Source organism: Litchfieldella qijiaojingensis, assembly GCF_014651875.1.
Taxonomy (GTDB): Bacteria; Pseudomonadota; Gammaproteobacteria; order Pseudomonadales; family Halomonadaceae; genus Litchfieldella; species Litchfieldella qijiaojingensis.
Map to the genome: position 1 here is coordinate 1 of NZ_BMXS01000006.1, position 54292 is coordinate 54292.

Genomic DNA, 54292 nt, shown 5'->3' on the forward strand with positions numbered 1-54292 from the left:
ATTCATCCTGGTGCTCGCGCACCATCCGAACCGCCCGTTCCCTCACCTCAGGTGAGTATTTCTTCGATGTTGTCATCACTCCATCCTCTCAAGAAATGGAGTCTCCGGGAATCCCGGGGCGGTTCAACTCGTAAGCGCCGCTCAGGGCGAGCTACTTTGGCTGAGTAGGTTCACAACGCAACAAGGCCCGCCTAGGCGGGCCTTGATTTCGAACCGGGGAGGTTCGAGAACTCGTGACCGTTAAGGTCAGGCGAGTTTGATATTCGAAGCCTGGAGGCCTTTCTTGCCCTGGGTCACGTCGAAGGAGACGGTTTGACCTTCCTGCAGGGACTTGAAGCCTTCCGCTTGAATTTCGGAGAAGTGGGCAAAGAGATCATCGCCACCTTCGGTAGGAGTAATGAAGCCGAAACCTTTGGAGTCGTTGAACCACTTCACTGTACCAGTTGCCATGTTGAATCCTCTCGCGCAATCGCGCCTTGCAATGTTCCTGGTGTTACCCAGATGTGTAGCGGGTAGAACAGGGATAAATTACAGGCTGCTGAAAGAATTCGAACGCTACTGAAACTATGCCACTTGCTTACCGGCTGAAGCCAGGGTGTCATGATTTGGCTCCGTGGGTCAAAGGCTTTATTTTTTATTTTTAGGGGCGCCGAACGATTCTCACCTTCCCACTACCCCCGCCTCCGCAGAAGAATTGATCGCCGCCGTCTGACTCGAGCCCCGATACGCCCACGCCGGGTGGCATCTCGAGTATTTGCAGTACCTCTCCCGTTTGGGGATCGATTCGCCTCAAATCGCTCTCGTCCTCTTCCCAGGTGCCGTGCCAGAGCTCCCCGTCGACCCAGGTGACGCCGGTGACGAAGCGGCTGCACTCGATGGTGCGAAGAATCTCCCCTGTTTGCGGATCGACTTGCTGGATCTTCCTGTCCCGATACTGCCCCACCCACAGCGACCCTTCGGCCCAGGCGAGCCCCGAGTTACCGCCGCCAGGCGGCGCCGGGATGGTGGCGACGACACTGCCGGTGTTCGGATCGACCTTCTGGATGCGATCTTCGGCGATCTGGAACAGGTGCTCCCCGTCGAAGGCTGTTCCCGCATGCGCGGCGATTTCGATCGAGCGTAACGTTTCTCCGCTCGGCGGATCGAGGGCGTTCAGCTTGTCGCCGACAGCAATCCAGACTTGCCGACCGTCATAGGTGACGCCATGCACGGCATCGACGCCGGGGAAGGGGCCATATTCGCGGAGGATTTCGGCTGCTTGGTTCATGTTTCTGTCCTTATCACTTGGGGTGTGGCTTCCATGCTAGTTGCCTGGTAGTGGACCGGGGAGCAACAAAGTTGTCGTGAATCCCGGCACGGGCGGCGTCATCCAGCGACGCGCTCGCCCGCGACCGAACGATTGCACCTTGCCTTCCGCCGCAAGCGAGTCGAGTGCTCGCTGCACGGTGCGCTGGCTGGCGCCAAGCGCAAGCGCCAGGGCCGAGCTCGACCATGTCTCACCGTCATCAAGCAGGGCGAGTACCGCTGCATGCTTCTCTTCGATCGGCCGCGCCAGTACCACGACTTCGCCTGCGCTGTGCGGCACCAACTTGAATCCTCGCTTCGTCGCGAGCACGTCGGCCAGCGTCCCAAGTTCCGTGCGAAGTCGCCCGACTTCGACTCGCAACCGCGCGCGATGCGATTCATTGGCGAACTTGGTTCGGAATGCTTGCGCGATGAGCGTGCCCCTCGGCACGTCTCCAGGCCAGGCTTCGCCCAGCAAGCGTGCCAGCGCGAACAACACCGGGCGCCTGGCGAGCGAGACCACCGTGTGTGCGTCACGCACCACATGGCGGCAGGCGTCCACGACGAGAGCCTTCGATGCCAGTAACGCTTCGACCTCTTCGAGCAGCAGGAGTCGCTCTTCGCCACGCGCCATCAGGCGCGCTGCGGGCGTGTTCAGGACGAGGGATGCGCATTCGACCTCCGCTGTCAGCGCGGGGATCCCTGCATGGTGCGCAGCGTGCTCGGCCCGAGCGAGCGCAGCGCGTGCCGTCTTCGTCCGCAGGCGGCGTATCGCGATCCCTGCCACGACGAGCTCATGGGCAGTCCTCAACGCGGGTGGGAAGGGCGCAGGATCGAGTTCGGCGAGCGCATGCTCCGCTTCGTCCAGGCACCCGATCAGGAGCAGGCGCCGGGCCTCGAGGTACCGCGCATAGGCGGCGTTCACTTGGTCGCCATGCGCTTCGAGCGTCGCCCGCGCCGTGTCGAGCGCTTTCGCGGGCCAGCCCAGATCGCGCGAGGCGAGCGCGATCTCGGCCTCAGCGACGACGCACCTCGCGCGGGCCACGGCTTCTTTCGGACCGAAGGCGCGCGCCGCACTTCGCAGGAGTGCTTTCGCTCGATCGAGATCGCCAAGCTGCGCCATCGCGATCCCTCGAAGCGCGAGCGCAGGCGCATCGTCGCGCAGCGCGACTCGGTTCAATGCGCCGAGGGGATCACCCGCCGTGAGCGCATAGGCTGCGGCCGTGATCAGTGAATCCATCGCAATCCCGCCACACTTGTTACTCCCACCGTTCGGTCACTCAGCACTATATATCTCATGATCACCAAGGAGATATCGAGAACGGAACGAACCGAGGGAGGGAAAGACAATGACCACACATACGACCGGCACACGTGAAGAGTGGCTGGCAGCGCGGATCGAGCTGCTTCAGGCCGAAAAGGAACTCACACGGCGCAGCGACGAGCTGGCGCGGCAGCGGCAGGAGCTGCCGTGGGTGCGGATCGACAAGGAGTATCGGTTCGAGACCGATGAGGGCAGTGCCTCGTTGGCGGATATCTTCCAAGGTCGCTCGCAGCTTCTCATCTACCACTTCATGTTCGGGCCCGACTATAAGGCGGGCTGTCCATCCTGCTCGGCGATTGCCGATGGCTTCAACGGCATCGCTGTCCACCTGGCCAACCATGACGTGATGTTGTGGGCGGTGTCGCGGGCACCACTCGCGAAGTTGCAGGCTTATAAGCAACGGCTTGGCTGGACTTTTCCCTGGGCGTCTTCGTATGGCAGCGACTTCAACTTCGACTTCAACGTCTGGTTCACCGAGGAGCAACAACGCGAGGGCGGTATCGAATACAACTACCAGCGCGAGCCGGCGAGTCAGTTACAAGAAAGCGAGCAGTCTGTCGCCGATATGCCTTCGCAATCGATACCCGACGGGGCTACTATCGGCGCCGCCATGAGCGGAACGGACAAGGCCACGTACGAGCGCGAAAGGCCGGGCATGAGCGCGTTCGTGCTCGAGGACGGCGTTATCTACCACACCTATTCCACCTATGCGCGCGGGCTGGACGGCCTGTGGGGCATGTACCAGTGGCTCGACCGCGCTCCCAAGGGGCGCAACGAGACGGGCATGTGGTGGCGTCGGCATGACGAGTACGATAAGGGCTGATCAGGTGGTGGAGGCGTTGGGCAACCGGGGGCGGGAGATCTTGCGAGGCAGGGTTTCCGAGCGAGCTTCCCAGCGAGCCTTCGTCTTCGGGACAGGGTTGTTCCTGACTTGCACGGACAGCCGGGCTCAGATGACACATCCTGCCTGGTGCGCCTGAACTTCTCCCCCGTGCAAGCCTAGCTCCATCACATCACCCGTCTCATATAAAAGCCTGTCTCCTCGACAGGCTTTTTATTTACAATATATTACATAGCTGGCTTTACTTATGGCTTAAGTCGCGAAGACGGTTGCCGATAAGAAAGTATAGAGGAATACGCAGACAAGGATGGTCGCAGGGAAATGATGTTACCTCTGAGCAGTAGCGTGCCCAAATCTCCCTACCGAGATGGCCTCCCTCTCGTGGGGGAGTGGCTCAAGAATATCAAAAACACAGATGATTAAAATGTTGACAGGATTAATGCGAAATACGTGCAAGGGACTGAATATGAAAAATCAATATCTGCTTTTATTTTTCTCATTGGTTGTCTCGTCATTCGCTTATGCTTTGGATGAAAGTGAAGTAATTGGGCGAATTCAAGCTCTTGATTGGAATTATGAGCCGGCTGAATACACTCTTGAAAATGAAAAGTCGTCAGTTGCAACATCTTTTGGTGACTATATCCTGATAGGAAGCGAAGCACATAAATACATGCGAATTACCGAGGGTCACAGTGGCTTTAAACCTGATGCCGTAGTGGTTCGTGTTGATGGATCAAATCAGGATGCGCAAGTCACATATACATTCCATGATATTGGCTATGTGAAAATGGATGACTGGGATGAGCATATTGATCCCAAAGAGATGCTTGATCAGATCAAGAAGAGTACTTTAGAGTCCAATGAAATAAGGGAGGCTGGTTATCCAGATATTTTTGTTGATGATTGGGTAGAAGAGCCCTACTTGGATGAGCACTCGGCCACTGCCTACTGGGCAATTTCCGGACATACTGGTGACGGAAACTCCTTTGTAAATGCGAAGGCGCTAAAACTTGGCCGTCATGGCTACACTGAAATTGTCTGGATGGGAAGGCGAGAGCAATTTTCTAGTGCTGAAAATTCCTTGGCTCCATCTCTTGCCGCATATAGTTACAAAGAAGGCTTTCAATATGCAGATTACATACCGGGGGCAGATAAAATGGCCGCTGTTGGTGTCGGTGCGCTAGCATATAAACTCATAACCGGAAACGCTGCTGCAAAGGTGGGGGCCGGCTTGCTAGCCATGCTTGTTCTCTTTGCGAAAAAGTTGTGGTTTGTCATTTTTCTTCCCTTTATCTTTTTGTGGAAGAAAATCAAAAGTAGGTTTTCTCGAAGTAATTTCGATGAGTAAGCTACAAGTTGAGCGCTTTCGCGGGCCAGCGTTGCGTGAGATGAGCGCGGACGGCGTCATCTACCACACCTATTCCACCTATTCGCGCGGACTGGATGGCCTCTGGGGCATGTACCAGTGGCTCGACCGCGCTCCCAAAGGGCGCAACGAGACGGGCATGTGGTGGCGCCGCCATGATGAGTATGAGGAGTGCTGAGTCGGGTGGTGGAGGCGTTGGGCAACGCGGGGCGGGAGATCTTGCGAGGCAGGGTTTCCGAGCGAGCTTCCCAGCGAGCCTGCTGCGGTGCAAGAGAAGGTGATGGTGATGCGCAATGAGAGCGAGTCGGAATGGCTCCGGTTCGTAGTCTTCCAGGTTGGTCCCCAAGGACCGCCTTTTATCGTCAGGACCGAATAGCATGGCAGGGCACGCATGACGTGGAAGAGGCTGCACGTGCTCGTTGGGAGGGTTACATGATGAGCATCAAGGATGGATAGGAAATCCAAAGTCACCGGATTACTGCTCAGGCATGCCAGCGAGACGGAGACCTTCGAGTACGCGCTCGAATCCCGGGCCCATCCAGGAGTGTCTGGCGCGCAGCGTCTCGATCGTGGTTCGGTCGCTGTACGCCAGGGTCATGGATGTTTCAAGCGCGGCACGCGCCTCTTCCACGCGGCCGGTCAAGGCCAGGGCGGACGCCAAGGCAAAGTTCGCCGTTGGATCATCGGGCGAATCGGCGATGGCGCGGTTCAGTGCGGTGATGGCTTCCGTATCTTGTCCGTTGTGCAAATAGGCGAGCCCCATGTAGGTGAATTTCGGGGAAGGACGGAACCTTGGATTCAGGCGCAGCGATTGTCGAAAATGCGGCAAGGCTTCGGCCGGATTTCCCAACGCCATGTTCGTCAATCCGCCACACAAATAAGCACAATCGTTGTTGGGGTTGAGCGCCATTGCGGTGTTACACGAGGCCAGACCGCGTGCCGGCTGCCCGTTCCGGGCATAGCCTACACCGATCATCCAATGTCCTTCGGCGTCCTTCGGGTCGAGCGATACGGCCCGCTGTGCCGCTTCGAGGGACAGGTCTTTCGAGTTCGGCGCCGATATGCCGGGGATGGGATGCAAACTTGCCGCGTAATGGATGAACGCCAGTCCGCTCCATGCCGAGGCGATACCGGGGTCGAGCTCCACGGCCATGTCCAATAGCGCCTTGGCATCCTGAAAATCCTTTGCGCTCTTGGGGTTGAACAGCAGCACATTGCCCCGCAGCGCATAGTCCCAGGCTGCGAGGCTTGCCGTCGGCACCTGTCTCCGACTCTCGGCTTCTCTGAGCTCGGCCTTCAGCACCGCGGCGATCTGCCCCGTCACGTTGTCCTGCACCGAGAACACATCCGTCAAGGCGCGGTCGTATCGGTTCGACCAGACGTGACTACGGGTCTGACCATTGATGAGCTGTGCATTGATGCGGACCTGGTCGCCGGATCGACGGACGCTCCCTTCGAGGACGTAACGAACCCCCAGGTCGGCGGCCACATTCTTAACGTCCACCGCCTTTCCCTTGAAGGTAAAAGAGGTGCGACGCGCGATGACGAAGGCGCCTCGGATACGTGACAGGTCCGTAATCAGGTCTTCCGTGAAGGCATCGGCGAAATATTCCTGGTCGGGATCTCCGGAGAGATTGTCGAATGGCAGAACGGCGATCGAGGGTTTGGCTGGCAGCGAGGTCTCGGTAATCTTGCTTTCATCCAACCACCACACTGCGCCCAGAACACCCAGAATGAGGATCAGAATAGCCGGCCCCACCCAGACCCAGGCACGGCGAAGGGCTGACGCCCGGGAGGCCATGACCGGGGCGTCGACTTTGTCGTCCGAGTCGAAACAGTCGGTCTCGGCGACAAACTGAAAGCCCCGCTTGGGATAGGTCCGCAGGAACCTCTGCTGCGCGCGATCGTCGCCCAGCGCCCTGCGAACCGCGCGGATGCGCGTGTTGAGCGCGGCGTCGGAGACGACGCGACCCTGCCAGATTTCGTCGATCAGTTCGTCCTTGGAGACGATGCGGTCCCGGTTCTCGACAAGATACTTCAGCAGGCTCAAGACCTGGGGCTCTAGCGGGACAGGCTGGCCGGAATCGAGCAGCCTGGCTGCATCCGGATCGAACACAAACCTGTCGAATCGATAGATCGTGCCTGACAACAGGTTTCACCATTTAAATTCATGAAAAAAACATCAAAATTCATACGCTCTTCAAGTGACACGCTCGCCTCCCAAATATCATTAATTCTAGCTATGGGCCGAGGAGGTCCTGAACGGTTGTTGCGCCTCTTGGCTTCAGACGGCTTGCAATGAACTGGAGGGAGATTGTGCTCATGAACATCAAGATGTCCCTGGTCGGAATACCGGCTTTCGTCGTGCTGGCAATCACTTCGTTTAGCGCGGCAGCGGGAACCGACATGGAGGAAGCGCTTAACAACGGCGCCCAGCAACTCACCGCGGACGAAATTGCCGAGCGCGTGGCCGGCAAGACGGTGACATATATTCTTCCAGACGAGAGAGAAGTCCTGGTCCACTATGGTGCCGAGAACGCCGCGTCCGGCAGGATGGTCGGCGGGGACTGGTCCGACACCGGCTATTACGGCATCACGAACGGCGATCGCATTTGCATCTCATGGAGCAAGTCAGACGAGGGCCGGCTGCGGTGCTTCAGCGTTCTCGTCGTGAACGACGTCGTCAAGAAATTCCATCCGGACGGCAGCTTTGCCATGGAAGCCGTGAAATTCGAGGACGGCAATACCCTCTGAGCGGTCACGCAATCAACGGGTTGGCGATGGCCAGGCCCAGGACTCAACCACGCTACCGCCCTCGGGGATCGCGACATGCGGTGCCGTCGTCCCCGGCAGCCGCCCCCTGCGCCGCCTGACGGTGGCAGGGTGCCTGATGCGGACACGCGCTCTTACTTTTAGCCTAATCAAACTTCCTTCGGCTTGCGCAGGCGTACAAACGGCGAATGGGCTGGACCTTTCCCTGGCCATCGCCCTGGTCGTGATGTGGGGGTATGAGCCCTGCCGGGCTTCGGGCAAACTGGAGCGGTTCACCTAAGATGTGGTATGCCTCGGGACAAGGATTGCCGATGACCGCCCAACAACGCTTCACCCTGACGCGTGCCGACGCCCGCCGTTTGCTGGTGCGATACCATTTCCAGCTGGCGCCGCTGGCGACCATCATCCGTCGTCTGGGGACCATTCAATTCGATCCCCTGGCGCCGGTCGGTACCAACCCGGACCTGGTCCTGCAGGCCCGGGTGCTCGGATACCGTCAGGGTGATTGGCTGCATGCGGCCTATCGTCAGCGGCTGCTGGTCGATGGCTGGGACAAGCAGGCCAGCCTGATCCAACCCGAGGAGTGGTGGGCCCAGGTGCCGTTCCATCGCTGGTTCGCCCGGCGCTGGCGGCATCGTGGCGTGGACGTCGATTCCCCGGAAGCCCACGCCCTGATCGACCAGGTCGAACGCCATGGCCCCGCCACCAGTCTCGAGCTTGGCGACCAACGGGCCGACCCCGCATTGCGCGGCAGTTGGTACGGTCCCAAGCGTTCGCGTCATCTGCTCAAGGCGTTATGGGACGCCGGACGCTTGATGACGCACCATCGCGTGGGCGGTCGCCATGCCTACGACTTGCCCGAACGCGTGCTGCCCCGGGGCGCGAGCGTGCCGGACGCCACGCAAGCCGATGCCCTGCAACGGCTGGTGGTCCGTCGCGTTCAGGCTGCCGGATTGCTGCGTCCCACCGCCGATGCCGCCGTCTGGTTGCTGCCCTGCTCGCGCGCCGAGCGTGATCGTATCGCCGCACGGGCCATCGCCCGGGGAGAGTTGATCGAACTCGATGTGGAAGGCACGGGCTACTGGACCACGCCCGCGGCACTCTCGGCCCTGGAGGAGGGCCTCGACTCGGCCGGTTCCACGGGTCAGGGGATGCGTTTTCTCGCTCCACTGGATCCACTGATGTGGGACCGTGGTGGCGTCGCCCGGGTCTTCGGCTTCGATTACGTCTGGGAGGTGTACAAGCCCCAGGCCCAACGCCGTTGGGGGTACTATGTGTTGCCGGTGCTGTGGGGTGAGCGTTTCATTGCTCGCTTCGACGCCAAGTGCCAGCAGGGCACCTTGACCCTCCTCGCCTGGCACTGGGAACCTGATATCCTTCCGGCCAGGCTTCCCGAGGGCCTGCCCGAGGCCCTTCAGCAGGCCGCCCGTGATTTTCTCGATTATCTCGGGGCCACTCGTCTCGTCCTTCCCCGAGGCCTCGGTCGTGAGGCACGACGCGCGTGGCAGAGGGCGGTCAAATGAACCGGCGAGCGGATGGGCTCGCCGCCGAAACCTTAACAGGCTATCGTTTGTCAGACTAAGGGTATCCGCCCCATGCGAGTGGGAGAGATCATCCTGCCGTGTTAGTCTTCAGGAAACCCGCCTGCATGGCGGGTTTCCTGTCTCTAAGATAAGGAGGGGGAACGCATGGATGCCAGTGAACTGATTCTCTACCAGACCGATGATGGCCGCACCGCCATCCACCTGCGCGCCGAAGGTGGCACCGTCTGGCTGACCCAGGCCGAGATCGCCGAGCTGTTTGCGACGTCACCGCAGGCCATTACTCAGCACATTCGCACCATCTACGCAGACCGGGAGCTCGCTCCCGAAGCAACCTGTAAGGAATTCTTACAAGTTCGCCAGGAGGGAAGCAGGCAGGTCCGCCGGCGTTTGAAAAGCTACAGCCTGCCGATGCCCGAGTTCGATTGGATGCCTGAGTTCGGTCGGATGCCGTGGATTGATCTCGCTGGGGATGAGACTGTACTGGTTCTGCCATGAAAATCGCCGCCTCCACTCGGGTATTTGTCTGGCAGCGACTCTGTCAGTGGCGGCATCAGGCGTCTAATCGTTTATTCGGGGGGCAGCTATCGGCAAGGCTGAGGGCGGGGGCATGACACGCTGGCGATGTTTGTCGCAAGCTAATCATTAACAGGCTATATTTATCTTGTTCGCTGGCGTCCACCCCTTCGCGTCAGGAAGGTTGTGGTCGGCCAAGCCACCATCCGTTCAGGAGTGATCATGAGTCAAGATACCGTCTACACCCCACCCGCTGTCTGGACCTGGGACAAGGAGAATGGCGGCGAGTTTGCCAACATCAATCGGCCCATCGCCGGCCCCACTCACGACAAGGCACTGCCGGTCGGGAAGCACCCTTTCCAGCTCTACTCCCTGGCTACGCCCAATGGGGTGAAGGTCACGGTGATGCTCGAGGAATTGCTGGCGCTGGGGTATCGCGATGCCGAGTATGACGCCTGGCTGATCCGGATCGGCGAGGGGGATCAGTTCGGGAGCGGCTTTGTCGAGATCAACCCCAACTCCAAGATTCCAGCGCTGGTGGACCACGGCGCGTCCGAGCCGATCCGGGTGTTCGAGTCCGGCTCGATCCTGCTCTACCTGGCCGAGCGTTTCGGCGAGTTCCTGCCGGGCAGCCTGGCCGGGCGCACCGAGACCCTGAACTGGCTGTTCTGGCAGATGGGCAGCGCGCCCTTCCTGGGCGGTGGCTTCGGCCACTTTTACGCCTATGCGCCCGAGAAGATCGAATACGCCATCGACCGCTACGCCATGGAGGCCAAGCGTCAGCTCGACGTGCTCGACCGGCGCCTGGCCGAAGCCCGCTACCTGGGTGGGGACGAGTACAGCATCGCCGATATTGCCAACTGGCCCTGGTATGGCCAACTGGCGTTGGGCCGGCTCTACGACGCCGGTGAATTCCTTCAGGTGCACACCTACGAGCACGTGCAGCGCTGGGCCAGGGAGATCGACGCCCGCCCAGCGGTGAAGCGTGGGCGTATGGTCAACCGCACCTTCGGTGAGCCGGAGATGCAACTGCACGAGCGTCATGACGCCAGCGACTTCGAGCACAAGACCCAGGATAAGTGCGAGGCCAGTGTGTGAGTCTTTAGCAAACGCGCTTGTCTCTTTTTACCTGCTGCCATACGCACTGACGCCACCCCCGGCTGCCTGGGGGTGGCGTCGGTGTTTCTGGGGCCTGGGCTACGCTCGTCGATCAATCACTTTAAAGCGTTGCCGGTGCGTTTGCCGGGCTTAGAGGAACAAGCTCAATTCGTAGGTACTATTGAAGCCTTGGAGAGTGAGTCCGATCTGAAACATTCCCTGATGCAGAAAGCCTTCATCGGAGGAATGACCGCCGAGGCGAAGATATGAGCACGAACAACCCGACCCCGATCATCATCTACGAAGACGCCGATACCGCCGTAGAAGTGCGCCTGGATACGGGGCGGGATACGGTGTGGCTTCGACAGGAGCAGATGAGTGAGCTGTTTGGTCGTGAGCGATCGGTGATCACCAAGCACATACGCAACATCTTCAAGGAAGGTGAACTGGATGAAAAAAGCAATGTGCAAAATTTGCACATTGCCGGCTCAGACAGGCCAGTCAAGTTCTACAACCTGGATGTAATCATATCCGTGGGCTACCGGGTCAAGTCACAACAGGGCACCCGCTTCCGCCAATGGGCCACTCGCATCCTGCGCGAGCATCTGACCAAGGGCTGGACCCTGAACCAGCAGCGGTTCGAGGCCAACGCCCGTGAGCTGGAAGCGGCCATGACGTTGGTGCGCAAGGCGGCTCAAAGCCCAGAGCTGGATACCTCCAGCGGTCGTGGCCTGGTGGATATCCTGGCCCGCTATGCCCAGACCTTCTTGTTGTTGCAGCGCTATGATGAGGGGTTGCTTACCGAACCGGCGGCCCAAGCAGGAGGTCGCCTGCCTTCCGTGGATGAGGCGCGGGCGGCACTGGCGCAGTTGAAGGCCGATCTGATGGCCAGGGGCGAAGCCACCGACCTGTTTGCTCGGGATCGCGGCGATGGGCTGGCTTCACTGCTGGGTAACCTGGACCAGTCCGTGTTCGGCGAACCGGCTTACCCCAGTGTGGAGTCGAAGGCGGCGCATCTATTGTACTTTGTCATCAAGAACCACCCCTTTGCCGATGGCAACAAGCGTAGTGCCGCTTATCTGTTCGTGGGCTTTCTGCATCGCAATGGCCGCTTGTTGAACCAGCAGGGTGAACCAGTGATCAACGATATCGGCCTGGCTGCCCTGACGTTGCTGGTCGCCGAGTCCGACCCGGCCAATAAAGAGACAATGATTCGCTTGATCATGAACATGCTGGCTGACCACGAATGACACACGACGCCAGCGACTTCGAGCACAAGACCCAGGACAAGGTAGAAGCTAACGTGTGAGTGGTTAGGACCGCACTTATCCCTTCTCACCTACTGGAATACGTACCAACGCCACCCCCGGTTGCCTGGGGGTGGCGTCGGTGTTTCTGGGCCTCCCTCATCGATCAGCCACTTGGCGTAGCCGATCACGAAATTCAGGCCGTTGACGTGTGGGTGGGGTGGCGGATCTCCATGCGTTTGTTGAGATCGGCCTTCACGGCCTGGCCGTGTCCTGGTCTAGGCGATTGAGCGTAGATCGGGCGTGATCAGCGCGGCGAACGCCTTGGCCGTGTCGCTTCCGTCATTGGCCAGATAGATGTGGGTCCGGCCCAACGGTGGCAGCCCCCAATGCTCCGGAACTTCGATGAGATCGCGGTCGGCAAGCGATCCGGGCAGGGCCGCCACCGCGAGGTCCGCGCGCAGGGCTGCGACCTGGCCCATCGATGTGTCGCTGGAATAGGCAACCCGATAGGACCGCCCAACTCCCTCCAACGCGCGGAGGGCTGCATCGCGCCAGGCACAACCGATCTCGGCCACGGCAAGCGGCAGAGGATCTCGCTCCACGGCACGGCCACCGTCCCGCATCAACCAGCGGAGCTCTTCGGAAAAGAGATCCCGCGCCGGGATCTGCGGCGTGCTTGCCTCGTTGAACAGGGCGAGATTGGCATCGCCCTCCACGAAGAGACGTTGCACCGTTTCACTGGAGTCGAGCCGGACGTCCACGCGAATCCGGGGGTGCATTTCGGCCAGCCGTCGGAGCAACCCCGGCACCAGAGAAACACCGAGATCATGCGGAGCGGCGAGACGCAAGCCACCGGACAACGGTGAGCCGTGGAACACAGCCATCGCCTCGTCGCTGATCCCGACCAGACGCCGCGCGAATCCGAGTAGAACCTCTCCTTGGCGGGTCAGGCGGACGCGACGCGCATCGCGATGCAGAAGCCGGACACCGAGCTGTTCTTCCAACTTGCCGACCTGAAGACTGACCGCCGAGGGCGAGCGGTTCACGCGCGCCGCGGCGCGCCGAAAACTCCCCGTTTCGTAGATCGCAACGAAGGTTCGGGCGGCGTCTAGATTGAGCGTCCGGGTGACGGGATGCGGATCGCCGGCCGGACGGTTAGTTGAGGTTTTCTGATTCATTGAGTGAGAACATATCGTTTTTCTCAACATCGGTCAAAGCCTACTCTCCTACCAACAATGCAGACGTAAGGAGTGGCAATGTCACCGTTATCGAAAGAGCGCGTGCTCGGTCTTGTCTGGGCTGCGACCGCCATCGCCATCTGGTCCGGGTCGCTGGTCATGTTGCGGCTTGGCGTGACGACGAGCCTGAATGCCTACGACCTGACCGCGCTTCGCGTCGGTGTCGCCGCGTTGCTCCTAGCGCCGGTCATCTGCCGGCGCGGCTTTGCCCTGGGGCGATTGGGCGCGGGAGGAGTCCTGGCCATGGTGGCCGGCTTCGGAGCGCCGTATATCTTGCTCATCTCGCTCGGCTTGCAAACTGCGCCGGCATCGGCGGCCGGATCCCTCAATCCCGGGATAATGGCGGTCGTCTCCGTGCTGTTGGGCTGGAGGATCTTCGGCGACAGGATCGGTCCTGCACGGATCGTAGGGGTCGTGGCGATCCTTGTTGGTGCGTCTTTCTTCGCGGGTGTGCTAGGGGCAGAGACGGCGTCGATCGGACATCTGATCCTGCTCTTTACCGGAATGATGTGGGCAGGGTACGCGCTGGTCGTCCGCCGGGCCGGCATTCCGGCCCTGCACGCCACCGCCATCGTCGCCGTGGGCTCCGCAATCCTCTACCTGCCGGTCTACGCCGCTGCCCTGCCCAAGCAACTGCCCGTCGCCCCGATTCCCGACATCGTGGCGCAGGCACTATTCCAGGGCGTGTTTGTCAGCGTCGTCGCGGTTTTCGCCTTCAACCGCTCCAGCGAGTTGCTCGGGCCGGTCGTGGGCGCGACTCTCCCGGCCCTGATTCCGCTGGCGACCCTGGGCCTCGGTGTGGTTGCACTGGACGAGACGGCGGGCGCTCGAGACCTCGCCTCGGCGACGCTGATCGGTGTGGGCGTCGCACTGACCCTTGCTGGCCACGCGCCTGGCCGTTGGCCCGGGATGGCCCGATTCAGAAAAGTCTTTCGTAACGCCTGATGCGCAGCCTATTTTAGGAATGCTCCCTACACTTCGGCATTCCACGCTATAGTCCTAACGGCTTCGCATTCGCGAAAAAACAATAAGGCGATCCAATGAGAACAACCGGCACTCCAATGAAGGCACGCCTGCGATCCGACGTCGAGATCGGCATGCTGCTCATGGCCTTCGCCATGTTGCTCATTCCGGGGATCGATGCCATCGCGAAACTGCTCTCGGCCACCGTATCACCGGCCCAGATTGCCTGGGGCCGGTTCGTCTTCCAGACCCTGCTCCTATTGCCGGTCATCCTCTTGACAGGTCGGCCCGTGCGCAGTGCACGGCTCGGTGTCCACGCCTGCCGCGGGGCGCTCATCGCGACCGCCATTGTCCTGCTGTTTTGGGCCCTACGCTATCTGCCCATCGCCAACGCCATTGCCATCTTTTTCGTCGAACCGCTGATCCTGACACTATTTTCCGCCCTGTTCCTGCGCGAATCGGTAGGCGCACGGCGACTAGTCGCGGTGGCGGTCGGTCTGATCGGGGCGATGATCGTCATCCGGCCGAGTTGGGAGGCATTCGGCTGGGCCGCCGTTCTACCGCTGGGCACGGCGATCTGCTTCGCTGGCTACCTCACGCTAACGCGACATGCCGCGGGAAACGAGGACGTGCTGACCATTCAGCTCTGGGCCGGCATATTCGCTGCCCTGGCGCTCTCGGCGGTGCTGATCGTGGGCGGTGCGACTGGAGTCGAGGTGATCGTGCCGGCCTGGCCCACCGCCTGGGAACTGGGCATGCTCGGTGCGCTGGGTTTGATCGCGACGGTGGGGCACGTCCTGATCGCCCTGGCGTTCCGCCATGCGTCAGCGAGTATTCTCGCCCCCTTCCAGTACCTGGAGATCTTCAGTGCCACCGTGCTCGGCTTCGTGCTGTTTGGCGACTTCCCCGATGCCGTCACCTGGCTCGGCACGTCGATCATCGTTGCCTCGGGGCTCTACGTCTTCCTTCGCGAGCGGCGTCTGGCCCGCTACTCCGTGCGAGGGATCGAAGCGCCTTGATTTGATGAGTCGCATCCCCTCTCCGATTCCCCGCGGTACGAGTCATACGGCCTCAATGGCCGGGGTTCCTCCCAGGTGAGAGAGCAGGCTTTGGATAGCAGGTGAAAGTTCGCTCCAGCTCCGAAAGCACAAACAAAGCCGTCGGCGTGCCCAGCTCTCTTCCAGGGCAACCACCTGGTATGAGTAACGACGGCGATAGCGCTTGGCGACACCCTGCGGCACGATGCCAACGCCGACTCCGCACGACACCATTTCGCATAATCCTTCGAAGGTCTTCATCCGGACGCGGAACGCCAATGCGTGCCCCGCAATTCGGGCATGGTCGTTAATATGGTCTTGCAGTGCGCTGCCTGGCTCAAGTCCCACGAACGGCTCGTCCATGACGTTAGCAAAGCTGACGGTTCTGGTTTGTGCCAGTCGATTCTTCGTTGGCACGATCAGCATCAAATGGTCCGTTGCGACTGGTTGAAGTTTTAGGCCCGGTGCATCGACAGCATCGGATACGACCCCCGCTTCAGCCAATCCGACAGAGATCGTTCTGACGATTTCCATGCTGGTCCGCTCTTTCAGATCGACGTTCAAGAGCGGATGGCGGGCCAACCAAGGCGCGAGCTTGTGTGGCAGGAATTCCGTCAGAGCGGCAGTGTTGGCGTACACATGAATCGTACCTCGTGTTCCCAAGGTGAAGTCTTGCAGTTCACCCAGCAGCCGTGCCTGCTGGCGCAATATCAGGCGCGCATGGTGAACCAATGCTTCCCCGGCTTCGGTGGTGGCTACCCCCCTGTGGTGGCGTTCAAGCAGCTGGACACCAACATCGGCCTCAATGCGGCGTAGGCGCTCGCTGGCCGATGCCAAGGCTAGGTTTGCGCGTATTGCGCCTTGCGTAATACTGCCTGCGTCCACGATGCAAAGGAACAGACGTAGGTCGGCGAGATCGAGCCGCATAGCGTCACCTCTTCCTATTACCCTTCGGAGTATCCGAAGGGTAATAGGAAGAAAACCACATTGTGCCAATCCACGGCTACCGGCTTACTAGATGTATGAACGGACTTTCGCCTGGATTGATATTATTACTCATCTCGACTTTCCTTATTGCCGGGTTGGTCAAAGGCGTGACCGGCATGGGATTGCCAACCGTCGCCATGGGGCTGTTGGGGACGGCCATGTCGCCTGTCACCGCCGCAGCGATGTTGGTGGTGCCATCGTTTGTGACCAATGTCTGGCAATTGATAGCCGGCCCCGCCAAGACACGTCTTGTTCGTCGCCTGTGGCCGATGATGCTGTGCATCCTATTGGGCACGACGCTGGGCTCAGCACTGCTGGTGAGGGCAGACCCTGTCTGGTCTAGCGTGGCGCTAGGAGTTGCCTTGATCGCCTATGCAGGCTACGCCTTGTTCTCTCCGTCGTTGTCGGTCCCGCCCCGGATGGAACCTTGGTTGTCGCCCATCATCGGTATCATGACTGGTGCGATCACTGGTGCTACCGGCGTGTTCGTGATTCCCGCTGTTCCTTACCTGCAATCCCTGCGTCTGGACAGGGATGAGCTGGTACAGGCGCTGGGCCTTTCCTTCACTGTCTCCACGATCGCTTTGGCGGTCGGATTGGTCTTGCACAGCGCGTTTCATGTGGGCCAAATGAGCCTTTCTGCGCTAGCCATCGTTCCAGCTCTAGTTGGCATGTGGTTGGGACAGAAAATCAGGAACAGAATAAGTCCGGGTGGATTCCGCCTTTGCTTTCTGGTGTTTCTGGTCGTACTGGGACTTGATTTGGCATTGCGTCCTTTACTGACTTGACCAATGCCGTCGCTTAGCCAAAGTGATGGTCTGTTCGGCATTCCATCTAGAGGTGCCAAGGATCGTTCCCACTACTGACGCCACCCCTGGCTGACTAGGGGTGGCGTTTTTGTTTCTGGCCTGTCCGATTAATGAATCACGAACCCACGCCCCACCGGGTCACGCTCATCGATCAGCCAACTGCAGTGGATCTGCCGGCTGCGGTCGCCCTTGTCGGCGGCCAGGCGCAGCGAGTCGATGAAACCGGCGAAGGCGTTCAACGTGAACAACGGCTGCAGGATGAAACCGACGCGCAGTGGTGGAGTGTGGAATTGGGGCATGAGCGTGGTCCTCGTCATAGCGATGCTGCGACACTCAAGCATCATAGTATGCGCGGTGGCGGGGAGTCTTCGAGCCTTGATTCCTACATCGCTATTTTCGGTATCACCTTGTTGCTGGGGAGAATATATTTTAAGGCGAGAAGTTGCCTGAGCAGGCAACTACCGAGGATTTCTTAGCAGTTCGAATTGGCAAGCGCGAGGTCAAACGCAGCCTCATACACTGTAACCTGGACGCCATCATCTCGGATGGTTACCGAGACAACTCCCGCCGCGCCGTCGGCGAGAATCTTCCAGCCCTAGGTGTCTGGTCCCGGATGATTAATTACTCGTTAAGGATAGCTTCTATAACTCAGTCGATCATCGGGGACCCGACAAATAAGTTTATTGATGCCGAGGCCAAGATTCAGGAGCTGGTAGATCAACTGCTGCACGTAAAGGTGGCGTCACTGTTCAGCCGCAGCTTCGGCTGAACAACATAACGAGGAGCCGTCAGATGTCCATTGGCGGGCTCAATTCACCTGGGTAATCATCACCGGTGCAACGCCCCGGTTGAGCATGCCGAGCTTGCGGGCCGCGCGCTTGGAGAGGTCGATGATGCGCCCCTGGACGAAGGGGCCGCGGTCGTTGATCAGCACCTTCACTTCCTGGCCGGTGTCCGGGCGGGTGACCAGTACCTTGGTGCCAAAGGGCAGGCTTGGATGTGCGGCTGTCAGGGCCTGCTGGTCGAAGGGTTCACCGCTGGCGGTGGTGGCACCCTGGAAGCTGTCGCTGTAATAGGAGGCGATGCCCTGCTGGGTCTCGTCGGTCGTGTCGTGGGCCTGTGCGTTGCCGGCGGTCAGCAGGCCTGTCAGGCAGCAGGCAAGGAGCAATCGGGATAGCTTTCCCATGGGGTTACCTCATGGTTCTCGTGTAATGGGGTTTGCGTCCATCGAAGCGATGAGGGCCATAAGGCAGGGGAATGGTAACCGCGTTGGCCGCCGCCGGCAACCCGACGCGAAGATCGGCGCTGTTGGCGACTAATTGAAGACGTTCGTGTAACAAAGAGTACAGCCATTAACGCTCATCGACCGACGCTCATCGACGGAATAGTCTGTGCGCGCCGTCGCCGCCTTTCCGCTGGGTCAATGCGGGCCCTGTCGGGACGTGGACGAGCTGATCGAATTCACGAAGCGGCTGGCCGGCTGCACGCGGAGAGTGGGGACGGACTGCGGATGTCCCATGAGCAATGGACCAGCGTATACACCAAGGACGATCTAGAAAATGCAACAACGCAACATGGAAGAGAAGGACCTGGCGGCGTGCGCCCGGCTGTTTGCACGGGTGTTTTCCGCGGACCCATGGAATGAACCCTGGGACGACGAGCTCGCCCTTAGGCGCTTGGTGCATTTCCACGACTCGAGTGGATTTGTGGGCGTAGTGGCGCAACGCCAGGAGGTGGTCGGGTTTGCGCTGGGCAATCTGGAACCCTTCTGTACGGGCACATTGTTCTACCTTAGGGAAATGTGCATCAACACAGCGCAGCAGTCGAAGGGCGTGGGAACGCAGCTTTACCACGCCTTGCAGCGGGAGCTGGAGTCGCGTCACGTCAGGGCGGTGTATCTCGCCACCTATCGTGGCATTCCGGCGGCCAGCTTCTATGAAGGACGTGGCTTTCATCGCAGCGACAACATGGCGTTCTATGCCAAACGCCTTGCCACATCGCCATTAGCCACTGACTAGCGGTAGGGCCACGGGGCGCGACACCCTAACCGGGGACAACACAAGGGAATGACATGACTTCGATCCGTCGTCAGCTGGTCGCATTGCTCGAACGGGGAGCGATACCGGGCGAGCAGGTGGAGCGCGCTGTTCGCCTCTCCGGGCTGTATCCCCCGGGGCGGGCTTGGTCCGTGTTTCTGGATCGGCTGCTGCTGTGGCTGGGTTGCCTGGCACTGCCGCTGGCTGTCGACCGACTGGGCCAGGCGCCTAGTGGCGCTGGGCAGCGGCATTCCCATCACCCTGTTGTTGATGATGTTCATCGTCGATGAGCGTGAGTCGTCCTCTCGGGCGTTGCTGGTGTACCCGCCATGGCTGGCGGCGATCTACGGGGTCTATCGCTACTGGATACCCGACCTGTTCATGCTGGCGGGAGGCTGCCTCTCGGCGATCGTGGTAACGATTGCCTTCCTTGCCAGGCATCTGCTTTGGCAAGCCGAGGCAGCCGGTTTCCTGTTCCTTTCCCTGACGGTATTGGGATTGGGCACCGCGGCCGTCATCTGGCTCAAGCGGCTCCACGCGGAGATGCACTCATGAATCGTTTCTCGATACTTCCGAGAGAAGTCTTGACCAGGCTAACGGTTGGCCGAGATATCCCATGATGTCCACGAACTCGTAGCGGCCCTGGCGTTCGAGCACTAGTGTCGGAAACCCCGCGCCGTTCACGAGGGCAAGCAGCTCCCTGCTGGCGTGAATATGCGCCCAGGTCGGTTCCCCCTGCTGTGCGGCATAGGCCGCGTCGAAGGCGGGCCCATCGAGTCCGATATCCAGTGCCAACGCGCGCAGTACCGCTGGGTCGGCGATGCGCCGCCCTTCGACGTAGTGGGCTGTCTGCATGCGTGCCAACAGATCCAGCCCGCGACCGGCACACTCGTCGGCCGCCAGCATGGCGGTGATCGGCGGCTCGGAATCGAATACCGCGCTTTCATCGCGCAGCAGGTCATCGCGGTAGGCTTCTCCGAACGGTTGGCCGCTGAGCTGCGCAATTCGCCGGTCGTGCTGGTCCACCATCCGACGTAGCTGCGGCGTCACGGTGCGGCGGTTGGAACCGGCCATCATACCGCCGGCATGAAACGCTACCGGCAGCGACTCGTGCGCCGCCTGGATCAGCGGTGCGACGGCGTAGCACCAGCCGCACAATGGATCGAGGATGTAGTGCAGGGTCATCGCTACCACTCCATCTCACCCGTGTTGACCTTGGCACCGATCTCCAGCGCGATGCCCAGGCCCGCTTGCGGGTAGGCGTCCTGCATCGCCTCGATCAACGCCGCGCTGTCATCGGCCTTGGCCAGTTCCGTCTCGAAACGCTGCAGATAATCCTGGGTGTAGGCCAACTGCGAAGCATCCTGCGGCTGGTCGGGCAGGGAATGGCCCGGTACCACGGTGGCCGGATTCAGTGCGGCGATGTCGTCCAGTTTCTCCACCCAGGCCGCGCGCTCCGCTGCTGTCTGGGCGTCGGCGGTCCATGCATGCAGTCCAGCGTACACGTTCACGCCGCCGGCCACTGTCTCGATGGATGGGATCCACACGTAGCTCCGGTGCGGCAGGCTGTCGTCCAGGCCACGGATTTCCAGTACTTGGTCCTCGAGTGTGATGGTGTTGCCGGATAGCACCTCGGGCAGTGGCACCTCCTGCGGTGCGTTGGCGCCCAGACGCGGGCCCCAGACCTGCAATTTTGTTGGCAGGGTGGCCTCGATCTTCTCCACCGTCGGCTCGGTGGCTACCACCTCCGCGTCGGGGAAGAACTGCTCGAGGACGTCGATGCCGAAGTAGAAATCGGGGTCGGCCTGGCTGATGTAGATCGTTTTCAGGTTTTTTCCACTGTCCAGAACCATGGCCGCGATGCGCAGTGCATCGGCGCGGGTAAAGCCGGTATCCAGCAACACGGCGTCATGTTCGCCGGACACTAGTACGGCATTGACGTGGAAGCTTCCGGCATCGGCGTTGTAGACCTGCAGCGTCAGCGGTGCCGCTGAGTCCTCGTCGGTCTGCGCGTCAGCGTTGGCGGACGCAAAGCCCAGCGATGCAATGGCGAGGGTGAACCAGCGGATCGGAGAGAGGGAATTTTTCATCGCACTTATCCTGGGAGGTGAGTGAACAAGGTGTTGTGTGCATGGTATTAGTTCGGAATAGTTGGATATACGTTATTATGATCAAAAGTTTGTCAACCAGATCGAGCAAATAGATGGACCGTTTTACCGCCATGCAGGTGTTCGTCGCGGTGACCGAGCGCGGCAGCGTGACCGCGGCCGCCGAAGCATTGGACATGTCGCGGGCGATGGCCAGCCGTTATCTCGAAAGCCTGGAGCGCTGGCTGGGCGCGCGGCTGCTGCACCGCACGACGCGCCGCATCGCGCTGACCGACGCCGGTCACGAGGCACTGTCGCGTTGCCGACAAATGCTGGATCTCGCGGACGAGGTGCAGCTTGCGGCCGGAGCTCGCGGTGTCGAGCCCAAAGGCCGGTTGCGCATCGCCACCAGCCAGTCGTTCGCCCAGGCCTGGCTTGCTGAGGCGGTGGCGGAATTTCTCGAAGGTCATCCGCAGGCGCAGGTCGAGCTGCTGGTGCTGGAGCGGGCCGTCAACCTGGTGGAGGAGCGGGTGGACCTGGCGGTGCGCATCACCAACCAGCTTGATGAGTCGTTGGTGGCGAGACGGCTGTGTTCTTGTCGCTCGGTACTGTGTGCGTCTCCCGGCTATGTGGAGCGGCACGGCGTGCCGCAAACGCCCGAGGGGCTGGCCGAGCACGCCAGTGTGGCACACGCTTATGTGAGCCGCAGTGAGATTTGCCTGCGCAGGGAGGGCCGCAGCGTGGCTGTGCCGGTGAGAGGGAGACTATCCAGTAACGAAACCGGCGTGGTGCGCGTGGCCGCGCTGGCCGGCGCTGGGATTGCGATGCTGCCGACCTATTTCGTTGCCGATGACCTACGCCAAGGCCGGCTGGTACGCGTGATGCCGACCTGGGAGCCGGAGCCACTGGGCATTCACGCGGTGTACCTGTCGCGCCGCTACCAGCCTCTGCTGCTGCGGGCGATGATCGACTTCCTGGTTGAACGGCTCGGCGGCGATGTCGCGCCCTGGGATCGCGATATCGACACTTATTGGGCGACTCACACGGGGACATCTTCATGAGCCGACCCGTGAGGCCTCTCAGAGAAAGGCTTGCCCAGGCCGGCATTGCCGTGGCTGGCGATGATGCCGCGGATGTCGCTGACGGCCAAGTTATCGTGCGTCTGGATGAACAGCGCGTAGCGAACTTTCAGCGTTTGGGCTCCGGGGAGGAGTCACTGGCGGACAGTGAAAAGCGGCTTCGCTATCGGCTACGCAACGGCCAGGTCAAGTTTGCCACCAATGCCTTCTTCTTCCAGGAAGGCCATGCCGAGCGCTATGAGTCGGCGCGCTACGGCCGATTCCGCGTCAACGAGCGAGGCGAGCCCCTGCTGGTCGCCCTGCATGACGACGACCTCGAGCTGTTGGGAGAGGTGACGCGGTGATGAAGGGTTGCAGCCGAGCAGCAAGGGTGCGCGCGTGCGCTTCTCGGGTGACCAGCGCATCGTCATCGATGGCCCTTTCGCCGAGACCAAGGAGTTGATTGCCGGCTACTGGCTGTGGCAGGTGAAGTCGAAGGAGGAGGCCATCGAGTGGGTCAAGCGTTGCCCGAATCCGATGCCCGGCACCGAGGCCGAGATCGAGATCCGCCAGGTATTCGAGGCCGACGACTTTGGTGAGGAGTTCACGCCGGAGTTGCGCGAGCAGGAAGAGCGCCTGCGCGCCCAGGCCGCCGAGTTGCAGCAGAAGCGCTGAGCGGTATCAGTACCGATGCTAAACGTTCCCTGAACATCGAAACAGAATCGGGGATGACCCCCTTTCCCCTGATTGCTGCACCTTGGCCTGCGCTGCTCTGGAGGGGTTACTTCATCCGGGCGACGCAGCCTCGAGATCCAAGCTCGTAATTACTGAGCGAGGCCCGTTTCGCATTGGGCACCGTGAACCAACCGTGACAGTGTCTCCGGGCAGATCGCCTTGCAGACATGGCCGCCGGGGCGCTGGGTGGGGGCGTCCTCGGCCGCCAGAAGGGCGTTGACGATCGCCTCGTCCACGCTTTCCACTGCGGCCAGGTAGAAGGGGTCGAAGACCTCGTCGTTGAGATAGTCAAAAGTTTGCTTTGCCCCGGCGAACTGGGGCATCGGGCGCGGATTAGCGGTGCTGAAGGCGATGAAGATGTCGCCGGAGTTGTTGCCGCCGGGTGTGCCGCCACGGCCGATGCCGATGGCCGCACGCTTGGCCAGGCGCCTGAGCTGGTGCGGCATCATCGGCGCATCGGTGGCCAGCACCACGATGATGGAGCCGCGTTCGCTTTCGAGTCCCGGTATGCGATGGTCGTCTCGAAGCGCTTGACCCACGGGCACTCCGAGCACCTGCAGCCAGTCGCGAATGCCATGGTTGGCCTGGACCAGGGCGCCGAGAGTATAGCTGTCGCCATCTGCCTCGACCCGTCGCGATGCGGTACCGGTTCCCCCCTTGTACTCGTAGCAGATCATACCGTTGCCGCCGCCCACGTTGCCTTCCCGGATGGGGCCGCTCTGGGCGCCGTTCATGGCGGCCAGGGCGTCTTCCTCGCGGACGTGGAGTCCGTTGATATCGTTCAACACACCGTCGTAGGTTTCGGCGATCACCGGCATGGCCCACAGGTGGTGGCGTTGCCAGCGTTGTGCGTAGCGTTCGATCATCCAGCGCACGGCGGCGTGGTGGACCATGCCGATGCCGTGGGAGTTGGTGATGCACAGGGGGCCGACGAAGTAGCCGCCGTCGTCGATCCAGTGGGTGCCGGTCATTTCGCCGTTGCCGTTAAGTGCGTGGTAGCCCGCCCACACCGGCTGGGGCTCGGTCGCATGGCCGCGTGGCAGGATCGCCGTTACGCCTGTCTTGGCCCAACGCCCGGGATTCCGTGCGGGACGGTCGATGGTGGCGTAGCCCACCAGGACGCCCGGAACGTCGGTGATGGCGTTGTGGGGACCGGTGATGCCGGAAAAGGGCAGGCCGAGCTCCCGGGCACGACGATGCGGTGTTGTTGGAGAGTCACTCATCGTTAGGGTCTTTTTCAGTGGTTGCTGGCGTGGCGGAGTGTTGTTTGTTGCGCAGGTAGAGACCCACGGCGGCGATCACGAAGGAAGCGAGCAGCAACAGCGTGGCGATGGCATTGATCTCGGGTTTGATGCCGCGTCGAATCATGCTGTAGATGAAGACCGGCAGGGTCGTGGCGTCCACCCCGGAGATGAAGTAGGTGATCACCAGGTCGTCCATGGAGATGATGAAGGCCAGCATCGCGCCACCAGCGATGCCGGGAGCGATCAGCGGCAGGGTGATCCGCCGAAACGTCGTCCAGACTCCCGCGCCCAGGTCGGCCGATGCCTCCTCGAGCCGGGTGTCCATGCCCGCCAGCCGTGCACTGACAATGATGAACACGTAGCTGATCAGGAAGGTGCAGTGGCCGAGGATGATCGATCCCGTGCCCAGCGGCATGCCCACGCTGACGAAGAAGATCAGCAGGGCGATACCCAGCACGATGTCCGGCATGACCATGGGCATGAACAGCAAGAATCGGTAGAAGCTCTGTAGTCGGAACCGGTAGCGAGCGACCGCCAGGGCTGTCAGGGTGCCGACCACAGTGGAGAACAGCGTCGTCGTCAGCGCCACGACCAGGCTGGTGCGCACCGCGGCCAGCAGCTGATCGGTGGATTCGACGTAGAGGGCGTTCTCGCCGAGCTGGGTGGAGAGGCCGAAGATCGAGCGGTACCAGTCTAGCGTGAACGTCTTCCACACCATCATGTTGATGGGGTTCGAATTGAAGGAGTAGCCCACGATCAGCAGGATCGGTGCATAGAGGAAGACGAAAAACAGCAGGCTGTAAGCGGTGAGGAAGCGCTGTCTCAGGAGACCGAACAGTTTGCTCATGTCAGGCCCTCCGCACGGTCTTTGGTCCGTGGCTTGGCGGCGGTACCCCGCGGCGAGCGCCGTTTCAGGGTCGTGCGTACATAGAGCATCAACAGCGCCAGCACGACGCTCATGATCAGCATTGCCAGGGCCGCGCCGAACGGCCAGTTGCGGGCATAGAGAAACTGCTGTTCGACCAGGTTCCCGATCATCAGTACCTTGGCCCCGCCGAGCAGCGAGGGGACGATGAAGTTGCCCAGGGTAGGGATGAAGACCAGGATGGCGCCCCCCATGATACCGGGCATGGTCAGGGGCAGGATCACGCGTCGGAAGGTGGCGATCCTGCCTGCGCCGAGATCGTAGGAGGCATCGATCAACTGGCGGTCGAGCTTCTCGATACTGGCGTAGAGTGGCAGGAACATGAACGGCACCATGATATAGACTAGGCCGATCAGTACGGCTGTTTCTGTGTAGATCAGCTCTATCGGCTCGCGGATCGCGCCAAGCGTCGACAGCAGTTGGTTGAGAAACCCCGAGGGGCGCAGTATCAGCACCCACGCATAGAGCCGCACGATCAGGCTGGCGAAGAACGGCAGTGTGATCAGAAACAGGCAGAAGTTGCGTCGCCTGGGTGGCAGCCGGCTCACCCAGAACGCCACCGGGTAACACACCAGCAGGGTAAGAGCGACCGTGATGAGGGCGATCCTGAACGAGCGCATCAGAATGCGCAGGTAGACGATGTCGAACTCTTCGATGGGCCCGTTCGCCCAGCCCAGGATGCGGCCGAAGTTGTCCGCGTAGAAGGACCACACCACACCGCCGTAGAGACCGGGCTCCAGCAGGCTGAAGATGGCCATGATGACGAGTGGCATGAGGAAGAAAATGCCGAGGAAGGCCGTTACGGGGCCTAGCAGGCCAAGCAGGCCCCAGTGCACGTTGCGCGGCACCCGGAAGAGCCGTGGCTTGCGGGATGCCTCGAGCGAGGAGGCGGTATCTGTCGTATTCATGGCCGGCTCCCTAGGCTGCGATCACGTGGGGTGCACTGGTGGCGTACCAGAGGGTGACTTCGTCGCCGACATTCCGCTCGGCCAAGGTCCGGCTGTCATGCCCGCGCAGTGCCGCCTTGATTGGACGGCCTGAGGCGGTTTCCAGGGTGATCTCCATGTCGCGGCCGACGAATGCCTTCTGGGCGAGCCGGCCACATAGGGAGGCATACTCCTCGGCTGCTTCGGTAGGCTTGTGTACGCAGAACTGTTCGGGGCGCAGCATGACGTGAAGCGCGTCTGCTGCGCCGCTTGCCGGACTCATCAGGGTCAGGGTATCGCCATCTTCGAGGCGTAGCCGGCTGAACTGGCCGTCGAAGGGTTCGAGCATCCCCTGGAAGCGATTACTCTCACCGATGAACTCGGCGACGAAGGTGTTGACGGGGCGGTTGTAGATCTCGGACGGCGAACCCTCCTGCTGGATATGGCCGCCATTGAGGACCACGATCCGGTCGGACATGGTCAGAGCCTCTTCCTGATCGTGGGTCACGAACACGAAGGCGATGCCCAGTTCGCTCTGAAGGCTCTTGAGTTCGCGCTGCATGGTCTGTCGCAGATGGCGGTCGAGGGCTGAGAGCGGTTCGTCCAGCAACAGCAGGGCGGGTCGGTTGACGATGGCCCGGGCCAGTGCGACGCGCTGCTGCTGACCGCCGGAGAGCTGGCCGGGGCTGCGCTGCTGCATGCCATTCATGCCCACCATCTCCAGAGCTTCGCCCACGCGCATTTCCCGCTCGCGGCGCGGCACCTTGCGAACCGCCAGGCCGTAGCCGACGTTGTCGCCCACCGAGAGGTGGGGAAACAGCGCGTAATTCTGGAATACCGTGTTCACGGGACGCGAATGGGGCGGGATGTGGTTCATCGCGCGACCCTGGATGTGGATCGAGCCGTCGTCCAGGGCCTCGAACCCACTGATGGTGCGCAGCAGTGTCGTCTTACCGCAGCCGGATGGGCCCAGCAGGGTGACGAACTCGTTGGGGTTCACGCTCAGGTCGATCCCCGCCAGGGCATGCACCGTCTGGCCTTCGGGGGTGCGGAAGCGCTTGGTCGCGCGACGGATCTCGACGACCGGCGCCGTAGCAGAAGAGGGTTTCATCGGGCACTCCTTCGACGACGCCGGGCGCGGCGGCGTCGATCAGTTCGCTCAGGGAAGGGGCTACTCGGCGGTGCGGACCTTCGTCCAGGTGCGGTCATAGAGCTGCAGGCTGCGCCCCAGATCCTCGAAAATCTGCAGCCGGTCCATGACCTCACTGGGTGGGTTGATCTCTGGACTGTTCTTGAGCGCGTCGGGCAGCAGTTCGCGTGCCTCGACGTTGGGTGTGCCGTTCATCTGTTGGCGGGTGTTGAGCGCCGCAATCTCCGGACGCAGGAAGAATTCCATGAATTGCTTGGCGTTTTCCTTGTTGGGCGCCGTCTTCAGCATACAGATGTTTTCCTGATAGAGGGTGGCACCCTCTTCGGGAATCACGTAGCCCAGGTTCTCGGGGTCCTCATTGACGTACATCATCCCCCCGACGAAGTAGTGCGCGGCAGCCAAGTCTCCCGATTGGACCATGGGCACGCTATCGTAGGTGAAGGCGGATATGAGCGGCTTGCGCTCGATGAGGTAATTGCCCGCACGCTCCAGCGCTTCCCTGTCGGTCGCATTGACGGAGTCGCCATTGACGATCAGCGCCACTCCCAGGGCCTCGCGCATGTCGTCGAGGATGGCCACCTGTTTCCCGTCACGCGCGGCGTTGAAGAAATCCTCCCACGACGTCATCTCGTCGACCCGGTTCTTGTTGTAGAGGATGCCCACGGTGCCCCATGCGTAAGGCAAGCAGTATTCGCCCTCGGAATCCGTTTTCGCGCGTAGGAAATCGGGGTCGATATTGGCGAAATGCTCGCTTTGATTGATGTACGTGGGCTCAAGGAGATCGAGCTGATACATGATGTCCTGCATGTGTACCGAGGGGAACACCAGGTCGTAACCGGTGGCACCGGCCTGTAGCTTGGCGAGCATTTCTTCGTTGCTGCCGTAGGTGTCCAGCGAGACATCGACGTCGTATTCGTCGCTGAATCGCTCGAGCACTTCGGGGTTGATATAGTCCCCCCAGTTGTAGAGATGTAGTTCGCCTGCCGCGAGGGCTGGTGAGGAGGCGACGAGGAAGCCCAGGCCGAGTGTGCCCATGATGCCTGGGGCGAGGGAAACGCGAAACGGGGTGAAATGCATGTGATCTCTCCTTTGTTGTTGTTATCCCAGGCCGAAGAAAGTGCCGGTTGGCACCTTGCCAGGTACCGATCTGAGATGACAGAAGTCTGTCTTTGAGTCATTATAAGACATAAATCTTCCAGCGCAAGATCAAAGTCTAGCCATGCCCCGCTGCCAGGATGGAGCTATGTTTGCCGAACGACTCGATAAGAATTTCAATGATTTACCGCCAGCGGAACGCACGTTGGCGGCTTATATCCAGGCGAACCTTGACGACATCGCCTTCGAGAACGGGGAGAGCCTGGCCAGGAAAAGCGGTGTGAGCCCCAATACGGTGAGCCGATTCCTGCGCCGGCTGGGCTATGCCGGATTGAAGAGCCTCAAGGAGGAGTTGCGGGATCAGGTACGGGTCCAGTCACTGCTCAATCCGACCCTGATCGAGCGTGTCGATCGGGAAGGGGCCAACCTCGGTGAGCCGGTCAGTCGCGAGATCGAGGCGCTGGTCGATCTCTCGAAGCAGCTCGACTCGCCGCGCTGGACGACGATACTGGATGTCGTCAGTAGTGCGGAGAAGGTCTTCGTCTGCGGCTTCCAGACGGTCAGCGGCCTGGCCGAGGACTTTGCGAACCGCTTGGCGCTGGTTCGCCCTGGTGTGGAGTTCCTCAATCTCTACGGCGGCGTCATCGGTCCCTGGCTCGACAGCAACAAGGAGCGCAGTTGCCTGATCCTTATCGACATCGCTCCCTACGCCGAGGCCGGGATTACCTTTGCCCAGGAGTGCGTGCGCAACGACGCCGAGCTGGTCGTCTTCGCCGACGAGTATGGTATCGCCCAGCACGTCACCACGCCTCACATCATCACCATGCAGACCAAGACGGGGTTGATTCTCGAGTCGACCGGTGGGCTGACTACAGCTCTGAACTTTCTCGTGCATGGCGTCGCATCGCTGAGAAAAGACGAACTGAAGGATCGCGTACGGGCCTATCAGGAGCGCGTCAAGGCGCTGAAACTATATCGTACCTGAGCATGCCGCATTGTCCTCGCCCCTTGAGGTGCCATATTCACCACGAATGGAAGAGGTCGTCTTGCCGCAACGGGATGGCGCCCTTTCCAGCCCGAGGCCTTTTTGATAGCAATATCTTGCCTACCGCAGGCATCAAGCCCATGGCTGCTGCCGGGAAGCCCGACTACGCTTTGTCTTATTGTCGTCCCGACGATGAGGCATGGCCATGGCCGTGGACTTCAACAAGCCGGCGCATGTCCTGGTGGTTCATGGCGTTCAGGTGGGTGAAGACGAGGGCATCCAGTGCGACCGGCAGATCAGGGCGCTGATTGCCGGCTCCCTCGCCGCTAACCACATCGACCGCGACTTCGTCGTGCGTAGTTACCTCTACGAGAATATCAACGACCGGGCACAGGCTTTCCATCAGGCGCTGGCGAGGGCCGTTACCTCGGGCAAGCCGCTGGCGGGAAGGTCGCTCGAGCTGGTGATCGATGCCGTCGGGGATGTCGTCACCGCGGCGACCAACGCCTCCACCGCCGGCGTCATCAGACAAGGGTTGCGCGAAGAGCTCCTCAAGTCCTACCGCGCCCATCATCAGCTGATCGTCGTGGCCCATAGCCTGGGGACGATCTACGCACTCGATGTCATCAACGAGTTGATCCAGAGCCCGCACTACTTCAAGGGCGACGATCGCACGAGCTGGCCGGTTCAGGGGTATATCAGCATGGGGAGCCCCTTAGGGCTCGGCCTCCAGTTTGCCGGCATCCAGGTGTTCGACAAGCGGCAGATCCATACCCTTGCCGACGCCCGCCACAGCCTCTTTGCCTGGCACAACTACTATAACCCCCTGGACCCCATCGTCAGCGGCAGTCTGTTCGGCAAGCCCGTGCAGAGCCAGGGCGCCCGCGGCCCGGTGGAAACCCGCTACGGCCCCTCCGTTCAGCAAGCCAGCTGGCTGCTACGGGGCCATGTGGTGACGTCCGGCGATATCTGGCTGCTGGCGCACATCGCCTATTGGAACGATCCCTCCATCGGGGACCGCATCGTCGACATGCTGTGGGGCTGAATCGCGGGAGGCGATCACCATGATCCGGACAATGCTGGTGGTGCTAGGGCTGACCCTCGGCCTGAGCGGCTGTGTCACCAACTACGAGTACCGGGCCTGGGGCGAAACCCGGGCCGCCAACGACGAACCGGTGCCCTCGGTGATCTACTGGAAACAGGACGAGGGCTGGTGGTGGGGGCGCTATTCCCGTACCGATACCAGCCCGACCCTGAGGAGCTGTCAGCGAATTCCCAAGCCCCTATCCCTGGCGGATGATGGCGTGATCGAGATGACCAGCCGCGCGGGTGACCTGCTGGTGGCCACTCTTGGCCGTGACGGCACGCTGGAGCCGCTGGAGAGTGCCAGGGTACAGCCCGATGGAGAGCGCTGTGGCCTGCTGATGCGCGATGGCAAGCCCGCGAGCCTGGAGGACCTCGGGACTCGCGACTTCCGCCCTCAGCTAGGAGTGCTGTGCGAGAACCCCAGCCGGCCAGACCGGTATCCCCGGGTCGCCGTCCATGCGTTCGAGCCGCCGGTTCGGCACAAGTCCAGTGAGCTCGCCGGTGCGCCGGATCCCTGTCTCGCACGGCCGAGCGGGAGGGCATCATCAGCCGTCGGGGACAGTCCCTGATAGCCGTTGCCCGTCGCTTTCCTTTTCTCGCCGCCTGTGGCGGGATTGCCTCGTCCATCTGTGGCATCTTGGGGTTTTCTGAGAGGAGACAGCCGATATGGCAACTATCTTTACCCGTATCATCCAGGGAGAGTTCCCGGGTCACTTCGTCTGGGAGGACGAGCAGTGCGTGGCCATCATGACCCTCAATCCCATGAAGCCCGGTCATGTGCTGGTGATCCCACGCCAGGAGATCGATCACTGGGACGACCTACCGTTGGAGTTGGCGACCCATCTCATGTCGGTGTCGCAGAAGCTGGCCAAGGCGATCAAGCAAGCGTTTCCCTGCGCGCGAGTGGGGATGTTGGTCGTCGGCCTGGAGGTCCCGCACGTGCATATCCATCTGGTGCCGCTCGATAGGATGCAGGATATCCGCGTGGAGGGCTTGGCTCAGGCGGAGGCCGAGGAGCTAGCGGAGGCCGCTGCCAAGATTCGTGAGGCTTTGGCTTGAACTTTGGCTGATCGGAGGTGACCTAAATTAGAGCTAGCTGGGTGAACAGGTCACCACCTTCCAGGGAGGGACATTGCATGTTTAATAACCGCTACGGCACCTTGGCAGCCTGGGTCTACGATCTGGACAAGCCGATAGGCCATTCCTTTGGCGACATCGAATTCTACGGCGAACGGCTCCGTGGCTGCCGGGGGCCGATCCTGGAGCCGGCGGTGGGTAACGGTCGCATGTCGATTCCACTGCTGGCGCAGGGATTCGAACTAGTCGGTTTCGATGCGTCCGAAGAAATGCTGGCCCGCTGCCGGGCGCACTGCGAGCACCATGGCGTATCGCCTGAACTCACCCTCCAGCGCTTCGAGAGCTTTGCGGCGATCATCCTGCCGGTGGGATCTTTCCAGTTGATCACCGATTTCGGCCAGGCCAGAGCCACACTAGAGCGCTTTCATGCCCATCTGGAACCTGGGGGGCGGCTGATCCTGGACCTCGATCAAGCAGGCACATTGATCACCGCTCAAGACGGCATCCGAAGTTGGCAGGTCCCAGAGGACGACTACCTGACCTTGACGACTCACCCCCTTCATACCGACTTCGCCGCCCAGACGACCCACGCCTATTTGCGTTACGAACACTGGCAGCAGGGGAAGCTGGTTGGCACCGAGCTGGAGCGCTTCAGTCTACGCTGGTGGGGAATCCAGGAGTTCGCGATGCTGTTGCGTGAGGCGAGCTTCGTCGATGTCACCATTTCCGGCGACTATCGACATGGCCGGATGCCGACCCGGGAAAGTCGCATGATCACTTTCGAAGCGTTTGCCTCGTGCTGATCTAAACCTTGCTTGAGGTCTTAGGTAATTGTGGGGTTCCGGATGTTCATCCGGGACCCCACAACTACGAGCAATTCACTGAACCGTGAGCTTGGATTGAATATTATAATCATCAGGATCGACGATACCTTCAAGCTTTCCGATCTGTTTGAAATCGGCTGTCGAAAGAACTATGTCGATGGTTGTGTCTTGGAAAGACAAGTTTTTGACCACCTGAACCTTGTTGGGAAAGCCTTTGGCATCAATGTCCAAGACCCAGGCGAGGAACCCACCAGAGAACTTTGCCAAGCTGCCAATAGGGTATAATCCGTATATTTGGATATATTCAACCAACAAAACCCTGTCATACATTTCAGAGTGCTCATTCACCCAACGGTACGCATCCAATGGTGACCTTGGTGAAACTCCATTTCGGGAGTGCATCAACTTGTTCAAAATTTTTATCAATGACACAAGGCGGGTAAGTTCGGAAAGCGAGCTTGCTGTTTTTCCTGCTGGATAGCCACTTCCATCCAGACGCTCATTGCAATCCAGAATAACCTCACTGAAGATTTTTCCTGGTTGCCAGCCAAGCATTGCTAGCTGATCTTCCAGAATGTTGACATGATTTTTCAGCAGCTCTTTTTGAGAAGGGGTCATATTTGCTTTCAGGGAAGGAAGGCGCCTGCTTAACAGCATGGGTTTGCCCATGGTGTGCAGCAGTGCTCCTGCCGTGGCCTCACGAATCATCCCGGCATGTGGGTCCTTGGCTATCAGAAAATCAGCCAGGATTGCCGCAACTTGCACGGCATGCCTTACCCACTCAGGTTCGCCTCGTAAAAAAGAAAGCGAATACAATAAAGCTTTCCGATCCTTTCCGATGAGGAAAATCAGAGTGTCAGCGCAGTCATACAAAGCGTCCTCAGGGAAAATGTTATTGTTTTTTATGAACATTTGCATGATATGTAATTGCTTGGCGATCTCTCTGATGCCTCTTACCATGGGAGGTTGCCTGGAATGCTCAACTTTCTCCTTTTCTTCGCGTTGGAGTTTCATTCTTTCCTTTTCCCCAGCAATAAATAGCGGCGATGAATACTCCCCCTTTTCTATTATCCCGCTTCGACTGGCTGCCTCACGCTCTGACTCCGATACGAAATAAAACAGTCTTTGCTGCAACTCATAATCAACCTCGATGAACTGGATTCCCACGGCAGCATGGCTGGAATTCCCAAATGGCCGCATATGACGAATGCGGCCCTTGGTATAGAAGGACTGCCCATTAGGGAACTCAACTGAGAGTCCGGGAAGGTTTTGACCAATTAAAAGTGCAGCGCTCTCTTCAATAGGTATGTCTATCATGCAGCCACCTACTGACAAGTTTCGTAGCTTTGCTTTTATGGAGAGCTCTTTTTCATAGATTTCGCAGGTGACCCTGGCATACATGCCCAAGATAAATGGTATTCTGATTGCGCCACGACTCTCGTTGGTGATCACTGATTTAGGGAGCTTGCATTTTAACTCATAAAGGTCAATGTCTTTTTTGAATGCTTGCGCGACGACATTTTCAAAGTTAAAAAGTTCTAGCTCGCCATCATCTCCTTTGACTGCCATGTCAAAAGAAATCATCTCATTTCTAATATAGTTGTCGATGCTTTTACCGCCAAAAGCGGCTTCTAACGATAAATTTCCGTTATTCGAGTCGATGTCAATGACCTTGGCCGGAATGGAGTACGTCATTGCTTTGGAGAAAATAGTGATGTCATGCTTTCTCTTGAGCAATCTATCAATCAATTTTATTGTGTGGTTTTCTTCATATAAAAATGACATATGTAACCCCTCAGCCCCATGTCTTGAGATCAAGACAACTTGTAACCTCAAGCTCGTAAAGATTAAAAAAGACACAAAATCTATACAATATATTTCAAAATAAGGCTTTGTTGTTACTATTTTGCTTGAGCCTTTACATTCTACTATAGGCAATAATCACCAGCATCAGGCTTGACTACTTAGCGATCTATTGATTGATAGTAGTCAATTTTACCCAATCGAGTGAATTCCAGATATAGAAAAATTCGATCTCTCTAATTTGTTTAGAATAAATGAAGTGCTGAATAAATCGACGAGCATGGTCGGGGAAAAGGCGCCCGGAGCACGGAAGCAGAAGCATAGGGAAAGTATATGCGAGGATTCCGCGCACCTCAGTGATATACATGAAAACAATTGTTAAGTTAATGCTTAACAAGTGATATATGCTGTTCCCAGCGGGTGTTGACGCCAGTTTAGGCACCTTCCTGCTTGACCTGAACTTTACTTGAGGTCTTAGGCTATTGGCTGTCACTTGGTTGAGAGGGAAGCGAACCATGCAACGCGTACAGCCAGACGTCTGGGAGACCGAAGTGGAGAGCCCCTTCCCGGGGCTCACCGTTCATGCTTACCTGCTCGTTCGGGAAGTGGGCAATGTGCTTTTCTACAACACCGGCCACCGCCACGAGATCGAGCGCATGGTGGAGCTGGGAGGCGTGGCCTACCAGTACCTGAGCCACCGCGACGAAGTGGGGGAAACCCTTGCGCTGATCCATGAGCGTTTCGGGACCCAACTGGCCGGTCATGTCGCCGAGCGCGACGACTTCGCTCGCGTGCGCATCCCGGAAATCCTGTTCGAGAAGCGCGAGCGCCATCTGGACGCTATCGAGGTGATTCCCACTCCCGGCCATAGCCCAGGCAGCACCTGTTTCCTGGTGGACTCACCCCACGGCAAGCGCTACCTGTTCACCGGCGATACCCTCTATCGCACCAAGGATGGAGGCTGGCGCGCCGGCTTCATTCCTGGACACAACACCCCGGAGGATAAAGAGACGCTGGCCGAGAGCCTGCGGTTGCTGAAGACACTCGAGCCGGATGTGGTCTTCTCCAGCGCCTTCACCGGCGAGGCCGGTTTCCAGGAACTCGCCCCGGGCGAGTGGCCCGGCCTGGTAGATCGAGCGCTCGACGAGTTGCTGGGTGAGTCGCATTGAAGCAGTGAACCCGTTGACTCGCCATGCTCCGCGGTAAGGTATCATGCGGGGCAAAACTACAGCGGCGACTCGTGGGGAGGCGAAGTGGGCTCATCGGTTGAGCAGCATGGAAGTGCGCGGGACATGTTTGGCTATGTGATGCAGGCATGGCGGTGGTTGCTGATCGTGGGGTTCGGGCTACTGTCCAGTGGATGCGCGATGATGGCGCCGTCCCCGCCGCAGGATCAGAGCAATATCTGCGAGATCTTTCGCGAGCAGCCGAAGTGGTATGACTACGCCCGCGACTCCCAGGAGAAATGGGGCACCCCGATTGCCACGCAGATGGCCTTCGTCAAGCGGGAATCGTCGTTTCGCAGCCACGTGCGCCCACCCAGGAAACGCATCCTGTGGATTTTCCCCGGCCCACGCCCGTCCTCCGCCCATGGCTATGCCCAGGCCCAGGACCCCGTGTGGGGCGAATATCGGGACGATGCCGGGAGTTTCTTCGCGCGCCGCACCCACATGAAACATGCCACCGATTTCATTGGCTGGTACAACGCTCAGACTCACCGCCAGTTGGGCATTTCCCTGTATAACCCCGAGCATCTCTATCTCGCGTACCACGAGGGCCGCGGCGGCTATCGGCGTGGCACGTACAGGAGCAAGCCCCAGGTCATGCAGGCCGCCAGGCAGGTCAGTGCCCAAGCGAGCCGCTATCAATCACAGCTTGCGGCTTGTGAAGCCGAGTTCCGCTGTCGGCACTTTTATCAGTTCTGGCCATTCTGCCGGGCGTGACGGCATGGCTTTCGTGCTCTGAAAGCCAGGAGAACGGTGTCATGATCCACTCTTGCACCACATGCCGGCCAAATGGCCGGCATGTGTCATTGTGGGCCAGCGACAAAGCCTAATGCTTGCGGGATTGCGCCAACTGCTCGCGGCGGTATTCCCCCTGGCGCTCGAACATCCAGCCCGGGTATTCGGGCGGCAGGGCGCTGACGGCCTCGAGTTCGGCGAGTTCGGCGTCGCTGAGTTCGACCTGCGTCGCGGCGATGTTGTCGTCGAGCTGGTCAACCCGCTTGGCACCGACGATCACGCTGGCCACGGCTGGTTGGTGGAGCAGCCAGGCCAGCGCAATCTGTGCCACGGACACCCCCTTTACCTCGGCGATCCGGCGCATCACGTCGATGCAGTCATAGGCACGCCCCAGCTCCACCGGCGGGAAGTCGAAGGTGGTGCGGCGACTGCCTTCCTCGGCCTGAGTCTCGCGCCCGTACTTGCCGCTCAAGAGGCCACCGGCAAGCGGGCTCCATACCATTAGGCCGAGGTTCTCGCTTTGCAGCATGGGAATGATTTCTCGCTCCAGGTCGCGGCCGGCGAGCGTATAGTAGGCCTGCAGAGATTCGAAACGCGCCAGGCCGTGGCGCTCCGCGATCCCCAGCGCCTTCATGATCTGCCAGGCCGCCCAGTTCGAGACACCGACATAGCGTACGTGGCCTTGCTGTACCAGGTTATCGAGTGCCCGCACGGTTTCCTCGATCGGTGTCGCCGGATCGAAGCCGTGGATCTGGTAGAGGTCGATATGATCGAGCTGCAGGCGTTGCAGGCTCGCCTTGACCCCGTTCATGATGTGGTAGCGTGAGTTGCCTCGAGTGTTGACCCCCCGGCTGCCGGTCTCGCCGAACACCTTGGTGGCCACCACGATATCGTCGCGTGGCACCTTGAGGTTCTTCAGCGCTTGCCCGGTGATGCTTTCCGACAGCCCTTCGGAATACACATCGGCGGTGTCGATGAAGTTGATGCCCGCATCGAGCGCGCGGCTGATCAGTTTTTCCGCATCGCTCTGCTGCAGGTCGCCGATTTGGCTCCACAATTCGCCCTCGCCGCCGAAGGTCATGGTGCCCAGGCAAAGCTCGGAGACGAACAGGCCAGTATTGCCGAATTTGCGGTAACGCATGAATGCACTCCTGTTGCTGCTTGGTGACTACATAGCTCAGCGGGACGCGATCGTCGACTGCACCTGAAGATCGGCCGTGGCTGGTGACGAAGAACATACGTTGGCTGTGAGCGGGGAATAAGGAACGCCGTATACTGGTATCCGCACTTCCCCCCAAAGGAAAAGCACAGTGCTTAGTAACGACCGTCGTAGCGAGATCGCTACCTTCCTGAGAATTCGGCGTGCTCGGTTGCAACCCGAGCAGATCGGCCTGCCGCGTGGTGCGCGGCGGCGAACCCCTGGCTTGCGTCGTGAAGAAGTCGCTGAGCTGGCCGGTATCAGCACGGAGTGGTATGCCTGGCTGGAGCAGACGCGAGATGTGCATCCGTCGATGGACACGTTGCAACGCATCGCCCTCGCGTTGAAGCTCGAGCCTGCCGAGCAGCAACATCTACTGACCCTCGGCGGCTATGGTTCAGAGAACGGGAGCAATGGCTCGGCACGCGAGGCCGTGGTGAGCCCCCAGCTTCAGCGGCTGATGGATCAACTCGAGTTCTGCCCGGCGTGGATAATGGGCGCGCGTTCGGACATCCTGGCCTGGAACCGCGCCGCGACCATCATCCACGGCGACCTCCACGCCATGCAGGGAATCGAGAGGAACGGTATCCATCAGCTGTTCCTGAACCCACGAATACGTCGCATGCTCGTGGACTGGGAATCGCACGCCCGCGACTGTGTCGCCAAGCTGCGGCTAACCTACGCCAATTATATCGATGATCCCTGGTTCAACGAACTGATCGGATTACTCCTAGAGCAGAGCCTAGAGTTTGCCGAGTGGTGGGAGGAGCACAACGTGCAGCTTCCCCATGATGGCGTGAAGGTCTACGAGTATCCCGAAGTGGGGCGGCTGGTTTTCGATTATGCCGTCCTCCAGGTGGCCGGCGGCAATGGCATCCCCCTGCACCTGATCACCTACGTACCCTCGAGCGATACGGACACACAGCAGAAAATGGAAACCCTGCTGCAATATCCCGACCATGCACGCGCCGCGCTCGCGACAGTAGAGACAGGCATTTCAGAGGAATAGACATTCAGGGGGCCAGCCATTCAGACAAAAGCCTGCCGACCCGGCAGGCTTTTGTATTGAGGCTCGTTTCCGTGTGACCAGCAAGCAAGTTACCGAGGACGGCACACATACCAGTAATTCTGAAAGTCGTGTGCGAGCTCGTGGACTTCTATATCGCCGAAGCCGGCCGCCTGGAAGTATTCCAGGGCCTTTTCCTTCCCCCACATCGCGCCGAGCCCTTCACCGCCGCGTGCTAACGACACCGTCATGCAATGCATGCATGAAAGGGTGTAGAGCAGTGGCCCGATCGGGTGTTCGCAGTCCTCGTGATGGTGGCTCGAACCCTTGATGTCCTGGGCCAGATAGATGCCGTCGTCGGCCAGGGCACGGCGGATACCACGCAACACGGCTGGTGGATCGGCCTGGTCGTGGACGGCATCGAAGGTGGTGATGAAGTCGAACGCCGCCGGTTCGGCGGTACGGTCGAAGTCAGTGAGATCACGAACCTCGAAGGTCGCATTGGTGTTGCCGAGTTCGCGAGCCTCCTCGCGGGCGAGAGCGATCGCCTCTTCGGAGATGTCGTAACCGGTGAAGTGGCTGTTGGGAAACAGCGCTGCCAGCTTGTTGATGGCTTTCCCCCGACCGCAGCCGGCGTCCAGCATACGGATGCCTCGCTCGAGGCGTTCCTTGAGCCCCGGCTCCAGCGGAAGGATATGCTCTTCCAATGCCGGCACTACCGACTGGCCGCTGTCCTCGGCCATGATCTCGTGGAAGCGGCCGAAGCGCTCGTAGGGCACTCCACCACCGTGCCGGAAGCAGTGCACGATGTCGTCCTCCACCGCTCCCAGCAGTGGGATGTACTGCGCGAATACTGCCACGTTGTCCGTGGGCGAACGGCGGCTGAGGCTGGCTGCGTGCTCCGGTGGCAAGTGATAGGTGCCTGCTGCGGGGTCGTGTTCGATGATGGTTCCCACCGTCATCGCACCCAGCCATTCGCGCACGTAGCGTTCGTTGAGACCCGAGCTATCCGCGATTTCCTGGCTCGTGGCGGGCCCCATGCCGGCTAGGGTGTCGAACAGGCCGGTGCGATGACCGATCGAGGTCATCAGAGAGAGTGCTCCCGCATTAAGAATGTCGACGAGCCGGTCGGCGAAAACTTCGGCCCGCTTGTCGTCGAAGGCAGTCACGTTGCGGGCCGCATCGGTTGCTTCAGACATGACAGTTTCTCCCCCTTTTCGATTCACTTTCGGGCTTGCGTCGGCACTGTGATAAGGATGGTCGGCCACCTGATCGCCGGCTAGTGAACCTGTGGTACGGTTCTCGCGAGGGATTTTTCTTCAACTACAATCAAGAACATACGAAGAGGTTTCGTGTCGACAGGGACGTTGCGGCAAGATCTGGAGCTAGCGAACTGGACTTCCGGTACAGTGAATTCGGCAGGTACGGGGGCAACCATGGCAATGGGCAGGGGGGAAGCGACCCGCGAGCGGATCCTGGCCATTACGGAGGCGGCGGTACTGGCCAAGGGATTCGGCGCTACTTCGATCGAGGAAGTCATCGCGGAAGCCGGGATCACGAAAAGCGGTTTCTTCTACCATTTCCGCGACAAGAACGAGCTGGCGCGAGCGTTGCTGCAGCGATACATGGAGCGTGACGATGCGCTGCTCGACGATGTCTTCGCCCGCGGCCGGGAGCTTGCTACCGATCCATTAAACGGCTTCCTGGTTGGCCTGAAACTGTTAGCTGAAACGATGGCCGACCTGCCGGGCGGGCATCCAGGATGCCTCGTTGCAACCTACGCCTATCAAGAACGCCTGTTCGACCGTGGCGTGTGCGAGCTGAACCAGCACATCGTCTTCCATTGGCGCGCTCGCTTTCGCACGCTCCTCGAGGAGATCGTCGAGCACTCCGAAACGAAGGAGCCGGTCGATCTCGATGCGCTCGCCGACATGGTGTCAACCGTGATCGAGGGCGGGCTGGTGTTGGGCCGGGCAACCGGTGACCCGAACATTCTTCCTAAGCAACTGATGCTGCTACGCAGCTACATCAAGCTGCTGTTCGAGCCGGCGACATCGGCAGTGCATTGATGAATGAATCCTCGAGACTGAATCCGGCGCGGTTTCCAGTCGAGCCACCAGGAGTTCGGCGATCGGCGCCCTCTATGCCTCGACCTCTTCCAGCGCCTGCGCCAGATCCTGTATCTCTTCCTTGAGCCAGGTGCGGAAGGCGTCCACCCGTGGCGTGTCCGCCATGGAGAGGAGCGTGACCAAGTAGTAGCTGAATTCCGTGCGACGCCAGGGACGTAGCTGATCCAGGCATCGGCGGTGGCGCTGTGGTCGGCCATCAGCTCCTGAAGCGCGGCGATCTGGTTGCCCGTCAGGTTACCTGATTCCGCGTTACGCAGGTCGACCCAGTGGAGCTGCTTGGGGGCCTATACTTGGGTTGCGGTAATCGCCCCATTGCACATCAGGAGGCATCCGATGAAGACGTATCTATTGGCTAGCGCTCTTATCCTCGGCATGTCCAGCTTCGCCGTCGCCCAGGACGCACCGAAATTCTTCAGCGAAACCTATCCCGAGCACGGCCTCCAATCGGCGCTCGAGGCGCGCAGCGCCCTCGAAAACGAACAGGCGGTGCTCGATGCCAAGACGCGGGAGTTGATCAGCCTCGCTGTCGCCGCCCAGATCCCGTGCGCGTATTGCTCCTATGCCCACACCAAGGGGGCGCGGGCTCAAGGGGCGAGTGAGGCCGAGATCCGCGAGGCGGTGGCGGCGGCCGCGCAGGTGCGGCATTGGAGCACGGTCTTGAACGGCATGCAGTACGACCTCGACGCGTTCAAGAGCGAATTCGATGAGCTGGCCGGCGCAACCGACTGACCTCACTCCGCACTTCTGTCAGCAGGTGGATCAGCAATGCGTTGGGTGCATCAACACGGAACCCGCCTTCACGGCGGGTTCCTCGTTGATGGGGTCATGGTTGCCTCGTCCATCGCCTGCACCAGGTCCCGCAGTTCGTCCTGCACCCAGGTGCGGAAGGCGTCCACCCGTGGCGTGTCCGCCATGGCGGGTAGCGTGACCAAGTAGTAGCTGAACTCCGTGCGACGCCAGTGACGTAGCGGCAGCACTTGGTTTTGTTGGATCGTGTCGAGCGCTACGGAAAGCCGAGCCAGGCACCACCCCGTACCCTGGCGGCAGGCGGCCAGGGCTAGTCCGCTATCGGAAACCTTCAGCCGGCGTAGCGTGGTCGGGTCGTGCAGGCCGGCTTCTCGCCACCAGGGTGGCCAATGGCTCCAGGGCTCGGTGGCGGTAGCGCCGCTATCCTCGATGAAGCAGGCTTTTTGCCAGTCTTCGTTGCGTGACGAGGTGGCTGGCCCCAGCACGGTGATGGCATCTCCCGACAGGTAATCGACTCGTAGGCCGGGATAGTGACCATTACCGAAACGGATGGCGACGTCGGCCTCTCCACCGCGCAGGTCCGCTAGCCGGTCGTCTCCGTTCAGGCTCAGTTGCAGCCCAGGATGGCGCTGCAGCAGCCGGCCCAGCCGAGGCAACAGGAAATGCTGGATAAAGGCATGCGGAGCCGAGACCGTAAGCGGTCCATCGAGGGGCGGGGTGCCGAGCTCCTCGGTCGCCGCTTCAATCATCGCGAAGGCCTCGGCGATGCGTTCGCGGTAGCGTGAGCCGGTCTCTGTCAGCGAGACGCCTCTGGCCATCCTGTCGAACAATCGGATCCCGAGGCTGGCTTCCAGTGCCTTGATGCGATGGCTGATGGCCGCGGCGGTGACGTGCAGTTCCTCAGCGGCGATGCTGAAGCTGCCCAGGCGCGCTGCCGCTTCGAACGCACGCAGAGTAGCCAGGGGAGGGAGTGGCGTTCGGTTCATGGCTAACCTTGGCTAAGCCTATGGCTAAGAAACTATCCGTTGTCATTACACCAGCTAAGTCCAGAATGCCAGTCATCGACCATGAATACAGGAGGTTTCCCATGACTGGCACGTTGTATCGACTCGCCGCGTTCACTCGCGATCCTCAAGGGGGCAATCCAGCCGGTGTCTGGCTGGGCGATACGCTCCCCGATGTCGCCTCCATGCAGCGCATCGCCGCCGAGGTGGGATATTCCGAAACGGCTTTCATCGCGCCGTTGCATGGCACCCAGCGTATCGTGCGCTATTACAGCCCCCAGGCCGAGGTGAGCTTCTGCGGCCATGCCACCGTGGCCAGCGGCGTGGTTCTGGGACGCTTGAGCGGAGCCGGGACCTATGCACTGGATACCGCCGTGGGCAAGGTGCCAGTAACGGTGAACCAGGCGGAAGGCGAATGGCAGGCTTCGCTGGTATCGGTACCTACCGAATATCAGTCGGCGTCACCGGCATTGGTCGAGGAGGTGCTGGCGCTTCTCGGCTGGCAAGCCGACGAGCTGGATACCGCCTTGCCGCCGGCCAAAGCCTATGCCGGCGCCTGGCATCTGGTCTTGGCGGCGGATTCGCAGGCGCGGCTCGACCGGCTGGACTACGACTTCGAACGGCTCAAGGCGCTGATGTTGCGCGAGAATCTCACCACGCTGCAGTTGGTGTGGCGGGAGTCGGCGACGCTGTTTCACGCCCGCGATCCCTTCCCGGTGGGCGGTGTGGTGGAAGATCCTGCCACCGGCGCGGCGGCTGCGGCGTTGGGCGGCTATCTACGCGATGCTGGGCTGATCGAAGCCCCCGCCCGGTTAACGATCCGCCAGGGCGAGGCAATGGGCCGGCCGAGCCGGCTTGAGGTAGAGGTGCCGAAAAGTGGTGGTATCGTGGTCAGCGGGACTGCGGTCGAACTCGAATGACCCTTGATGAATCTCTTTGTTGCAAAATGTTACAAAGCTCGCTTAACTGATAACAAGAGGTCGCGGAGACGGCTGACGATAACCATAAAAGGGGGATGAGAAGCTGCACGGGCTCCCCCGACTACCGTGCCCTATCCTCGGACGCGGAGCATTGCATGGGCATGAAAGGGGAGCTGATCACGAAGGCGAGCATCACGGAGGAGCCCAGCGACCTGGTGCCACGTGCCGGGGGCTGGCAGCGGCTTTCGCGCGACTTCCTCACCTCCGGTGGCCGTACCTGGGAGGACCAGCCGGATTATCTTCGCATCACTCTCCTGAATCTGATGGAGGCCGCGGCCTTCATCGTTTGGGGGCTGTTCCTTTGTCTCAATTTGCTGGGTGTGGTGGAAAGTTCCCTCGGGCGAATAGTGATCGATGCGATGGGAGTGGCGGTCGCCGTCGGTGTGCTTTCCAGCCTGCGCATGGGCGCTTCGGTGGCCGTGGTCGCGCACGTCGCCCATGCGTTTCTGTTCGCTTTCCTGCTGGGACTGGCCATTGTCAGGGCCAACAATCCGCTGGCGATGACGTTGCCGCTCATCTATCCCGCCATGGCGTTCCTGCTGCTCGATGACGTGCGCCGGGGCTGCGTGGGCACGCTATTGATGATCGTTGGCATCAACGTCACCATCTTCTCAGGCTTTGGCCCGGAACTGCGCGATCGGACCATGGCTTTCGATGGTGCGCTGACGGCCAGCGTCGGTATGTGCTTCCAGGCCGTCGTGATGGCGCTTTATGTCCACCATCGCAAGCGGGTGATGACACGGCTGCGTGAAGTGAGTACGCAGCTTTCGGAACTGGCCTGCCACGATCCACTGACCGGGTTGTACAACCGCCGCACGTTCATCGAAGTGCTCGAGCGCGAGTTGTCGCGTCGCGATTGCAATGAGCGCCAGCTTGCGCTCCTGCTGTTCGATATCGATCGCTTCAAGGCCTACAACGACTGTTTCGGCCATCCCCAGGGCGATGAACTGCTCAAGCGTATTGCCGATGCAACCCGGATGGTGTTCAGCCGGCGCGAGGACATCGTGTTTCGGCTTGGCGGCGAAGAATTCGGCGTGGTATTCCGTACCGATGACGCAGAACAGGCTACCGTCATGGCGGACTGTCTATTGGCGGCCATCGAGGCACTCGGTGAACCGGCACCTGACGGCCCGCATGACACCATCACCGTTTCCGCAGGGCTCAACCTGCTGGATGGCGGTAGCAATATCACCGCGAAGCATGCCTACCTCCGAGCGGATGAAGCGCTCTATCGGGCGAAGGCATCCGGCCGGGCACACTGGGTTCGCGCCGTGGGTTGAATTGCCCCCAACGCCTGAATGAAAACACCCCATTCGGCCTGAGGCTGAATGGGGTGCGGTAACTGCGGATCTGTTGTTGATCTACTCTTTACCTAAGTAAATCAGGCCCCCAATACTGATAATCTTCCTCGAAAAGATCTGCCTTGGCGTGACGCATGACGTCTTCGCAGGCGGCTTGGTGGGCGAGCTGAGTGAGTAGGCCCTGGGTCACCTCAAAGCCTTTCCCCAGGCAGGTATCGACATCCTGGCGGCTGACTTGGGGGGTGACGTTGCAGTCAATCTTGATCGTTCTTCCACTACCGTCCAGCTTGTCTGCGAATTCCCGAATACGCCAAGCGAGACGTTCTTTCCAGTTGGCTGATTCTTCCGCGCCTTCGTTTACGCTAAACGTGCACTGCCATTCAGGTCTGTATACCTTCATGAGAACCTCCCGTGCTGGCTTGGAAAGAATGATCGATCGTGTTTGCTGCTCCATATTTGAGGATGTTGCAAGTTGATCATACTAGATTTCAGCCGCCTGGATAGACTTGCAATCGCTACGCGTTCTTACGGCGGCTAATGTCAGCGTCGGCGAAGAATCCAGTAGCGGCCACCCGCCGGGCCGGGACGCTGGATAATCAGCGGGCGGTCGACCTCGGGGAGCCGGATGCTTGGGCGGCTGTCGGAGTGACGTGGCAGTCCGCCGATGTCGTGTAGCCGGCGGATGCGCTTGTGGGTCGGTGGGTGAGTGTGCAGCCATTGGATCCATGCCGGGGGCTGCCGGCCAAACAGTGTCGTCAGCCAACTGCCGTTGTGGCGTTCCAGCACATCCAGGGCGGATGCCAGGCCATAAGGGTCACCGGTAATGGCTGCAGCTTCCAGGTCGGCGGTGTATTCGCGGTTACGCGAAAGCGCGAGCTGGAGCAGGGTGCTGAGGGTCGGGGAAAGCGCTACCAGCAACAGCGGTAACCAGGGTAGCTCCCCTTCGCCCGTCATGATCAGCGGCAGCAGCAGAAGCAGGGATATTTGTACGACTGTCGCTAGCCAGAAAGTGAGCCGGGTCATGGCGGCCGCCATCGACATGACCCGCGTGTCCCCATGTTGCAAATGGTTGACTTCGTGGGCCAGCACGGCAGCCAGTTGGCGAAGATCAAGCGTCCTGAGCAGGCCAGCGGTAATGGCAATGCCGCCGTCACGCCGGTCGCCGACGGCAAAGGCATTGAGGTCGCGTGATGGGGAATAGTAAAGCTGTGGTTCGATTTCCAGACCGGCACGTTGATAGAGGATATCGAGTACCCCATAGAGTTCCGGGGCGTGGTGCCGACGCAGCAGCCCAGCGCCGGCGTTGGCCAGAATGATTCGCGCCGGCACCCAGCTACTGAAATGCGCTGCAATCGCCACCGCCACGAAGGACATGATCACTCCGCCAGTGCCAGCAAGGAGATAACCAGGCACGGATAGCACCAGTGCCAGGCCTGCCATGATCAGCAGGGCCTGAAAGCCATTCTTGAGACGGACGAGCCAGAGCCGTTGTGGTCGGAGTGTTATCACGGCGGATCCTGTCCCGGTAAACGCGTTCGTCAGTCACTCAACGATATCCGTTATTCCGGCAATGAGGAAAGCGGGACACGACCAGTGACGGTCGTGTCCCTCACATCTACCGATCCGCCATTGTTGCCAAGGCTTCCTTAATGCTGGACGGTTTGCAGCTCTGCGTTGAAGTGGCGCAGTCCGAGAAGTTCGATCCGGTATTCATCGTGCACGGGGTCGAAACCCACGCGATACTGGGTCGGGTAGTAGCCGGACAGGCTGTACAGGGCGGGCGTCTTCACCGGCATGGTAGTGTCGGGCCGTGAGCGTAGGAAATCCAGAGTAACCATCGGCTCCAGGAAAATGAGCTGTCCGGCATGGTAACCATAGATGAAGGTATGGGTGAACGGTTGGCCCTGGAATTCGGGGCCGGCGGGGTCGACGCCATGGACACCCATCCGCTCGACGGCCGTCTCGGGAGGTACCACGTAACCGGCTGGTACCAGTGAGTCGTTCGGGGGCGCGAGTCGCTGTTCCCGGTCAGGCCCCAGGAAGGTGATGGCCTGCCGTTCAGCATCGTTGATGAGATAGAAGTGCATGTCGAAGTGGGGGACCGAATAGACGCCGTCAGGAATATGCCCAGCGGGGTTCCAGTCCAGGAGAACATGGTCGTACCCCGTCGGTGAGACACCCTCCGGTAGAGGCAAGAGGTATAACCATGCTTCCTGGTCGGGTTGTGGCGCCGGTAGACCCTCCAGAGCGCCTCCCGTCAGGGCAACGGCGATGGACGTCGGTATCCCGCCTGTGTCTTGAGTAACGACTACTCGAGCCAGGCCGTTGCCGACGGCGACCGGCTCCCCGGCCAGGACGTTTCCCTCCGCGGCCAGTGTGGAAGTCGTTGCCAATGCCAGCAGCAGTGTGGATGCCAGTCCCAAGGTGTGAAACCCATCGACACCGGATTTTTTCATGGCCTTATTCCTCGATGATACGCCGCATCGCCAGGCACGGGCGGTGCAATAGCGCGTGAACCGTGAAGTAGACACAAGGTGACCCTGCCATGGCCGGCTCGCTGCGGGGGAAGGTGTCGCGTGGGGAAAGGGGCTTGACCGGTTGGTGCAAGCCTCGATTCTTGCCGCTTGGCCTGTAGGTCGCCGTCGGTGGCGTCCGGCATGGGTCAATTCATTATAGTTGTCGGTGAAATTTTGAAAAAGGAAGTAACCTGTCCCTCTATTCGACACGATCAAAATACCTCACGGGCGTGACGGTGGCCTACTGTAAGTGCTATCCCAAGGTGCAATGGATTCACGCGCTTTTCATCACCGAAGATCGACATGTGCTTTGCTCGCTCAGTTCCAGGCTGCCACGGCCTGAGCCAAGCCGACCGCTGGTTCCTCGAACATCTGAGTGGACAGCGAGGCGCAGGCGCGTTATTCAACGGCTGGAAGGAACAGGGACTCAAGGGACATTCCCTTCCGGCCATCAAAACCACCAGAGAAAACAGGAGCCGCCATGCGCCTGCAACACGCCACCTGGCAGGAGGTGGAAGCCTACCTGCAACGCTCCACGGGCATCATCGTACCGATTGGCTCCACCGAGCAGCATGGTCCCAACGGGCTGGTGGGTACTGATGCGATTTGCCCGGAGGCAATCGCCTGGGCATTGGGCGAGCGTCATGACGTACTGGTCGGGCCGACCCAGAGCTTGGGCATGGCGCAACATCATCTGGCTTTTCCCGGCACCATCAGCCTGCGCCCGAGCACTTTGGCTGCCGTGTTGCGCGATACCGTCGATTCTCTGGTCCGCCATGGTTTCACGCATGTGTTCTTCCTCAACGGCCATGGCGGCAACATCGCCACCGTCCAGGCCGCCTTTGCCGAGATTCATGCCGAACGCAGTTTGAACGGTGCCGGTCACGAGCAAGCGCGTGGCGCGCTTAATCTCACCCTGTTCAACTGGTTCATGGGCAAGCGAGTGCATGAGCTGGCCGAGTCGCTGTACGGCGATGCCGAGGGCGGCCACGCCACGCCTACGGAGGTGTCGTTGTCCTGGTTTGCCCGGCCAGAGGCGGTCAAGCAGGTGGAGATGTCGCCACGCATCGCTCCCAGCGGGAGCGCCATGTGCGATGCCGTCACCTTCCGCCAGCGCTTTCCGGACGGTCGCATGGGCTCGGATCCGTCGCTTGCCAGCGTCGAGCATGGCGAACGCATTCTGGAAGCGGGTGTCGAGGACGCCTGGGAGGTGTATCAGGCGTTCATCGCTTCCTGAGCGCCCCCGGCAGTTCATTCGAGCATAGGATCTTTTCTGCAACAGGAGCCAAGCATGCCCATTGTGACGATTCAGCAGTTTCCCCGTCCGCTAGAGCAGAAGCGAGAGCTGGCGCGGCGCATTACCGAGGCCTTCGTGGAAGTCTACGGGGCGAAGGAGGATTCGGTTCAGGTGTTCTTCAGCGAGATCGATGGCGAGGGTTGGGCTAAGGGCGGCGTGATGGGCTGCGACAAGACGGACAAATAGGGAGGCTGCCATGGCAGAACCCGATTCGACTGACCGCCTGGCGCTGATCCGGGAGCGCCTTCGCGAATTCGCTCGCGCACGCGATTGGGGGCAGTTCCACTCGCCCAAGAACCTCGTGATGGCGCTGACCGGCGAAGTGGGCGAACTGACAGAGCATTTCCAGTGGCTAACGGAGCAGGAATCCAGGGAACTGTGTGGAACGGAGCTCGACGGCATACGCGAGGAGATCGCCGACGTGCAGATCTACCTGCTGATGCTCAGCGAAAAGCTCGGAATCGATCTGCTGCAGGCGGTCGAAGACAAGATCGCCAGGAACGAACAGCGCTACCCGGCGGAGCGGGTACGCGGCAGCCGCCGGAAGTACAGCGAGTCGTAGGGGGTGGACTAAGCTTAAACTCTCGTGCGGCGTCTCTGCCGCCACTACTGCCCCTGGACCGACGGTGCGTTCGTCGACCTCGTACGGGTGGGCGAGCGTGCCCGCAGCGTCGGTGCTGCTCTAGTCGTCGATGCCAGCCAGTCGTTTGGCGCCAATTCCCTCGATCATCGCCAGTGAGGCATTGGCGATGGGCTGTACGGTGATCCCGGCCGACCATCGCGTCGGCCATATGCTCGGCGTACGCCTACCGGGTGGCAGCATCCCCGAGACACTGTCCAAGCGCCTCGAGGAGGAGCAGGTTTTCGTCAGCGTGCGCGGCGATGCCCTGCGTATCGCACCGCATGTCTACAACGACACCAGCGATGCCGAACGGTTACTGACGGTGCTGCGAGAGTTCGTCTGAGCCTTAAAAATGGCCTAATCGGTCCGTTTTTAGACCGGCCCCGGCATTATCCGATATACCCGTTCCCTCTACAGTGTCCCTTCCAAACCATCACGATCCGAGGGGAACGCTCATGAGCAAAACGGCATTGTTGGTCATCGATGTGCAGGAATCCTTTAAGCACAGGGATTATTGGGACGAGAGCGAGTTCGCTGACTATGCCGAACGGCAGAACCGGTTGATCCGGCAGGCTCGCCAGCGGGGCTGGCCGGTGGTCTTTATCCTGCACAACGAGGCGGAAGGTGTGTTTTCCCCTATGTCCGGATATGTCCGGGTAATGAACTTTGTCGAGCGTGCGGCGGATGATCCGGTGTTCAACAAGCATGTGCACAATGCCCTGACCGACAGCAGTCTGCAGGATTGGCTGGAAAAGCAGGGCATCACCCGGTTGGTGATCAGCGGCATTCGCACCGAGCAATGCTGTGAAACCACCACTCGGGTGGCTTCCGACTTGGGCTATGACGTGGATTTCGTATTGGATGCGACGCTGACGTTCCCGATGCAACACCCGCTGACAGGCGAGATCGTTCCAACGTCCTCCATTCGATCCCATACGGCCCTGGTGCTGAACGGCCGCTTCGCTCGGATACGCTTCGTGGAGGACTATGAATCGGCCGCGTGACCTCTATCTGCTGGTGCTGCCCGAGGTCCATTTGCTGGACCTGGCCGCACCGGCCCAGATCTTTGCTCATCGAGCGTTGGCGGATTGTGTCCGGTTGCGTTATATCGCACCCACCACGGAATTGCGGGCCCATCAGGGATTGCATCTGAGTCGTCTCGAACCGTTGCCGGACAGCCTGGAAGGAGGCGCTTGGCTGATGCTCATCGGCACCAGTTCGCGCCGTACCGATCCCGATGCGCTGGAGTACCGGGCGGTGGAGCAATGGCTGCGCAGGATGAGCAATCAGTATGAACTGGTGGCCGGCATTTGTTCCGGTACCCTGCTAGCCGCTCGCGCCGGTCTGCTGGACGGTCGCCGCTGCACCACCCATCACGACCTGACGGATACATTGCGACGCTTGGCACCCAAGGCGCTGGTCCAGGACGATTGCATCTTCGTGCGTGATGGCGACTTGTGGACCAGCGCCGGCATCACCACCGGTCTAGATCTCTGCCTGCAGTTGGTGGTGGACCATTGGGGGCAGGAAACAGCCGTAGCCATCGCGCGCGAACTGGTGCTCTACCAGCGCCGGTCCGGGCACGAAGCCCAACTCAGCTTCTGGCTGGACCATCGCAACCATCTGCAAAGTCGCGTTCATGCAGTACAGGACCTGATCATGGCCCAGCCCGGCCATGGCTGGACTCAGGCGGAACTGGCCAAGCGCGTGCATCTGAGCGAACGGCACCTGCGTCGTTTGTTCCAGCAGGCCACCGGCATTTCCTTGCAGGACTATCTTCAGCAGGCCCGCCTGGAACTGGCCCGGCAACTGCTGGAACAAACCCGGTTCAGCTTGGCGGAAATCGCCGAGCGTTGCGGCTTTCAGGCCGAACGTAGCCTGCGCCGAACCTGGGCACGCTGGCAATCTGGAACACCCGGCCAGTATCGTCGTGCACGACGGCATCTGTCAGCCTATTGAATCATCGGCTCGAACGGCTACTGACGGTACTGCGAGAGTTCGTGTCAGCCTTTAGAACACTCGTCCGCCGTTGACTCCGAAGCGCTGTCCAGTGATGAAATTCAAACGGTGCCTGGTATGCCGTGCCGCCAATGGCGTAACGCCGGTGCGCTAGTCTGAATCTTGAATATGGCCGATCTTTCATTGTCGGTGCGGGAGGAGGACGGAGATGGACGATGACCTGGAAAACATGACACGCGAAGAACTCATCTCGGAAGTGAAGGCGTTGCGCGAGGGGATTCGTCGGCATCGGGATTGTTCTGGGCACGAGCTGTGTTGGCATCACCCCGACCTATGGGGGCTGCTGCCGGAAACCAGTGATCCGATCCCAGTGGTGCCCGAATGGCCGGAATTCATCAGGGGGTGCGTTCGCTATCGGCAGTCCCTGGACGAGCAGGCGCCGCACGCACCGCGCACCGATGAGCCGTATCGAGAGTGAGCGGGTCGTATGCTGCGTCTACCCTGGCTGGCCGTGGCCTATGCGCTGGTGGTGGCGCTGGTTTGGGCGTTTCAGGATCGCTTGCTCTACCTGCCCTACGCGCGCGAGCACATCGCCACACCGGCGGATAGAGGCATGGCGTGGGAGTCGGTGCGGCTGAAAACCAGCGATGGCCTGACTCTGGACGCCTGGTGGGTGCCGGCGGAGAACACGCGCGGCAGCTTGCTGTTCTTTCACGGCAACGCCGGCAATATCTCCCATCGCCTGGCATCCATAGAGCAGTTCCACCGACTGGGGCTGTCGGTGTTGATCGTCGACTATCGAGGCTACGGCAAGAGCGAGGGCAGTCCCTCGGAAACGGGCACGGCACTGGATGCCCGCGCTGCCTGGCGCTGGTTGAGCGAGGAGCGTGGCATTGCCGCCGGTGAGATCGTGCTCTTCGGGCGTTCCCTGGGAGCGGCGGTGGCGGCGGAACTAGGCAGGGAGGTGACCCCCGCGGCGCTGGTTTTGGAGTCGCCGTTTCGTTCGGTACCCGAGCTGGCCCAGCGGCTTTACCCCTTCTTGCCGGCCCGCTGGCTGGCTTGCTTCGACTACGACATCGCCAGCTATGTCACAGAAATTGTGGTACCGGTATTGGTGATCCACAGTCGTGAAGACGACATCATCCCGTTTTCCGAGGGCGAGGCCGTCTTCGAAGCGGCTCGCGAGCCCAAGGAGATGCTGGTGATCGGCGGTAGTCACGACACCGGCTTTCTGGAAAGCGAACCGCTCTATCTGGAAGGCATCGACGCTTTCCTGACGGACGTGGCCGGATTGCCCAGGGAATCGCAATAATGGCCATGGCACGGGGTAAATGGCCATTGAAATGCACAAAATCGACCATATTGCTGTCAAAGAAGCTGCCAAGATGGTGCTTGGTCGGATCAACCGGAATCCGGTTGGGAGGTAGGTGAAATGCAATCCCTGCAGCTAAAAGCACATTGGCGTGATTGGTTGATGTTGCTGTTCGGCGCCTGGTTGGTGATATCGCCTTTCGTCTTCGGTCATGCCGAGGCGGGCGCCGGTGCACTCATGTGGAACCCGGTGCTTGTCGGTGTGGCGGTGGTGGTGTTCTCCATTGCCGTGCTCAGGAAGACCCAGGTATGGGAAGAATGGATCCTACTGGCCCTGGGCGTATGGCTGATCGTCGCGCCCTTCTTGCTGGGCTATGCCGGCGTCACCGAGGCGATGTGGAACAGCGTTGTCATGGGCCTGCTGGTAGGCGTTGATGCCATCTGGTCTTTGATCGAGATGCACCGCCACGGCGGCAAGAAAACCGCTTGATGACAATCGCGCTATGAACGACGAAGGGGGGCATGATGCCCCCCTTCTTCATGCTTCCCTGCTGTTGGCATGGACCGCGAATGTATCGGTCAGCTTTCCAGCTCGGCGTTGTGGTAGACGTTCTGTACGTCGTCCAGATCGTTGAGCAGGTCGAGGAATTTCTCGAACAATGCCACGTCGTCGCCTTCTATCGGCGTGGTGGTCTGCGGCACGAACTGGATCTCGTCGACCTCGAAGTCGATTTCGCCGAAGGCGTCGGTTAGCGCCTGCTTGGCCTTGGCGTATTCGGTGTGAGGCGCGAATACGGTAAGTCTACCGTCTTCGTTCTCGATATCGGTCACGTCGACATCGGCTTCCATCAGTGCCTCGAGGGTGGCGTCCTCGTCTTCACCCTCGAAGGCCAGGATCGCGCAGTGGTCGAACATGTGGCTGACACTGCCCGGCGTGCCGATCTTGCTCTTGGTCTTGGTGAAGCAGGCGCGCACGTCGCCGAAGGTGCGGTTGGGATTGTCGGTCAGGCAGTCGACGATCACCATGCAGTTGCCCGGGCCGAAGCCTTCGTAGCGTGTCGGGGAGAAGTCCTCGCCGCCACCGCCCTTGGCCTTATCCAGGGCCTTTTCGATCACGTGCGAGGGCACTTGATCCTTCTTGGCGCGGTCGATCAGCCCGCGCAGAGCCAGGTTGCCGGACGGGTCGACACCGCCCGACTTGGCGCATACGTATATCTCGCGGCCGTACTTGCTGTAGACCTTGGTCTTGGCGGCGGCCGTCTTGGCCATGGATTCCTTGCGGTTCTGGAAGGCCCTGCCCATCTCGTTGTCCCGTTAAGTCACCATCGAAAGGGCAAATCTTACTCAACATCCGAAATCGGGAACAGGGTTATTTGCCGGGAAGCATGTCCGTGGGGCGGGCAATACCGGCCCGTCTCTGTTATTCTGCTCGCCTTTCATCCGTCTCGATCGGCCTCCGTTCTCAGGTGCCTGTCTTGGCCCATATTTAGCCCGTTCGCCGCACTGCCACTACCTTCATCACAGGGACACCACCGTGCCCGATTCCTCTTTTGCCTCCCTGCCATTGGCACCGGCGTTACTGACCAATCTGGAATCGCTTGGCTATCACGCCATGACCCCGATCCAGGCCGAGAGCTTGCCCGCAATGCTGGCGGGTCGGGATGTCATCGCCCAAGCCAAAACCGGTTCGGGCAAGACGGCGGCCTTCGGCCTCGGCCTGCTGTCGCGGCTCGAGGTGGCACGTTTCCATGTGCAGGCGCTGGTGCTGTGTCCGACCCGCGAACTGGCGGGGCAGGTGGCAGGGGAGTTGCGGCGGCTGGCGCGAACCCTGGCCAACGTCAAAGTGCTGACGCTGTGTGGTGGCGCGCCCTTCGGCCCTCAGCTCGGCTCGCTGGCGCATGGAGCGCATGTCATTGTCGGCACACCGGGCCGGGTGGAGGAGCATCTGCGCAAGGGCTCTCTGAGCCTGGCCAAGCTCGACACCCTGGTGCTGGATGAGGCCGACCGCATGCTCGATATGGGGTTCCAAACTGCGCTAGAGGTCATTATCGGCAAGACACCGGCCACTCGTCAGACCTTGTTGTTCAGTGCCACTGGCCTGCAAGGAGCTGGGGCCGAAGGTATTCGCCTGATCGCCGAGCGAATGATGCACGAGCCGGTGATGGTGGAGGTCGCCTCGACCCACGACAGTTCCAGCATTCGTC

Annotated in this window: 63 protein-coding genes (1 of these 63 cut by a window edge); 40 read left to right on the top strand and 23 right to left on the bottom strand. The window is 60.4% G+C overall.

Annotated elements, in window-relative coordinates; all coding sequences use genetic code 11:
* Positions 1-246 precede the first annotated feature (246 nt).
* From IE093_RS07745 to IE093_RS07755, 3 genes are all read right to left on the bottom strand, one after another.
* Positions 247-450, bottom strand: coding sequence for a cold-shock protein (locus IE093_RS07745; RefSeq protein WP_189467860.1), 204 nt, complete (start codon positions 448-450; stop codon positions 247-249).
* 190 nt (positions 451-640) lie between these two features.
* Entirely contained in the window at positions 641-1267 is a 627-nt protein-coding gene (locus tag IE093_RS07750; RefSeq protein ID WP_189467862.1) for a Vgb family protein, read from the bottom strand.
* A gap of 36 nt (positions 1268-1303) precedes the next feature.
* Positions 1304-2524 carry a helix-turn-helix domain-containing protein gene (locus IE093_RS07755; protein ID WP_189467864.1) on the bottom strand — a complete coding sequence of 407 codons (1221 nt, stop codon included), beginning with the start codon at positions 2522-2524 and terminating at the stop codon, positions 1304-1306.
* Positions 2525-2633: 109 nt separating this feature from the next.
* Between IE093_RS07755 and IE093_RS07760 the strand changes: the two genes are divergently transcribed.
* The 3 genes from IE093_RS07760 (at position 2634) to IE093_RS07770 (ending at position 4993) form a co-directional block, all read left to right on the top strand.
* On the top strand, positions 2634-3431 hold the full coding sequence (locus tag IE093_RS07760; RefSeq protein WP_189467867.1) for a DUF899 domain-containing protein: 798 nt from the start codon (positions 2634-2636) through the stop codon (positions 3429-3431).
* A gap of 484 nt (positions 3432-3915) precedes the next feature.
* Positions 3916-4797 (top strand): DUF2167 domain-containing protein, encoded by an 882-nt coding sequence (locus IE093_RS07765; RefSeq protein ID WP_189467869.1) that lies wholly within the window; start codon positions 3916-3918, stop codon positions 4795-4797.
* Positions 4790-4993 (top strand): DUF899 family protein, encoded by a 204-nt coding sequence (locus tag IE093_RS07770; RefSeq protein ID WP_229803366.1) that lies wholly within the window; start codon positions 4790-4792, stop codon positions 4991-4993. Before IE093_RS07765 ends, IE093_RS07770 begins: the two co-directional genes overlap by 8 nt.
* 297 nt (positions 4994-5290) lie before the next feature.
* Here the strand turns inward: IE093_RS07770 and IE093_RS07775 are convergent, their stop codons facing one another.
* The gene (locus IE093_RS07775) at positions 5291-6964 is read right to left on the bottom strand and encodes a winged helix-turn-helix domain-containing tetratricopeptide repeat protein (protein ID WP_189467870.1); all 1674 of its coding nucleotides are present in this window, start codon (positions 6962-6964) and stop codon (positions 5291-5293) included.
* Positions 6965-7137: 173 nt separating this feature from the next.
* Between IE093_RS07775 and IE093_RS07780 the strand changes: the two genes are divergently transcribed.
* The 5 genes from IE093_RS07780 to IE093_RS07800 all read left to right on the top strand — a co-directional run bounded on the left by IE093_RS07780 (position 7138) and on the right by IE093_RS07800 (position 11992).
* Positions 7138-7569: a hypothetical protein gene (locus IE093_RS07780; RefSeq protein WP_189467872.1), complete on the top strand. Its 432-nt coding sequence runs from the start codon at positions 7138-7140 to the stop codon at positions 7567-7569.
* Positions 7570-7898: 329 nt separating this feature from the next.
* On the top strand, positions 7899-9110 hold the full coding sequence (locus IE093_RS07785) for a DNA glycosylase AlkZ-like family protein (RefSeq protein ID WP_189467874.1): 1212 nt from the start codon (positions 7899-7901) through the stop codon (positions 9108-9110).
* A 165-nt stretch (positions 9111-9275) separates the two neighbouring features.
* Positions 9276-9626 (top strand): virulence RhuM family protein, encoded by a 351-nt coding sequence (locus IE093_RS07790; RefSeq protein ID WP_229803368.1) that lies wholly within the window; start codon positions 9276-9278, stop codon positions 9624-9626.
* 240 nt (positions 9627-9866) lie between these two features.
* Positions 9867-10742 carry a glutathione-dependent disulfide-bond oxidoreductase gene (gene yghU / locus IE093_RS07795; protein ID WP_189467876.1) on the top strand — a complete coding sequence of 292 codons (876 nt, stop codon included), beginning with the start codon at positions 9867-9869 and terminating at the stop codon, positions 10740-10742.
* 266 nt (positions 10743-11008) lie between these two features.
* Positions 11009-11992 (top strand): virulence RhuM family protein/type II toxin-antitoxin system death-on-curing family toxin, encoded by a 984-nt coding sequence (locus tag IE093_RS07800; protein WP_189467878.1) that lies wholly within the window; start codon positions 11009-11011, stop codon positions 11990-11992.
* A gap of 275 nt (positions 11993-12267) precedes the next feature.
* Here the strand turns inward: IE093_RS07800 and IE093_RS07805 are convergent, their stop codons facing one another.
* Positions 12268-13200 carry a LysR family transcriptional regulator gene (locus tag IE093_RS07805; RefSeq protein WP_308427193.1) on the bottom strand — a complete coding sequence of 311 codons (933 nt, stop codon included), beginning with the start codon at positions 13198-13200 and terminating at the stop codon, positions 12268-12270.
* Positions 13201-13248: 48 nt separating this feature from the next.
* On the opposite strand from IE093_RS07805, the gene IE093_RS07810 reads away from it, so the two are divergent.
* Positions 13249-14175: a DMT family transporter gene (locus IE093_RS07810; protein ID WP_189467882.1), complete on the top strand. Its 927-nt coding sequence runs from the start codon at positions 13249-13251 to the stop codon at positions 14173-14175.
* Positions 14176-14270: 95 nt separating this feature from the next.
* Positions 14271-15212, top strand: a complete 942-nt coding sequence (locus IE093_RS07815; RefSeq protein WP_189467884.1) for a DMT family transporter — start codon at positions 14271-14273, stop codon at positions 15210-15212.
* Between the two features lie 42 nt (positions 15213-15254).
* Here IE093_RS07815 and IE093_RS07820 read toward each other — a convergent pair whose 3' ends face one another.
* Entirely contained in the window at positions 15255-16157 is a 903-nt protein-coding gene (locus tag IE093_RS07820) for a LysR family transcriptional regulator (protein WP_189467886.1), read from the bottom strand.
* A 95-nt stretch (positions 16158-16252) separates the two neighbouring features.
* On the opposite strand from IE093_RS07820, the gene IE093_RS07825 reads away from it, so the two are divergent.
* The gene (locus IE093_RS07825) at positions 16253-17005 is read left to right on the top strand and encodes a sulfite exporter TauE/SafE family protein (protein ID WP_189467888.1); all 753 of its coding nucleotides are present in this window, start codon (positions 16253-16255) and stop codon (positions 17003-17005) included.
* Between the two features lie 128 nt (positions 17006-17133).
* On the opposite strand, the gene IE093_RS07830 is transcribed toward IE093_RS07825, so the two are convergent.
* Complete coding sequence (locus IE093_RS07830; RefSeq protein WP_229803370.1) at positions 17134-17325, bottom strand: hypothetical protein; 192 nt, start codon at positions 17323-17325, stop codon at positions 17134-17136.
* Between the two features lie 143 nt (positions 17326-17468).
* On the opposite strand from IE093_RS07830, the gene IE093_RS07835 reads away from it, so the two are divergent.
* Positions 17469-17795, top strand: coding sequence for a virulence RhuM family protein (locus IE093_RS07835; protein ID WP_189467890.1), 327 nt, complete (start codon positions 17469-17471; stop codon positions 17793-17795).
* A 39-nt stretch (positions 17796-17834) separates the two neighbouring features.
* Here the strand turns inward: IE093_RS07835 and IE093_RS07840 are convergent, their stop codons facing one another.
* On the bottom strand, positions 17835-18212 hold the full coding sequence (locus IE093_RS07840) for a septal ring lytic transglycosylase RlpA family protein (protein ID WP_189467892.1): 378 nt from the start codon (positions 18210-18212) through the stop codon (positions 17835-17837).
* 373 nt (positions 18213-18585) lie between these two features.
* On the opposite strand from IE093_RS07840, the gene IE093_RS07845 reads away from it, so the two are divergent.
* From IE093_RS07845 to IE093_RS22440, 3 genes are read left to right on the top strand one after another with little or no spacing between them, the layout of a single operon-like run.
* A complete protein-coding gene (locus tag IE093_RS07845; RefSeq protein WP_189467894.1) occupies positions 18586-19044 on the top strand; it encodes a GNAT family N-acetyltransferase in 459 nt (152 codons plus the stop codon).
* A gap of 53 nt (positions 19045-19097) precedes the next feature.
* Positions 19098-19352: a hypothetical protein gene (locus IE093_RS22435; RefSeq protein WP_229803372.1), complete on the top strand. Its 255-nt coding sequence runs from the start codon at positions 19098-19100 to the stop codon at positions 19350-19352.
* Positions 19294-19617, top strand: a complete 324-nt coding sequence (locus tag IE093_RS22440) for a hypothetical protein (RefSeq protein WP_229803374.1) — start codon at positions 19294-19296, stop codon at positions 19615-19617. The genes IE093_RS22435 and IE093_RS22440 overlap by 59 nt, the downstream gene beginning before the upstream one ends.
* Here IE093_RS22440 and IE093_RS07855 read toward each other — a convergent pair.
* Together IE093_RS07855 and IE093_RS07860 are read right to left on the bottom strand one after the other, a co-directional pair.
* Positions 19612-20247, bottom strand: a complete 636-nt coding sequence (locus IE093_RS07855) for a DsbA family protein (RefSeq protein ID WP_189467895.1) — start codon at positions 20245-20247, stop codon at positions 19612-19614. The two genes, IE093_RS22440 and IE093_RS07855, sit on opposite strands and share 6 nt — an antisense overlap.
* A 2-nt stretch (positions 20248-20249) precedes the next feature.
* Positions 20250-21152, bottom strand: coding sequence for an MBL fold metallo-hydrolase (locus IE093_RS07860; protein WP_189467898.1), 903 nt, complete (start codon positions 21150-21152; stop codon positions 20250-20252).
* Positions 21153-21265: 113 nt separating this feature from the next.
* Here IE093_RS07860 and IE093_RS07865 point away from each other — a divergent pair, with 113 nt between their 5' ends.
* From IE093_RS07865 to IE093_RS07875, 3 genes are read left to right on the top strand one after another with little or no spacing between them, the layout of a single operon-like run.
* On the top strand, positions 21266-22210 hold the full coding sequence (locus IE093_RS07865) for a LysR family transcriptional regulator (RefSeq protein WP_189467900.1): 945 nt from the start codon (positions 21266-21268) through the stop codon (positions 22208-22210).
* On the top strand, positions 22207-22572 hold the full coding sequence (locus IE093_RS07870) for a GDYXXLXY domain-containing protein (protein ID WP_189467902.1): 366 nt from the start codon (positions 22207-22209) through the stop codon (positions 22570-22572). Before IE093_RS07865 ends, IE093_RS07870 begins: the two co-directional genes overlap by 4 nt.
* Positions 22573-22579: 7 nt before the next feature.
* Entirely contained in the window at positions 22580-22882 is a 303-nt protein-coding gene (locus tag IE093_RS07875; RefSeq protein ID WP_229803376.1) for a YciI family protein, read from the top strand.
* A gap of 149 nt (positions 22883-23031) precedes the next feature.
* Here the strand turns inward: IE093_RS07875 and IE093_RS07880 are convergent, their stop codons facing one another.
* Genes IE093_RS07880 through IE093_RS07900 form a run of 5 tightly spaced genes read right to left on the bottom strand, consistent with a single transcriptional unit; the run spans position 23032 to position 28264 of the window.
* Positions 23032-24165 (bottom strand): DmpA family aminopeptidase, encoded by a 1134-nt coding sequence (locus tag IE093_RS07880; RefSeq protein WP_189467904.1) that lies wholly within the window; start codon positions 24163-24165, stop codon positions 23032-23034.
* On the bottom strand, positions 24158-25033 hold the full coding sequence (locus tag IE093_RS07885) for an ABC transporter permease (protein WP_189467907.1): 876 nt from the start codon (positions 25031-25033) through the stop codon (positions 24158-24160). Before IE093_RS07885 ends, IE093_RS07880 begins: the two co-directional genes overlap by 8 nt.
* On the bottom strand, positions 25030-26019 hold the full coding sequence (locus IE093_RS07890) for an ABC transporter permease (RefSeq protein WP_189467908.1): 990 nt from the start codon (positions 26017-26019) through the stop codon (positions 25030-25032). The genes IE093_RS07885 and IE093_RS07890 overlap by 4 nt, the downstream gene beginning before the upstream one ends.
* Before the next feature lie 10 nt (positions 26020-26029).
* Complete coding sequence (locus tag IE093_RS07895; protein ID WP_189467910.1) at positions 26030-27148, bottom strand: ABC transporter ATP-binding protein; 1119 nt, start codon at positions 27146-27148, stop codon at positions 26030-26032.
* Between the two features lie 60 nt (positions 27149-27208).
* Complete coding sequence (locus tag IE093_RS07900; RefSeq protein WP_229803378.1) at positions 27209-28264, bottom strand: ABC transporter substrate-binding protein; 1056 nt, start codon at positions 28262-28264, stop codon at positions 27209-27211.
* Positions 28265-28430: 166 nt separating this feature from the next.
* On the opposite strand from IE093_RS07900, the gene IE093_RS07905 reads away from it, so the two are divergent.
* From IE093_RS07905 to IE093_RS07925, 5 genes are all read left to right on the top strand, one after another.
* Positions 28431-29267 carry a MurR/RpiR family transcriptional regulator gene (locus IE093_RS07905; RefSeq protein WP_189467912.1) on the top strand — a complete coding sequence of 279 codons (837 nt, stop codon included), beginning with the start codon at positions 28431-28433 and terminating at the stop codon, positions 29265-29267.
* 205 nt (positions 29268-29472) lie between these two features.
* Positions 29473-30312: a hypothetical protein gene (locus IE093_RS07910; protein WP_189467914.1), complete on the top strand. Its 840-nt coding sequence runs from the start codon at positions 29473-29475 to the stop codon at positions 30310-30312.
* Between the two features lie 19 nt (positions 30313-30331).
* On the top strand, positions 30332-30922 hold the full coding sequence (locus IE093_RS07915) for a hypothetical protein (RefSeq protein WP_189467916.1): 591 nt from the start codon (positions 30332-30334) through the stop codon (positions 30920-30922).
* Between the two features lie 97 nt (positions 30923-31019).
* Positions 31020-31412, top strand: a complete 393-nt coding sequence (locus IE093_RS07920; RefSeq protein ID WP_189467918.1) for an HIT family protein — start codon at positions 31020-31022, stop codon at positions 31410-31412.
* Between the two features lie 77 nt (positions 31413-31489).
* Positions 31490-32233, top strand: coding sequence for a class I SAM-dependent methyltransferase (locus IE093_RS07925; RefSeq protein ID WP_189467920.1), 744 nt, complete (start codon positions 31490-31492; stop codon positions 32231-32233).
* Positions 32234-32308: 75 nt separating this feature from the next.
* Here the strand turns inward: IE093_RS07925 and IE093_RS07930 are convergent, their stop codons facing one another.
* The gene (locus tag IE093_RS07930; RefSeq protein ID WP_189467922.1) at positions 32309-34039 is read right to left on the bottom strand and encodes a PilZ domain-containing protein; all 1731 of its coding nucleotides are present in this window, start codon (positions 34037-34039) and stop codon (positions 32309-32311) included.
* 533 nt (positions 34040-34572) lie between these two features.
* Here IE093_RS07930 and IE093_RS07935 point away from each other — a divergent pair.
* Both IE093_RS07935 and IE093_RS07940 read left to right on the top strand, forming a co-directional pair.
* On the top strand, positions 34573-35226 hold the full coding sequence (locus tag IE093_RS07935) for an MBL fold metallo-hydrolase (protein WP_189467925.1): 654 nt from the start codon (positions 34573-34575) through the stop codon (positions 35224-35226).
* A 123-nt stretch (positions 35227-35349) separates the two neighbouring features.
* Positions 35350-36000: a transglycosylase SLT domain-containing protein gene (locus IE093_RS07940; protein ID WP_229803380.1), complete on the top strand. Its 651-nt coding sequence runs from the start codon at positions 35350-35352 to the stop codon at positions 35998-36000.
* A gap of 109 nt (positions 36001-36109) precedes the next feature.
* Here the strand turns inward: IE093_RS07940 and IE093_RS07945 are convergent, their stop codons facing one another.
* The gene (locus tag IE093_RS07945; protein ID WP_189467927.1) at positions 36110-37159 is read right to left on the bottom strand and encodes an aldo/keto reductase; all 1050 of its coding nucleotides are present in this window, start codon (positions 37157-37159) and stop codon (positions 36110-36112) included.
* Between the two features lie 169 nt (positions 37160-37328).
* Between IE093_RS07945 and IE093_RS07950 the strand changes: the two genes are divergently transcribed.
* Positions 37329-38225 carry a helix-turn-helix transcriptional regulator gene (locus IE093_RS07950; RefSeq protein ID WP_189467929.1) on the top strand — a complete coding sequence of 299 codons (897 nt, stop codon included), beginning with the start codon at positions 37329-37331 and terminating at the stop codon, positions 38223-38225.
* 89 nt (positions 38226-38314) lie between these two features.
* Here the strand turns inward: IE093_RS07950 and IE093_RS07955 are convergent, their stop codons facing one another.
* On the bottom strand, positions 38315-39421 hold the full coding sequence (locus IE093_RS07955; protein WP_189467931.1) for a class I SAM-dependent methyltransferase: 1107 nt from the start codon (positions 39419-39421) through the stop codon (positions 38315-38317).
* A gap of 153 nt (positions 39422-39574) precedes the next feature.
* Between IE093_RS07955 and IE093_RS07960 the strand changes: the two genes are divergently transcribed.
* Both IE093_RS07960 and IE093_RS07965 read left to right on the top strand, forming a co-directional pair.
* On the top strand, positions 39575-40291 hold the full coding sequence (locus IE093_RS07960; RefSeq protein ID WP_229803381.1) for a TetR/AcrR family transcriptional regulator: 717 nt from the start codon (positions 39575-39577) through the stop codon (positions 40289-40291).
* A 393-nt stretch (positions 40292-40684) separates the two neighbouring features.
* Positions 40685-41080, top strand: a complete 396-nt coding sequence (locus tag IE093_RS07965) for a carboxymuconolactone decarboxylase family protein (protein ID WP_189467933.1) — start codon at positions 40685-40687, stop codon at positions 41078-41080.
* A 68-nt stretch (positions 41081-41148) separates the two neighbouring features.
* On the opposite strand, the gene IE093_RS07970 is transcribed toward IE093_RS07965, so the two are convergent.
* Entirely contained in the window at positions 41149-42084 is a 936-nt protein-coding gene (locus tag IE093_RS07970; RefSeq protein ID WP_189467935.1) for a LysR substrate-binding domain-containing protein, read from the bottom strand.
* 101 nt (positions 42085-42185) lie between these two features.
* Between IE093_RS07970 and IE093_RS07975 the strand changes: the two genes are divergently transcribed.
* The gene (locus IE093_RS07975; protein WP_189467937.1) at positions 42186-43022 is read left to right on the top strand and encodes a PhzF family phenazine biosynthesis protein; all 837 of its coding nucleotides are present in this window, start codon (positions 42186-42188) and stop codon (positions 43020-43022) included.
* 155 nt (positions 43023-43177) lie between these two features.
* Positions 43178-44362, top strand: a complete 1185-nt coding sequence (locus IE093_RS07980; RefSeq protein ID WP_189467939.1) for a GGDEF domain-containing protein — start codon at positions 43178-43180, stop codon at positions 44360-44362.
* 88 nt (positions 44363-44450) lie between these two features.
* On the opposite strand, the gene IE093_RS07985 is transcribed toward IE093_RS07980, so the two are convergent.
* From IE093_RS07985 to IE093_RS07995, 3 genes are all read right to left on the bottom strand, one after another.
* The gene (locus IE093_RS07985; RefSeq protein WP_189467941.1) at positions 44451-44783 is read right to left on the bottom strand and encodes a hypothetical protein; all 333 of its coding nucleotides are present in this window, start codon (positions 44781-44783) and stop codon (positions 44451-44453) included.
* Between the two features lie 140 nt (positions 44784-44923).
* The gene (locus IE093_RS07990; RefSeq protein WP_229803383.1) at positions 44924-45892 is read right to left on the bottom strand and encodes a zinc metalloprotease HtpX; all 969 of its coding nucleotides are present in this window, start codon (positions 45890-45892) and stop codon (positions 44924-44926) included.
* A 137-nt stretch (positions 45893-46029) separates the two neighbouring features.
* Positions 46030-46839 carry a DUF5602 domain-containing protein gene (locus tag IE093_RS07995; RefSeq protein ID WP_189467943.1) on the bottom strand — a complete coding sequence of 270 codons (810 nt, stop codon included), beginning with the start codon at positions 46837-46839 and terminating at the stop codon, positions 46030-46032.
* 541 nt (positions 46840-47380) lie between these two features.
* On the opposite strand from IE093_RS07995, the gene IE093_RS08000 reads away from it, so the two are divergent.
* The 9 genes from IE093_RS08000 (at position 47381) to IE093_RS08040 (ending at position 52578) form a co-directional block, all read left to right on the top strand.
* Positions 47381-48136, top strand: a complete 756-nt coding sequence (locus tag IE093_RS08000; RefSeq protein WP_189467945.1) for a creatininase family protein — start codon at positions 47381-47383, stop codon at positions 48134-48136.
* A gap of 54 nt (positions 48137-48190) precedes the next feature.
* Positions 48191-48382, top strand: a complete 192-nt coding sequence (locus IE093_RS08005) for a tautomerase family protein (RefSeq protein WP_189467947.1) — start codon at positions 48191-48193, stop codon at positions 48380-48382.
* 10 nt (positions 48383-48392) lie between these two features.
* Complete coding sequence (locus IE093_RS08010) at positions 48393-48758, top strand: nucleotide pyrophosphohydrolase (protein WP_189467949.1); 366 nt, start codon at positions 48393-48395, stop codon at positions 48756-48758.
* Between the two features lie 130 nt (positions 48759-48888).
* Positions 48889-49161: a hypothetical protein gene (locus tag IE093_RS08015; RefSeq protein WP_189467951.1), complete on the top strand. Its 273-nt coding sequence runs from the start codon at positions 48889-48891 to the stop codon at positions 49159-49161.
* A 112-nt stretch (positions 49162-49273) separates the two neighbouring features.
* Positions 49274-49822, top strand: a complete 549-nt coding sequence (locus tag IE093_RS08020) for an isochorismatase family protein (protein WP_189467953.1) — start codon at positions 49274-49276, stop codon at positions 49820-49822.
* Positions 49806-50777, top strand: coding sequence for a GlxA family transcriptional regulator (locus IE093_RS08025; RefSeq protein WP_229803385.1), 972 nt, complete (start codon positions 49806-49808; stop codon positions 50775-50777). Before IE093_RS08020 ends, IE093_RS08025 begins: the two co-directional genes overlap by 17 nt.
* Before the next feature lie 208 nt (positions 50778-50985).
* A complete protein-coding gene (locus tag IE093_RS08030) occupies positions 50986-51255 on the top strand; it encodes a hypothetical protein (RefSeq protein WP_189467955.1) in 270 nt (89 codons plus the stop codon).
* Between the two features lie 9 nt (positions 51256-51264).
* On the top strand, positions 51265-52089 hold the full coding sequence (locus tag IE093_RS08035) for an alpha/beta hydrolase (protein ID WP_189467958.1): 825 nt from the start codon (positions 51265-51267) through the stop codon (positions 52087-52089).
* Between the two features lie 120 nt (positions 52090-52209).
* Positions 52210-52578, top strand: coding sequence for an SPW repeat protein (locus IE093_RS08040; protein WP_189467960.1), 369 nt, complete (start codon positions 52210-52212; stop codon positions 52576-52578).
* A gap of 89 nt (positions 52579-52667) precedes the next feature.
* Here IE093_RS08040 and IE093_RS08045 read toward each other — a convergent pair whose 3' ends face one another.
* Positions 52668-53390: a YebC/PmpR family DNA-binding transcriptional regulator gene (locus tag IE093_RS08045; protein ID WP_189467962.1), complete on the bottom strand. Its 723-nt coding sequence runs from the start codon at positions 53388-53390 to the stop codon at positions 52668-52670.
* 232 nt (positions 53391-53622) lie between these two features.
* Here IE093_RS08045 and dbpA point away from each other — a divergent pair, with 232 nt between their 5' ends.
* Positions 53623-54292, top strand: the beginning of a protein-coding gene (gene dbpA / locus IE093_RS08050; protein ID WP_189467964.1) for an ATP-dependent RNA helicase DbpA. The gene runs 731 nt beyond the window's last position; the window shows 670 of its 1401 coding nt (coding positions 1-670); its start codon is at positions 53623-53625; its stop codon lies beyond the right edge, outside the window.

Coding starts and splice junctions, on each gene's coding strand:
- IE093_RS07930 (WP_189467922.1), bottom strand. CDS start 34,039: ATGTCATTTTTATATGAAGAAAACCACACAATAAAATTGATTGATAGA.
- IE093_RS08035 (WP_189467958.1), top strand. CDS start 51,265: ATGCTGCGTCTACCCTGGCTGGCCGTGGCCTATGCGCTGGTGGTGGCG.
- IE093_RS07920 (WP_189467918.1), top strand. CDS start 31,020: ATGGCAACTATCTTTACCCGTATCATCCAGGGAGAGTTCCCGGGTCAC.
- IE093_RS07840 (WP_189467892.1), bottom strand. CDS start 18,212: ATGGGAAAGCTATCCCGATTGCTCCTTGCCTGCTGCCTGACAGGCCTG.
- IE093_RS07825 (WP_189467888.1), top strand. CDS start 16,253: ATGAACGGACTTTCGCCTGGATTGATATTATTACTCATCTCGACTTTC.
- IE093_RS07955 (WP_189467931.1), bottom strand. CDS start 39,421: ATGTCTGAAGCAACCGATGCGGCCCGCAACGTGACTGCCTTCGACGAC.
- IE093_RS08000 (WP_189467945.1), top strand. CDS start 47,381: ATGCGCCTGCAACACGCCACCTGGCAGGAGGTGGAAGCCTACCTGCAA.
- IE093_RS08020 (WP_189467953.1), top strand. CDS start 49,274: ATGAGCAAAACGGCATTGTTGGTCATCGATGTGCAGGAATCCTTTAAG.
- IE093_RS07880 (WP_189467904.1), bottom strand. CDS start 24,165: ATGAGTGACTCTCCAACAACACCGCATCGTCGTGCCCGGGAGCTCGGC.
- IE093_RS08040 (WP_189467960.1), top strand. CDS start 52,210: ATGCAATCCCTGCAGCTAAAAGCACATTGGCGTGATTGGTTGATGTTG.
- IE093_RS07925 (WP_189467920.1), top strand. CDS start 31,490: ATGTTTAATAACCGCTACGGCACCTTGGCAGCCTGGGTCTACGATCTG.
- IE093_RS07900 (WP_229803378.1), bottom strand. CDS start 28,264: ATGCATTTCACCCCGTTTCGCGTTTCCCTCGCCCCAGGCATCATGGGC.
- IE093_RS07820 (WP_189467886.1), bottom strand. CDS start 16,157: ATGCGGCTCGATCTCGCCGACCTACGTCTGTTCCTTTGCATCGTGGAC.
- IE093_RS07780 (WP_189467872.1), top strand. CDS start 7,138: ATGAACATCAAGATGTCCCTGGTCGGAATACCGGCTTTCGTCGTGCTG.
- IE093_RS07985 (WP_189467941.1), bottom strand. CDS start 44,783: ATGAAGGTATACAGACCTGAATGGCAGTGCACGTTTAGCGTAAACGAA.
- IE093_RS07765 (WP_189467869.1), top strand. CDS start 3,916: ATGAAAAATCAATATCTGCTTTTATTTTTCTCATTGGTTGTCTCGTCA.
- IE093_RS07910 (WP_189467914.1), top strand. CDS start 29,473: ATGGCCGTGGACTTCAACAAGCCGGCGCATGTCCTGGTGGTTCATGGC.
- IE093_RS07745 (WP_189467860.1), bottom strand. CDS start 450: ATGGCAACTGGTACAGTGAAGTGGTTCAACGACTCCAAAGGTTTCGGC.
- IE093_RS07935 (WP_189467925.1), top strand. CDS start 34,573: ATGCAACGCGTACAGCCAGACGTCTGGGAGACCGAAGTGGAGAGCCCC.
- IE093_RS07865 (WP_189467900.1), top strand. CDS start 21,266: ATGGACCGTTTTACCGCCATGCAGGTGTTCGTCGCGGTGACCGAGCGC.
- IE093_RS07830 (WP_229803370.1), bottom strand. CDS start 17,325: ATGCCCCAATTCCACACTCCACCACTGCGCGTCGGTTTCATCCTGCAG.
- IE093_RS07805 (WP_308427193.1), bottom strand. CDS start 13,200: ATGTTGAGAAAAACGATATGTTCTCACTCAATGAATCAGAAAACCTCA.
- IE093_RS07965 (WP_189467933.1), top strand. CDS start 40,685: ATGAAGACGTATCTATTGGCTAGCGCTCTTATCCTCGGCATGTCCAGC.
- IE093_RS08030 (WP_189467955.1), top strand. CDS start 50,986: ATGGACGATGACCTGGAAAACATGACACGCGAAGAACTCATCTCGGAA.
- IE093_RS07860 (WP_189467898.1), bottom strand. CDS start 21,152: ATGAAAAATTCCCTCTCTCCGATCCGCTGGTTCACCCTCGCCATTGCA.
- yghU (WP_189467876.1), top strand. CDS start 9,867: ATGAGTCAAGATACCGTCTACACCCCACCCGCTGTCTGGACCTGGGAC.
- IE093_RS07895 (WP_189467910.1), bottom strand. CDS start 27,148: ATGAAACCCTCTTCTGCTACGGCGCCGGTCGTCGAGATCCGTCGCGCG.
- IE093_RS07800 (WP_189467878.1), top strand. CDS start 11,009: ATGAGCACGAACAACCCGACCCCGATCATCATCTACGAAGACGCCGAT.
- IE093_RS07855 (WP_189467895.1), bottom strand. CDS start 20,247: ATGACCCTGCACTACATCCTCGATCCATTGTGCGGCTGGTGCTACGCC.
- IE093_RS07970 (WP_189467935.1), bottom strand. CDS start 42,084: ATGAACCGAACGCCACTCCCTCCCCTGGCTACTCTGCGTGCGTTCGAA.
- IE093_RS07940 (WP_229803380.1), top strand. CDS start 35,350: ATGTTTGGCTATGTGATGCAGGCATGGCGGTGGTTGCTGATCGTGGGG.
- IE093_RS22435 (WP_229803372.1), top strand. CDS start 19,098: ATGACTTCGATCCGTCGTCAGCTGGTCGCATTGCTCGAACGGGGAGCG.
- IE093_RS07915 (WP_189467916.1), top strand. CDS start 30,332: ATGATCCGGACAATGCTGGTGGTGCTAGGGCTGACCCTCGGCCTGAGC.
- IE093_RS08010 (WP_189467949.1), top strand. CDS start 48,393: ATGGCAGAACCCGATTCGACTGACCGCCTGGCGCTGATCCGGGAGCGC.
- IE093_RS07810 (WP_189467882.1), top strand. CDS start 13,249: ATGTCACCGTTATCGAAAGAGCGCGTGCTCGGTCTTGTCTGGGCTGCG.
- IE093_RS07890 (WP_189467908.1), bottom strand. CDS start 26,019: ATGAATACGACAGATACCGCCTCCTCGCTCGAGGCATCCCGCAAGCCA.
- IE093_RS07760 (WP_189467867.1), top strand. CDS start 2,634: ATGACCACACATACGACCGGCACACGTGAAGAGTGGCTGGCAGCGCGG.
- IE093_RS07815 (WP_189467884.1), top strand. CDS start 14,271: ATGAGAACAACCGGCACTCCAATGAAGGCACGCCTGCGATCCGACGTC.
- IE093_RS07785 (WP_189467874.1), top strand. CDS start 7,899: ATGACCGCCCAACAACGCTTCACCCTGACGCGTGCCGACGCCCGCCGT.
- IE093_RS08045 (WP_189467962.1), bottom strand. CDS start 53,390: ATGGGCAGGGCCTTCCAGAACCGCAAGGAATCCATGGCCAAGACGGCC.
- IE093_RS07945 (WP_189467927.1), bottom strand. CDS start 37,159: ATGCGTTACCGCAAATTCGGCAATACTGGCCTGTTCGTCTCCGAGCTT.
- IE093_RS07975 (WP_189467937.1), top strand. CDS start 42,186: ATGACTGGCACGTTGTATCGACTCGCCGCGTTCACTCGCGATCCTCAA.
- IE093_RS07885 (WP_189467907.1), bottom strand. CDS start 25,033: ATGAGCAAACTGTTCGGTCTCCTGAGACAGCGCTTCCTCACCGCTTAC.
- IE093_RS07980 (WP_189467939.1), top strand. CDS start 43,178: ATGGGCATGAAAGGGGAGCTGATCACGAAGGCGAGCATCACGGAGGAG.
- IE093_RS08015 (WP_189467951.1), top strand. CDS start 48,889: ATGCCAGCCAGTCGTTTGGCGCCAATTCCCTCGATCATCGCCAGTGAG.
- IE093_RS08025 (WP_229803385.1), top strand. CDS start 49,806: ATGAATCGGCCGCGTGACCTCTATCTGCTGGTGCTGCCCGAGGTCCAT.
- IE093_RS07905 (WP_189467912.1), top strand. CDS start 28,431: ATGTTTGCCGAACGACTCGATAAGAATTTCAATGATTTACCGCCAGCG.
- IE093_RS07870 (WP_189467902.1), top strand. CDS start 22,207: ATGAGCCGACCCGTGAGGCCTCTCAGAGAAAGGCTTGCCCAGGCCGGC.
- IE093_RS07755 (WP_189467864.1), bottom strand. CDS start 2,524: ATGGATTCACTGATCACGGCCGCAGCCTATGCGCTCACGGCGGGTGAT.
- IE093_RS07845 (WP_189467894.1), top strand. CDS start 18,586: ATGCAACAACGCAACATGGAAGAGAAGGACCTGGCGGCGTGCGCCCGG.
- IE093_RS07995 (WP_189467943.1), bottom strand. CDS start 46,839: ATGAAAAAATCCGGTGTCGATGGGTTTCACACCTTGGGACTGGCATCC.
- IE093_RS08005 (WP_189467947.1), top strand. CDS start 48,191: ATGCCCATTGTGACGATTCAGCAGTTTCCCCGTCCGCTAGAGCAGAAG.
- IE093_RS07750 (WP_189467862.1), bottom strand. CDS start 1,267: ATGAACCAAGCAGCCGAAATCCTCCGCGAATATGGCCCCTTCCCCGGC.
- IE093_RS07770 (WP_229803366.1), top strand. CDS start 4,790: ATGAGTAAGCTACAAGTTGAGCGCTTTCGCGGGCCAGCGTTGCGTGAG.
- IE093_RS07790 (WP_229803368.1), top strand. CDS start 9,276: ATGGATGCCAGTGAACTGATTCTCTACCAGACCGATGATGGCCGCACC.